The organism is Geobacter hydrogenophilus (genome assembly GCF_018501225.1).
GTDB classification, from domain to species: domain Bacteria; phylum Desulfobacterota; class Desulfuromonadia; order Geobacterales; family Geobacteraceae; genus Geobacter; species Geobacter hydrogenophilus.
In genome coordinates, this window is the sequence record NZ_JAHCZI010000005.1 from 1 (window position 1) to 57671 (window position 57671).

The 57671-nt window shown below is 61.5% G+C and carries 34 protein-coding genes and 1 pseudogene (1 of these 35 running past the window's edge); 1 reads left to right on the forward strand and 34 read right to left on the reverse strand.

From position 1 onward, the window contains the following. From KI811_RS09760 to KI811_RS09825, 14 genes and pseudogenes are all read right to left on the reverse strand, one after another. Positions 1–983 (reverse strand): annotated as a pseudogene (locus KI811_RS09760) (PKD domain-containing protein); the annotation flags it as partial. Between the two features lie 220 nt (positions 984–1203). Beyond that, on the reverse strand, positions 1204–2709 hold the full coding sequence (locus tag KI811_RS09765) for a B12-binding domain-containing radical SAM protein (RefSeq protein ID WP_214186292.1): 1506 nt from the start codon (positions 2707–2709) through the stop codon (positions 1204–1206). A 212-nt stretch (positions 2710–2921) separates the two neighbouring features. After that, positions 2922–3281 (reverse strand): hypothetical protein, encoded by a 360-nt coding sequence (locus KI811_RS09770; RefSeq protein WP_214186293.1) that lies wholly within the window; start codon positions 3279–3281, stop codon positions 2922–2924. Further along, positions 3278–3508 (reverse strand): hypothetical protein, encoded by a 231-nt coding sequence (locus KI811_RS09775; RefSeq protein WP_214186294.1) that lies wholly within the window; start codon positions 3506–3508, stop codon positions 3278–3280. The genes KI811_RS09770 and KI811_RS09775 overlap by 4 nt, the downstream gene beginning before the upstream one ends. Then, the gene (locus tag KI811_RS09780; RefSeq protein ID WP_214186295.1) at positions 3474–4694 is read right to left on the reverse strand and encodes a LuxE/PaaK family acyltransferase; all 1221 of its coding nucleotides are present in this window, start codon (positions 4692–4694) and stop codon (positions 3474–3476) included. Before KI811_RS09780 ends, KI811_RS09775 begins: the two co-directional genes overlap by 35 nt. A gap of 76 nt (positions 4695–4770) precedes the next feature. Continuing rightward, on the reverse strand, positions 4771–5595 hold the full coding sequence (locus KI811_RS09785) for a cytochrome c biogenesis protein (protein ID WP_214186296.1): 825 nt from the start codon (positions 5593–5595) through the stop codon (positions 4771–4773). 61 nt (positions 5596–5656) lie between these two features. Continuing rightward, positions 5657–6175 (reverse strand): hypothetical protein, encoded by a 519-nt coding sequence (locus KI811_RS09790; RefSeq protein ID WP_214186297.1) that lies wholly within the window; start codon positions 6173–6175, stop codon positions 5657–5659. Positions 6176–6212: 37 nt separating this feature from the next. After that, on the reverse strand, positions 6213–7517 hold the full coding sequence (locus KI811_RS09795) for a cytochrome c biogenesis ResB family protein (protein WP_214186298.1): 1305 nt from the start codon (positions 7515–7517) through the stop codon (positions 6213–6215). A 72-nt stretch (positions 7518–7589) separates the two neighbouring features. Further along, complete coding sequence (locus KI811_RS09800) at positions 7590–8597, reverse strand: serine hydrolase (protein ID WP_214186299.1); 1008 nt, start codon at positions 8595–8597, stop codon at positions 7590–7592. A 49-nt stretch (positions 8598–8646) separates the two neighbouring features. Beyond that, positions 8647–9447, reverse strand: coding sequence for a carboxypeptidase-like regulatory domain-containing protein (locus tag KI811_RS09805; protein WP_246551639.1), 801 nt, complete (start codon positions 9445–9447; stop codon positions 8647–8649). Positions 9448–9465: 18 nt separating this feature from the next. Continuing rightward, positions 9466–11292 (reverse strand): tetratricopeptide repeat protein, encoded by a 1827-nt coding sequence (locus tag KI811_RS09810; protein ID WP_246551641.1) that lies wholly within the window; start codon positions 11290–11292, stop codon positions 9466–9468. 8 nt (positions 11293–11300) lie between these two features. Further along, positions 11301–12017, reverse strand: coding sequence for a glycosyltransferase family 2 protein (locus KI811_RS09815; RefSeq protein WP_214186301.1), 717 nt, complete (start codon positions 12015–12017; stop codon positions 11301–11303). Positions 12018–12020: 3 nt separating this feature from the next. Beyond that, on the reverse strand, positions 12021–13010 hold the full coding sequence (locus KI811_RS09820) for an NAD-dependent epimerase/dehydratase family protein (RefSeq protein ID WP_214186302.1): 990 nt from the start codon (positions 13008–13010) through the stop codon (positions 12021–12023). A 51-nt stretch (positions 13011–13061) separates the two neighbouring features. Continuing rightward, on the reverse strand, positions 13062–13601 hold the full coding sequence (locus KI811_RS09825; RefSeq protein WP_214186303.1) for a hypothetical protein: 540 nt from the start codon (positions 13599–13601) through the stop codon (positions 13062–13064). 102 nt (positions 13602–13703) lie between these two features. Between KI811_RS09825 and KI811_RS09830 the strand changes: the two genes are divergently transcribed. Further along, a complete protein-coding gene (locus tag KI811_RS09830) occupies positions 13704–15290 on the forward strand; it encodes a tetratricopeptide repeat protein (protein ID WP_214186304.1) in 1587 nt (528 codons plus the stop codon). A gap of 25 nt (positions 15291–15315) precedes the next feature. On the opposite strand, the gene KI811_RS09835 is transcribed toward KI811_RS09830, so the two are convergent. The 20 genes from KI811_RS09835 to KI811_RS09930 form a co-directional block, all read right to left on the reverse strand. After that, complete coding sequence (locus KI811_RS09835) at positions 15316–16347, reverse strand: ankyrin repeat domain-containing protein (RefSeq protein WP_214186305.1); 1032 nt, start codon at positions 16345–16347, stop codon at positions 15316–15318. A gap of 237 nt (positions 16348–16584) precedes the next feature. Continuing rightward, complete coding sequence (locus tag KI811_RS09840) at positions 16585–25194, reverse strand: CxxxxCH/CxxCH domain c-type cytochrome (RefSeq protein ID WP_214186306.1); 8610 nt, start codon at positions 25192–25194, stop codon at positions 16585–16587. A gap of 122 nt (positions 25195–25316) precedes the next feature. Next, positions 25317–27902: a CxxxxCH/CxxCH domain c-type cytochrome gene (locus tag KI811_RS09845; RefSeq protein ID WP_425513821.1), complete on the reverse strand. Its 2586-nt coding sequence runs from the start codon at positions 27900–27902 to the stop codon at positions 25317–25319. Between the two features lie 472 nt (positions 27903–28374). Further along, complete coding sequence (locus tag KI811_RS09850) at positions 28375–29151, reverse strand: substrate-binding domain-containing protein (protein WP_214186307.1); 777 nt, start codon at positions 29149–29151, stop codon at positions 28375–28377. A gap of 284 nt (positions 29152–29435) precedes the next feature. Further along, positions 29436–35063 carry a cytochrome c3 family protein gene (locus KI811_RS09855; RefSeq protein ID WP_214186308.1) on the reverse strand — a complete coding sequence of 1876 codons (5628 nt, stop codon included), beginning with the start codon at positions 35061–35063 and terminating at the stop codon, positions 29436–29438. 86 nt (positions 35064–35149) lie between these two features. Next, the gene (locus tag KI811_RS09860; RefSeq protein WP_214186309.1) at positions 35150–38485 is read right to left on the reverse strand and encodes a CxxxxCH/CxxCH domain c-type cytochrome; all 3336 of its coding nucleotides are present in this window, start codon (positions 38483–38485) and stop codon (positions 35150–35152) included. Positions 38486–38757: 272 nt separating this feature from the next. Beyond that, positions 38758–39819 carry a YedE family putative selenium transporter gene (gene yedE / locus KI811_RS09865; RefSeq protein WP_214186553.1) on the reverse strand — a complete coding sequence of 354 codons (1062 nt, stop codon included), beginning with the start codon at positions 39817–39819 and terminating at the stop codon, positions 38758–38760. Further along, positions 39819–40358 (reverse strand): hypothetical protein, encoded by a 540-nt coding sequence (locus tag KI811_RS09870; protein ID WP_214186310.1) that lies wholly within the window; start codon positions 40356–40358, stop codon positions 39819–39821. Before KI811_RS09870 ends, yedE begins: the two co-directional genes overlap by 1 nt. A gap of 132 nt (positions 40359–40490) precedes the next feature. Beyond that, complete coding sequence (locus tag KI811_RS09875) at positions 40491–41396, reverse strand: phosphate/phosphite/phosphonate ABC transporter substrate-binding protein (RefSeq protein WP_214186311.1); 906 nt, start codon at positions 41394–41396, stop codon at positions 40491–40493. Between the two features lie 112 nt (positions 41397–41508). Next, positions 41509–42375 (reverse strand): GeoRSP system SPASM domain protein, encoded by an 867-nt coding sequence (locus KI811_RS09880; protein ID WP_214186312.1) that lies wholly within the window; start codon positions 42373–42375, stop codon positions 41509–41511. Between the two features lie 36 nt (positions 42376–42411). Next, complete coding sequence (locus KI811_RS09885) at positions 42412–43410, reverse strand: GeoRSP system radical SAM/SPASM protein (protein WP_214186313.1); 999 nt, start codon at positions 43408–43410, stop codon at positions 42412–42414. Further along, a complete protein-coding gene (locus tag KI811_RS09890; RefSeq protein WP_214186314.1) occupies positions 43400–43714 on the reverse strand; it encodes a GeoRSP system PqqD family peptide chaperone in 315 nt (104 codons plus the stop codon). The genes KI811_RS09885 and KI811_RS09890 overlap by 11 nt, the downstream gene beginning before the upstream one ends. Positions 43715–43736: 22 nt before the next feature. Continuing rightward, entirely contained in the window at positions 43737–44057 is a 321-nt protein-coding gene (locus KI811_RS09895) for a cupin domain-containing protein (RefSeq protein ID WP_214186315.1), read from the reverse strand. Between the two features lie 60 nt (positions 44058–44117). Continuing rightward, positions 44118–46031 carry a permease gene (locus KI811_RS09900; protein ID WP_214186316.1) on the reverse strand — a complete coding sequence of 638 codons (1914 nt, stop codon included), beginning with the start codon at positions 46029–46031 and terminating at the stop codon, positions 44118–44120. Positions 46032–46055: 24 nt separating this feature from the next. Continuing rightward, positions 46056–46973 (reverse strand): cytochrome c biogenesis protein ResB, encoded by a 918-nt coding sequence (locus tag KI811_RS09905; protein WP_214186317.1) that lies wholly within the window; start codon positions 46971–46973, stop codon positions 46056–46058. Between the two features lie 26 nt (positions 46974–46999). After that, a complete protein-coding gene (locus tag KI811_RS09910) occupies positions 47000–47560 on the reverse strand; it encodes a type 2 periplasmic-binding domain-containing protein (protein WP_246551643.1) in 561 nt (186 codons plus the stop codon). A gap of 61 nt (positions 47561–47621) precedes the next feature. Next, the gene (locus tag KI811_RS09915; RefSeq protein ID WP_214186319.1) at positions 47622–48317 is read right to left on the reverse strand and encodes a carboxypeptidase-like regulatory domain-containing protein; all 696 of its coding nucleotides are present in this window, start codon (positions 48315–48317) and stop codon (positions 47622–47624) included. Beyond that, entirely contained in the window at positions 48314–50761 is a 2448-nt protein-coding gene (locus tag KI811_RS09920) for a right-handed parallel beta-helix repeat-containing protein (protein ID WP_246551645.1), read from the reverse strand. The genes KI811_RS09915 and KI811_RS09920 overlap by 4 nt, the downstream gene beginning before the upstream one ends. A 381-nt stretch (positions 50762–51142) precedes the next feature. After that, positions 51143–55429: a CxxxxCH/CxxCH domain c-type cytochrome gene (locus KI811_RS09925; RefSeq protein ID WP_343213596.1), complete on the reverse strand. Its 4287-nt coding sequence runs from the start codon at positions 55427–55429 to the stop codon at positions 51143–51145. Between the two features lie 622 nt (positions 55430–56051). Continuing rightward, positions 56052–57671, reverse strand: partial view of a CxxxxCH/CxxCH domain c-type cytochrome gene (locus tag KI811_RS09930; protein WP_214186322.1) — the 3' portion only. It continues 1488 nt past the right edge of the window; only the last 1620 of its 3108 coding nucleotides appear in the window; its start codon lies off the right edge, out of view; it ends in the stop codon at positions 56052–56054.

Below are 57671 nucleotides of genomic sequence, written 5' to 3' on the forward strand. Positions count from 1 at the left end.
TTCGTGTGCTCGTAGACAACTCCTTGTGTGTGGCACCCCGCGCAGTCAGCTGGCGTTACCACCATGTTGTGCTGGGCAATGTGATTCACGCTGACATGGCAGTTGGAGCAGGTAACCACCGTGCCTGCCTTGCCGGTTGCGATGGTTTGCTGCACCGCCGGAACCGTGCTGGAGTGGCAGGTGGCGCAGGTGGACGTGCGGGAAAGGTGCTCGTTCACCACTCCCAGATTGTGACACTGGGCGCAGTCCACGTTAGCCGTGACCTTGTCGTGCTGGGCAATGTGGTTGACCGCCCCGTGACAGGAAACGCAGTTGACCGTGGTCCCGGCGCGGCCGTCGGCGATCGCCTTCACCACCGCCGGGTTGGTGCTCTGGTGGCAGGTGGCGCAGGTGGACGTACGGTTCAGGTGCTCGTAGACAACCCCTTGGGCGTGACAGGAAACGCACTCGGCCGACGGGACAGCCTTGTCGTGCTGTGCGATGTGATTGATGCTGATGTGGCAGTTGAGACAGTTGACCGGCTGCCCGTTGGGTCCCATGCCGGTCGCGATGGTATTCTGCACTTCGGGCTTCGTGCTGCTATGGCAGGTGGCACAGGTAGAAGTGCGTGAGAGGTGCTCATTCACCACGGTGAGGGTGTGGCACTGTGCGCAATCGGGTGCGGTGGACACCTTGTCGTGGGCAGCAGCGTGGTCAACCAGGGAGTGGCATGATCCGCAGTTATAGACATCGAGCAGAACGAAACCACCTGCACCGTTGGAAACAGTCTTGTGGCAGTAGTCACAACTGTATCCATTCGTGTTCGCCCGACTATGGTGCATAGTGGCAATAGTGTCGGGCAGTGGGGGGGTATGGCAGCCACGGCAGTCGGCCGTGGTCAGCGCCATGGCGTTGTTCGATGCACCCGTTCCGAGGAGCATCGCAACCGCCATCGCCCCCGCCACCATCAGCGTCGGCAACAGCTTTTTCAATTTAATGTACATGTTCACTCCCTTTCTCCTCCTTTAATGGACTGTTTATCTAAAAACCAATACCGGTGGTTGACACTCCGAGGGGAAACGACGCCTTATAACGGGGTGGCCCCGTGCTTTGACGGCACAACCCTAAACATCCCATACTGATTTCAAACATTTTGCTGCAACTGAATGTCTATTTAGCATTCCACATGCCAGAGTTCGTTCGGCACAGTGAGCCGAGAATAACTCACGGAATGGGCGCTATCGTCTGGTGGGGGACATGCTTGTGCTGGCTGACCGTTTTCAGCAGCGCCTTGACCTCCGCCGGCATTTCCTTCCCCTCCTTGAGCATTGCCTTCATCTGGCCGGCCAAATAGGAGTGGTTGATGAGAAGATCGAGGACCGACAGCATGAACTCCTGCTTCCAGGGGGAGAGCTTGTCCAGATTCTGGAACTTGTGCATGAAGAACTTCTGGGATGCTTTCCCCAGTTGGCGCTCCAGTTCTTCCATGGTCATATTCTTGGGCTTGATGACCGGCTCCACCAGGTTGTATTTGCGGTAATCCTTGGTGGCCACGTAGGGCTCGAGCTCGGGGTAGAGCTCGGCATAGGGCCAGGGGGCGATGGCAAGGAAAAACGCCATGTCTGGGTTGTAGTGTTTGGCGAGCTCGATGGTCTGCTCGATGGATTCGGGGGTGTCGTCGGGCATGCCGAGGACGAAGGAGGTTTCGGAAACGATGTCGGCCCCGTTAATCAGGTCGATGGCCTGTTTGGACTGGGCAACTTCCGTATCCTTCTTGAAGAGATCGAGGGTTTCCTGGCTGCCCGCCTCGACCCCCACATAAATGTGCTCGACGCCGCCTTCCCGGTACTTGTCCATGATGTCGGCGTCCCGCAGGATGTCGTCCACACGGGTCTCCATGAGGAGCTTCACCGGCACTTCCCGCTCCACCATGAGGTCCAGAATCCGGACCCACCGCTGCCGGTCGAAGGTGGGAAGCTCATCGGACAGCATGGCCACTTGGACGCCATGAACGTTGTGGAGCATCTCCAGCTCGGCCACGAAGTTCTCGGCGCTCCGGGCGCGCCATGACTGGGCCCAGAAGAGCTGCTGGGAGCAGAAGGAACACTGGGACTTGCAGCCGCGGGAAGAGGAGACGATGGCCAGCCGGGCGTTCTTCTTGGCCCGGTAGGTGTAGATGGGCCACTCCACCAGATCCCAGGCCGTGGGAAGATTGTCCAGGTCGTGAATGTACGGGGCCTTGGGGGTAACCATTACCCCGCCGTCGCGCCAGTAGGCGATCCCGAGGACCTTCTTCGGGTCATCGCCGGCGTTGAGGCAGTGGCAGAGCATGGGGAGCGTTTCCTCCCCTTCCCCCCTGACGATGTAGTCCACGGCGTCGTGGTCGTGGGTAAGAACCTCGTCGTAACAGAAAGCCGCGTGGACGTTGCCGAGCACCGTCACGATGCGGGGGTTGATGGACTTGGCGAACCGGAGCAGCTTCACCGCCTCGACAACGGAGGCGGTATAGGCGGTGGTGGCAATCATGTCGGGGCGGAAGGCCTCGATCCGCTTCTGGATGTCGGGCCACTTGTGCCACAGGGACATGGCGTCATAGTAATCCACCTCATACCCCGCCGCTCTGAGTGCCCCGGCGATGTAGACAAAACCGACATTGAGCCAGGTGCCGGCCGACTCCACCACGCCCGCGTGGTAGGGGGGGGTAATGAGGGCTATTCTCTTGATTTTCATTTACTTCTCCTCGACGAGGTTGGGAACTGAGCCAGACAAAAAGCAAGAATCGGGCCGCCCCCAAAAGACATTAGTTTCTACACATTCTGTTTATAAAACGCAAGCTTTTTAACGGGGTACCAGCCGAGTGCGCCGCGACTTCACGGAGCACTCGGGCATATGGCGGAACAGGGAGGGGAAAGGAAAGAATCTGGTGAGAGGTATGATATCCGTCAGTGGAATACCAACGGATAGACAACCAAGTAGCCGGCACCGAAAGCCGAGAAGAGGACCACGTGCTTGACGATGAGCATCCGGCGGCGGACCCGTTCGGCGTCAACGCCGTACCAGTTGTCGACATAGGTGAAGGTCCGCCCCGCGCCGGTTGCCATGATGACCACCATGGCAACGACGCTCGCCCAGAAGAAGATATGCTCCAAACGATTGAGGACCGCAACGATCTCCTGGTGCTGGGCCTGGTGCATCCGATGGATGAGGGCGATGGCGGCGATTGCGGCAAGCCAGATGCCGGCGGCAAAGTCGTGGAGAAAGCCGTTCAGGATAACGGCGACTTTTTTCAGTTTCTCGGTCACGGGTGCTCCTTCGAGGGTGGTTCTGAAGACTCGGGGGAAACCGCTTCCTCCTGCTTCACCTTCTGCAGCAGAGCCGAGACCGATTCCCCCTCCTGGCCGGCATCCACTATCATGTCGGCCACCAGGGCGGCGCAGGTGCACATGGCCTCGCCGGTTCCGAGCATCGCGTCGGTAATCTTCTCGTCTGGATCCTTAATGGCTTTCTTTCGTCCGAACAATCTTTTCATGGAGTTTTCCCACCTTCTTGAGGCTGCGCTTCAACAGGAACTCGATGATCGGGGTCATGAAGCGGGGGCCGTGGGCATGCTTGATGGCCTCGGTTTCCAGTTCCCGGGAGGTCTTCTTCCAGCGACCGACGATCTCGAACCCGCCGGGGGTCATGAACCCCACGTTATCGGTCTGGACCGCAACCACCATGCCCCGGTTCACGAGATCGTAGTGGCGCAGAAGCCCGGAATCGCCATCGGGGACCGGCTGGAGGGTTTCCACATCCACCACTTGGGTCCGGGTCCAGGGGGGGATGACCTTGGCCCGCTGGAGGGGGCGGCCTGCCAGGTGGTCCTTCAGGACATTGTCGAAAAAGTTGGTGCTCACCTCCCCCATGCCGAGGACGTTCACGCAGTGGTGCTCGTCCACGTCGAGGATCTCCTTGGACTTGAGATAAAACTCCTCCCGGGAACACTCCCCGAACTGCTCCAGATACCCCCCCCCGTCGCAGAGGCGGCTTCCGGAGGGGAGCCGAAACCGGACCCCGTCCCGTTCGCAGGCCTTCATGAAGTAGACGAAACCCGCGGTTGATCCAATAATCACGATGGGCTCGCCAGACCGCTCCGCCTCCATGATCACCGACAGGAGGAACTCCAGGTCGAGCCCTCGGCGTCCGATGAGATAGCGGCTGTCGGGGGTACCGAACATCCGCCGCACCACGTCCAACCCCACCGCCATCCCCATACCCGGCGCGATCTCGGGGGACGGAACCATGAGGAACATCCGCATGCGGTCCACGTCGGGAAACACATACTGCCTGGTGAGTAGCCCGTTGGCGGCGTTAATAAGGGCCACTCCCCCCTTGTCCCGCAGGATCTTCCCCTTGTTCATGGGATCGGTGGTGCCGCTGGTGAAGTAGCGCTGCTCTGCACGCTCCGCCGGAAACGAGGTCATCACAAACTTCTTGAAGGCCATGGAGGGGGCCGCCGGGATATCTTCCCACCGCTCCACTTTCCCCGGCTCCTTCCCCTTGTCGATGCAGAACCGGCGGTAAGGCTCCACCGTATTGAACTGGAGATCGAAACAACGGAGCGCCAGGACATTGAACCCTGCTTCGTCGTCGTTCTCAAGCCCCCGCTCCACGTAGGAGAGAATGTCGTGGTCCAGTTGCTGGACAAAGTCAGATTCGAGTGAGTAGTCTTTCAAGGGGTATCCTTCCCTCTAATAGAAGTGTGTCCTTCTCGTTCCAGGCGGTCCAGTATATGGCCGCTTGCCGGGGCGGTCACTGGAAGTACTCCGAGTGGACCGACGAATCGATCAGCGGCGTAAAAAAGAGCGAGAGAAGCGACAGGATGAAGCAGAGGATGTAGAGGTACGCCGCCCCTTCCCCCTTGAGTCCGAAGAAGCGGCGCAGATGGAGGTAGATGCCGAAGGCCACCCAGGTAATCAGCGACCAGGTCTCGATGGGGTCCCACCCCCAGAAGCGCCCCCACGATTCGTAGGCCCAAATGCTCCCCGCCAGCATGGCAATGGCCCAGAAGGTGAAGCTGAAACCGGCAAAGCGGAAGGCGAGGATATCCATGGTTTCCATGTCGGGGAGCCGGGTGAGCCACTGGATGCCGGTACGCTTCCTCAGGATGAAGAAGATGGAAAAGGCCAGGGCCACCAGGAGCGTACAGAGAGAAATCTTGTAAAAGGCCACGTGGAGCACGAGCCAGACGCTCCGCAGCGTGGGTGGCAACATCTTCACCTGGGGCTCGAAGAAGATGCCGATGGCGATCATCAGGAATGATGCCGGAAACACCACGATGCTTGCCGGCCGGATCTTCGGCACGAAGTGGGCGATGACCATGTAGAGGAAGAGACCCACCCAGGCATTGGAGGAAAGGGCCTCGAACCGGCCGATGTAGGGGCCGTGCCCCACGATCTTCCACCACCAGAGGATCCCGACGCCGTGAACCAGGAGCCCTGCACCCACCAGGAAATAGCTGATAGTTGTTGCCCGCTCCTTGCGGAACATGAGGCCGGATACGTTGAAGATGGTGGCGAGCACGTAGATGACCACTGCCACCCAGTGGATTATGGTGATTGTTGAATAGCTTTCCATGGAAAAATGCACCTCACTGAATGAATCGCGTCAATATGCACCGGACGCTGTCGGCCGAGATTTACCGCTCACTCCCTTTACCGGCACCAGGCACGGCGGGGGCAGCCTTCGTGGCGACATTTTTCCCCTCCTCGCCCTCCGCGGCAGCATCCCGAACCCACCAGGCACCGTTCTTTTTGGCAAGGTGGTACTTCATTTGGTAGACGAACCCCTTCTCGTCCCTCTGAACCTTACCGGTATCGATGTTGACGTGCCGGAAATCCCAGACCTCACGGGTCTTCACGGAGGCGGAGGTGGCGGCTGCGAAACGGATATCCTTGAAGGAGATATCCTTGAGCTCCGACATCATCCGTATCCGCCCTTCCCCGAGGGCGGCCATATGGAAGTAGACTTTGGCGGTCTGGGGCTCCTCGGCCACCTGGGCAAGGCCGGCCATGTTCATGGTCGCGTATCCTTGGGCCAGTTGAGCGTTGTACCGCTTCACCGTCTCCTTCACCTGCTCTGCCTCCCGGGTATCGACGGTGCTGCAGGAAACCGCCGCAGCGGCCAGCAGGAGAATCGCAATGCATTTTTTCATCATGGTCGTGGCACTCCTCATGTGTAAATGATTCTACCGGTCAGGCATCGGAACAAGCAACTCCCGCCCGGCGCCGAAGCTCTTCAAACTCATCGCCGTAGAGCCGCTCGAAACGCGTCGCCCGCCAGGATACCCGAACTCCGTTTGCAGAGGGAGTCAGAGAGCATTCCCGCGGCGGGCAGAGGTAGCTGAGGGCGCCCCCAAGGCAGAGGATAAAGAAACCGAAGAAGATCCCCCCCATTCCGGTTGTGTCGATAAAGATCAGTCCCCCCCAGCGCTCGACCTTCACCAGTTGGGCCGTATAGTCACCGAATCGCCCTGTCTCCCCCACCTTCATGGAGAGCTCCGCAGTAACCTTTCCCCCATCCGTGAGGCGCATGGCGAAGAGGGGATCGTTCCCGTCAGGGGAACGCTGTGCGGCATCCCCGTAAAATTTTGTCTTGAATTCGCCTGGAAGCCAGGGAAGAACGAAATTCTTATAGGACGGGGTCCTCCGGTTGGGAGGCTGATCCAAGTGAAAAATCTCGCCATGCTCTTCGTTTCCCCGCCTGAACATCACGAAAAACGCCTTGCCGTGGGATTTCCCCTGAAAAATCCGCACCCCTCGGTACCAGGCGGATTTGTTGATATGCATCGACATCGACGTTGACTTACCGGCTCCATCCATAAAGCTGAAACGGGTGTTCAGCTGCCGCAGGTTGTCGTTATCGTAGAACTCCGGCAGAACCATGTCGAGCCGGACCGCCTCAGGAAGGACCAGCCTTCCGGCCAGAAGCCCCCGCTCCTCCTTGGCCCACGCCGCGCCGGGCCGATGCACTTCACCTTCGTTCAGCTCCACCACCGCCCGTTTCTCGCAGAGGAGGATCACCAGCGACGAGGCAATGGTGACGACAATCCCCAGGTGGAGGAGGAAATTACCCCAGTATCCCCACGGATGGCGGACATACCGAATGGCGCCGTCCCTGCCGCCGACCTTCAGGTAGCCCAGGGAACGGAGACCTGCGGCAAGCTCGGCGGTGCCGGCGGAGGTCTCGAAGGATTCCCCTCCCGCGCCCCCTTCGCGGGTCTTGCGCAGGGCAATCCGGAACTGCTCCCAAGTGGAGAAGCAGAGCGAAACGAGGAAAAACGCCAGGAGCACCGTAAACCAGGGAGAGGTGTAGAGGTGGTCGAGGGCGAACCAGCGGGACAGCTTCGCCAGGAACGGGTTGGCCATCTGCCACTTGTCGAGCTCCACCGGAGAGATGAGGAAGCGCTGCGGAAAAGTGTAGCCCAGCAGGATCGCACCGAGCATGAGAAAAATGAGGGATATAACGGTTTTTCTGGAAAGGAAGAAACGCTTGAGCATCAGAATACTCTACTACAACTGCGGCACTTGATGTAACTGCTTTTTGCGGGAATGCATCACTGCCTCACTTCATCATTCTGCTCGCATCACCCTTTGACTGGACACTTCGCTGTACACGACACGGGAAATCTCGCGGATCACCGATGCCAGGCGGGCGAAGTCATGCCCCTTGGTCATGATGCCGAGGAGGTAGGCTCCGCGGGGGTGGTAGACGATGCCGAACTCGTGCAGCTCTCTGATGCCGCTCTCCTCAAGGGTCTTTTCGCCGAACTTGCTCGCCACCGTGACACCGGCCGGAACCCCGCCAAGAATGCCGTCGCGAAAGTCGACGCTGCTCAGGTACCGCAAGGCCTTTTCCGACATCTCCCGATTGAGATACGTGGCATTGTAGAGGACCCGGTAGAAGGAGGAATAGGCCTTGACCGACATGGAGTCAGTTGCCGCCTGGCTGGGATCGAAATCCACGTTGAGGTCGGCGACGATGGCGTCCAACTCCCGGGTGTCAATGTTGTCCAGGAGAAGCCGCCAGGCGTTGTTGTCAGAATAGGCGATCATACGGAAGATGAGGTCGTCGACCGTGTAAGAGGCGTGAGGGGTAAGGGTTTTGCGGGGCTTGATGGCCTGAGGGGCGGACCAGTCGGTGGCGCCGTCGTAGCGGAAGGTACGGCCGAGCACCGTCTGGTCCCGTTCGGCCCGCTTCAGCCAGGCGATCATGACCGGAATCTTCAGGAGGCTGGCCGGGATGAATTTTTCCTGGGCGTCTATATTGAAGGAAGCGCCGCTTTCCAGGTGACGGAAGTACATCGCCACATGGTCGGCGTCACCAGCCTCGGTCCGGCGGGCGATGAGCTCACTGACCTTGTACCTGAACGGCTGGAGTTCGCTGCCGGCGGTCCTGTCGGCCACTATCTCGCAGTCGAGGAGGGGGCTGGTGAAGCGGTAGCCGGCCATATGGGTGTGGGAATGCTGCCGCGTCCCGGGCGGACAGGCGAAGATCCGATATCCCAGGGCGAGCCCCGCCGCAAAGCCTCCCCCGACGAGCGCAAAGAGTGCCAGATATGACTTCCATGAACGTGCCACGAGCATCCTTCCCCTACACGGACCTACCAGCGCCAACCTGAGCGCATAATCACGGCACGACTCTCTGCTGCCCCGGCTGCCGACTGAGTCGCTCAACCTGGATGTCAACACCCCTGCTCATCTTCCCCTGTTCAACGGCAACGGAGTCCGGCTTCCCCGACGCTCCGTAAACGCCCATGAATTCACCCTCTTCCGGCTTGCCACCGCCATAGTGGATACGCGCCTTCAGATAGTAGGTTCCCTTCCTGGTCAGGACCAGCACATACTTGCCGTCCGCACCGGTCTCCCCGGACGCATTGCGCGGCATGCCCTTCATTTCCGCTGATTCATAGGCGAAGACGCGGATACCGGCCACGGGCTGTCCCTGCTTGTCGGTCACGGTCCCTTCGACCCCGGTTGTGCCGTCCGCAGCGGCGGGCTTTGGTTTCCGATAGGGAGTAGCCGTGGTAATCGTGCCGATGTTCGTGGTCCTGCCGGCTCTCACCACGTATTCCTTGGGATTTCCGTTCTTGTCCCGGGCATAGTACTGCGGTTCCCCTTCCCGGGGCGGTCCGGCGCTGGTCGGGTCCAGCCGCTTGCGCATGACCAGGTAGTACCTCCCCGCAGGAAGCTGCACGGAGAACGTTCCCTCCTGATCGATGGCGGTTCCCTGGTCAGGGAGACGCAGATACTTGTGGCTTGCGGGCGGGGGGCCGTTCGCCGTGTTAAACAGCAGCACCTGCCCGCCGGCCATGGGGCCATATTCCTTCGTGATCCATTTGCCGGTGATGGTTCCGGAGCCTTCCGCGGCAAAAACGGATAGTGCCGATAAGACAAGGACGAGGCAGGAAAAGATCATTCTCGCCATCATGGTGTCACCTCATTTCAGCTACTCAAGGGAGTAACGTTGCAGCAAATAGTAGAAGCGCGGGTCACCCCAGAGGGGTGACAGCCGTTCATCGCCGGCCAGGGAGCGGGCCTTGGGGTACCCCCGCTGCACCGCTTTTTCCAGCCAAGCCAAGGCGGCATCCAGATCACCCGCCATGGCCTCGGCGCAGGCGAACCGATAGGCAATCTCGGCGTTGCCCCGGCTCCTTGACTCTGCCTGTCCGTAAAATTGACGCGCCATTTTCGCATCGCCCCGGGCCTGGGCGAGATTCCCCAGCAGCACCATCACCTGCCATGCTTCCGGTTGCAGGGATTGTGCCCGCAGGTAGGCCTTTTCCGCTTCGGCATAGTTCCCGCGCTTCAGGTAGTTGGTGCCCAGGCTGGCCCAGCCCATGACATGGTCCGGTTTGATCTTCAATAATCTGTTCAGGAGGACTAGCCCTTTGTCCAGGTCCCCTTCCTCGGTACAGATATCCCCCAGGCCGGCCAGCGCCGAGACGTTGGCCGGCTGGGAGACCAGGACATGCTCGTAGGCCCGCCGGGATGCATCTACCTGCCCGGAGCCTCGGAGAGCCTCGGCGTAATGCTCCCATATCCGGGGAGTATTCGGCAGCTTGGCCACCGCGTCGCTCCAGAGGGTGAGGGAAGTGCGCCAGACGCCGACCCGCTGGTAGGAGGCAACGGTAAGAGCGGCAATCCAGACCGTGACAGACAGATAGAGGAGCGGTTTCCCCGCGGCGCCCAGCCGTGAGCGGAGGAAAACCGTGCCGGCTCCCGCCAGAGCGGCGCCTCCGATGATGGAGACATTGATATAGCGGTCGGTAATCAGCCAATAGATCGGGACTATCTGGGCAAAGGGAAGGAGCCCGATCCAGAAGAAGAGGAACCAGAAGCCGAGCCGCCGATCCCTCATGAACAGGCGAACCCCGCCCCAGGCAACGGCAGCCAGCACAAGGGCTGCCCCGATGACGACGCCGTCCGGCGAGGTGTGGACGGGGGGATCGTAAATGGCGCTCAGGCCCGCCGGCCACACCATCCGCCACAGATAGAGGCAGAAAACCGGCAGCATGGTATAGAAGGTGGCCAGGGGGCTGCCGCCGTGGTATGGCTCGCGGATCCCCCCCTGGAAATCGTGGGTCTGAACGTGCATGGATACCAGGGCAAAAACGAGGGCGGCAACGGCATAGGGGATCTTGTCCTTGAGCCGCAGACGCCTGCCGGCTTCGGGAAAACAGAGATCATACAGCACGAGGATCACCGGCAGCACCAGGGTGGTGGACTTTGCCATGAGCGACAAAAGGAAGGCCGCCAGCGAGGCGAGGTAGGAGAGTGCACCCCGGCCCGTTTCGGCCGTCCGGTAGCGCCGGTACGCCTCCCAGGAAAGGAGAAAAAAGAAGAGCGACAGCACGTTCTTGCGGCAGGAGATCCAGGCCACCGACTCCACCTGCAGCGGATGGGCCAGGAACAAGGCGCCCGCAACCAGGGCCAGGAGCCGCTCGCCATGGAGGCTGTACAGCAGCCGGTAAACCAGCACTCCGTTCAGGGCATGGAAAACGAAGTTGGTCAGGGCGAATGCCCCCGGCTCAAGCCCCCAGAGGCTGTAGTCGAGCATGTAGGAGAGCATCTGGAGCGGCGCGTAGTTGGCCTGGTAGATGGAGGAGAAGATGGTCTTCAGGTTCTGCAAGGAGAACCCCTGGATCGAATCGTTGTAGACGATGTACCAGTTGTCATCCCAGCTCATCTGGAACTCGTGCCCCAAGGTCCGGGCGTAGATTCCCACCGTCAGGAGGATCAGCAGCAGGTAGTCGATCTTCTGATTTCGTGCCATCGGCTGGTTCATCGCGGGAAAAGGGTCTGAACGCGGGTTTTCAGAATGAAGAGGATCATGGTGCAGCCAAGCCGCACCGCCTTGCTCAACGAGCCGGTAATCTTCGAGACCCCGGTGCGGGGGAGGTATTCCACCGGGATCTCGATGACCTTTTGGGAAACGCGGATGCACATGATCATGAACTGGGGCTGAAAATGGGAGCCGGTCACCGAAAGCCGGTCCACGAACGATTTCAGCACGTCCCTTTTGATCAGCTTCAAGGTACACCCCACATCGGTCAGACAGGGACCATTGAAGAGATACTCCAGGAGCTTCGCCACGGCCACGTTGCCGATCCTCAGGAGCCAGCTCATGTTGGCCCCGGACCAGATGGCCGCTTTCGACGTCCGGGTGCCGAAGACCACGTCGTAGTCGTCGGAGTAGATCAGTAGCTTGAGGAGGTCCTTTGCCGAGAAGGTGCCGTCGGGCTCACAGGTCACGATGATGTCGGCGGTTGCCGCCCTGAGCCCCCTGGTCAGAGCCGCGCCATAGCCGGGCTGCTCCTCGAAGAGATATGTCGCACTGGTCGCCAGGATCTCTTCCCGCGTCCCGTCGGTCGACTTGTTGTCGACCACGATCACCTCATCCACGAAGCCGGTGCCATAAAAGTCCGTGATGGCCCGGCGGATCCCCTCCTCCTCGTTGAAGGCCGGGAAGATGACCTGCACTGTCTGCTCGTTCCACATAGATCAATCCCTGACCGGCGAGAGGTTTTTGGTGATTTCCACACCCCCGAAGGTGCGGGCGAGCCGGGGACCGACGCCCTTCGCCCAGTGTGCCATCCTGCGGATCCCCTCCGCAAGGGGGAGCGGTTCGGGCACATCGAAGAAGCGCCGCAGCTTGTCATGACTGCTTACCGCGTGGAGCACCTCGTCCCGCTTTTCGAGGAAGGTTACGTCCGGATTCGCCCCCATCTCGCGGGCGATGACCTGCGCCAGCTCCAGGATGGTGAACGGCTGGTCGGCGCCGACATTGAAAACCTGGTTGTATGCCCGCCGATTGTCGATGGAGGCGGCCATGACCGGCGCCACGTCGGAAATGTGGCTGAACGCTCGTGTCTGGGTGCCGTCTCCGTAAATGGTCACGGGGCGTCCCTGCATGATCTGGTTCATGAAGATCCCCACCACGTTGCGGTGGGCGTCGCCGATATTCTGGCGCTCACCGTACACGTTATGGGGACGGAACACGATGGAATCGAGGCCGAACATCCTCTTGCTGGCGGCCAGCTCCAGCTCCACCGCATACTTGGAGATGCCGTAGGTATCCTCGGGCAGGGGCGTCATATCCTCGGCCAGGGGAAGCTGCCCGGCCCCGTACACCGCGATCGACGAGCTGAACACGAAGCACTTGACGCTGTAATTCACCGAGAGATTGATCAGGTTCACGGAGCCGATCAGGTTGGTGGTATGGACGAAGCGCTTGATGAAGTGACTCAGCCCTTCGGCGGCGTAGGCGGCCAGGTGGAACACGTACTCGAAACGGTGGGCCGCGAAGAGCCCTTCGAGCAGGGGAAGATCGAGGATCGAACCATGTACGAACGTCGACCCGCCATTTACGTTGTCAAGGCTGCCGCCGCTCAGGTCGTCGAGCACCACGACCGAATGCCTCCTCTTGAGCAGCTCGTCCACCACGTGGGAGCCGATGAACCCGGCGCCCCCCGTTACCAGAATTGTAGCCATCAAACCCTTTCCTTGGCTTCTGCCGTCGGTCAGGCGCGAGCCATCGCGCCCTTACTTTCCGAATGCACAGGTGCCGGCCTCGATGCAGCCGTCCCCCTGGCTGTCACCAACCTGAATGCAGCCCACCGTCCCCCAGGGCTTAATCCTGATCAGGCAGCCATAGCCATGATCCCGGCAGAACTGGCACCCCTCGAACCCCTTTGCCGCAGTGTACATGGCCGTTGAATCACTGTCCGCACAGGAAAACCAGTTCAGGTTCCTGTCGCTGACAATGAACATGTCGGAGCTGGGACAATAGTGGGGAATCTCATTATAGTTGAAAACCTGTCCTTCAACGGTGCCGGTCGGGGTACACACATCGGCCCACATGCCGTTATCCGTCCCCTCGGCACAGCAGCGTCCGTCCTCCTGCATCACAAAGCCCTGTTCGCAGACCATATCATCCACTTCGTTCTCAACGGCATCAATGGGTGGCTGGGGCTGCAGTGGTTTTACCAGGTTTACCACGCCCCGTTCGGCGGCAGAGGCATGCATCGGCAGCACCGAAATACTGACAGCAAACAGGCACAGAACTGCGAACGGAATCTTCATACACGACACCCCCCCTGGCGGTACCCGCTTGATTTATCGAGAACGTCTCTCCCCTGCGTGACAACAAAATCATGTCCGTAACCGACACTTTTGGTATGGTAAATGAACGTACCATTCAAGCGCGGTTGGCGGCAAGTGCCGTTCACCGGCGACACAATTTTCCGCTCACCACCTCTCTGCAAAAATCCATCCAAAGGTGACTGCCACACCATGGCCATGCCGGCACTACCGCGACGCGAATTCATCCTTCTGTCCCTGCAGCTCCTTGCCCTGACCCAGCTTCACGGGTGCCGTTCATCTGAGCTAGTCCTCGGCAGGGACCCGATCACGTCCCCCCTGATGGTCGAAGATCATTGCGAGGCCCTGGCCCATTGGGCGGAAAAGGGGATACGCGACGCCGTCCTGATCAACATCGACACCCACGACGACATGCGCTGGATGCGTGAGGAGAAAATCGAAGCCCTGCGCGGCATCCATCGGAACAGGGACTGGCGGCGCTTCAGGGGGGCTGCCGGCATGGGGGACAACGGCCTCTACCATATCGGCAACTGGATCTATGCCGGCGGACGCCTGGGGATGTTCCGGGAGGTTTACTGGGTCATACCGTTCGATGTTTTCTCGATGGCAGACCCTGACGCGAAAATGCGCCGGTTCCTGAAGGATTACGAATTCAACGAGCAGGAAATCCAGTCCTTTTCCCTGCACGACAGACAGTTCCGCGGCACCTTCCACGGCGTTCCCCTGACGGTCTGCGACATCAAATCGCTCCCCGACATCAGCTCCCCTCTTCTGCTGAGCATCGACACCGACTTCTTCCCCCCCTACTCCACCGTCCACGAGAAGAGTTACCTGCCGTCGCTCCACGAGTTGTTCACGGCCCTCTACGCCAGGAAGTACCGGATCATGGACGCCGTTGTCAGCTACTCCGTCAACGGCGACTTTCTGCCGCCGCACCTGCGCTGGGTGGGGGACACCATCGGAACGATCCTCGAAAAACCGGAAATGATCAATGCAGACCCCGCCGAGCGGCTCACCCTCCTTCAGCAGGTGGACAACGACTATCGCGGCACCGATGCCGCCGCGATACTGGCGCTGCTGGACAGTTGGGAACCTCGCTACCCGGAAGCATCGCTCGCGGCCTACCGGGCACTCGCCCACACCCTCAGGAACGACCCGGAGAGCGCCCTGCGGGCCGCCCAGGAGAGCTGCGCCCGGGACCGGCGCTACTGCACCCTCTTCCCCTACATCGGAACCTACCACTACAGCGGGGGAAACTACGCCGCTGCCGAAAAATTTTACCTGGCCGGGCTTGCCGCCAACCCCGCCATGGCCAACGGCCTGTTCCAGTACGGCCACTGCCTGCGGCGGATGGGACGGGTGCGGGAGGCCATAGCCTGGTATGAAAAGGACGAAGCCGCCAACGGCCCGTTCCCGACACGCTTTCTCATTACCGAGATGTATCTGCTTCTCGGCGACCGGAAGGCTGCGAGGGACTCACTGGCCAAAGCCGTTGCAGGTCTGCAGAGAAATCGCTATGCGGAGGTCGTCAACGAGGAGACGGCCCGCGCCATCTACACGGCCCTGGATTTCTGCGACCGGGAGGGGCTGGGGGAATTAGCGGCAACGCTGCGCAGGAATCCGACCGTGGCGGCAATGTTCGCGGCGTATCCGAAAAAAGCCTTGCGGTAACGGTCGGGCGCAATGAAGTGCGCTCCTATATCCCCTTTTCCAGCAACGCCGCGATCGCCGTAAATCCCCTGGCCCGCGCCACGTCCAGCGCCGTCTTTCCGTCAGTGGTCCGTGCAGAGGTATCCGCTTTCTTCTCCAGCAGCCTTCTGACAATCTCCTCGTTTCCCTCGGCAGCCGCGATTATCAGCGCGGTTACTCCGAACCGGTTCCGGATAGCGACGTCGGCACCGGCATCGATCAAGAACCGCGCAATGTCCGTATGGTTCCGGGCCACGGCAAACATCAGTGCGGTATCGCCATCCTTGTGAACCGCATTCATCTTCGCCTTCGCCCCGACCAGGAATCTCACCACATCGAGATGGCCGTTCATGGCCGCCGCCATCAGCGGCGTCACATCCTCATGGTTCGAGTTGTTGAGATAGGCGCCATGCTTCGCCAGAAACTTCACGGTATCCGTTTGTCCGCTGTTTGCCGCGATCCAGAGCGGACTCACCGCCAGGCTGTTCATGTAATTGACCCAGGCTCCGGCCTTGACGAGCATCCCCACCGACTCCCGGCTCTCCCGGGCCACCGCCGACATGAGGGGCGTCCATTGTTCGATGGTTCCCCCCTGACTGTTTTCGATGCTCTCCGAGTAGTTGACGTCGGCCTTCGCCTTGATCAGTTTTCCCACCCGGGCCGTATCCCCCTCCATGGCGGCGTCGAACAGTTCGCCGTTTTTCGAGCGCCGGGCCGTACTCTTCAGGACCTCATCCCCCTGCAGTTCGATCTCGAAAATCCCGTCCCGGATGGAGCCGTTCTGGTTGCAGTTCAGGTACTCCCCCCGGTAGCTGGTTTTCTCCTTCCCGCGGGCGATGGTGATCTTCCGGGTTCCGCCATGGCTGCAGCGCAACGTCTTGCCGCTGTTTTTGGCGACGGCGTCGTGCCCGCCGACATCGGCGATCAGCTGCATCATCAGCTTGTTGGTCCCTTCCTGGTCATAGTCGTAGGCAAGGGCAACGTGCGGCAACGTCAGCGAGGAGGCAACAGTGACCAGGAGCAAAAGCCTAATTAGCATGGATTCTCCTTTGGGACGACCATCAGTACAGAGGCAGCCCACTGGGTGGGGTCGCCCACCCCCAAACAACAAAGGTGGGACCTTGACGGCCCCACCTTTGTCCGGTTGTGTCGGATCAGGAATCAGCAGGGATGAACATTAGCCGAACCGACCACCCGCGGTTTGATATAGGTGCGCTTTTTCATGGGACCATCTCCTTTCCGCACGCTGTGGTGCTCTCTCCGTTAGTGTCTGCTCCTACCATGGCGACTTGCTGTTCCAGCGCTGCGTCGTGTAGTTGGTGAACGTGGCGCCGCCGGCTGTCGCACTCTGGTGGCATTGAGTATTGGACTCGGTCGCAATGACTTTGGTCTCGATTCCCTTGCCGAAGAACCACTTGCCGGCAGTACTGTCGGGTCGCGACCCGGTGCCGCCGCCACCCTGCGGGAAGCGGCCGACGCCGGCGCCGCTGGAGCCGCTGCTCTGGTTGTTGCCGGCCGCCGTTGTTCCGGCATTGACGGTGTCGCCATTCAACGCGACCCGTCCCCGGTGCTTGGCGTCCAGGCAGTTGGTCACCAGGAGCCGTGGCAGCCGTGCGTTGTGTGTCGTATGGCACTTGGAGCAGGTAAAGGCATGCACGGTATTGTTGGTGTTTCCGCCGCTGGCCGTGGCCCAGCCGCTGACCGTGTTGTGGACCCGCTTCATGGTCTTCCAGTTGCTGTTGGCAGCCGCCGCCGTATTGTTGAGGTTGGCCTTGGCGTGGCACCCGGTGCAGAGGCCGGCGAATTGCGCGTCGGTCTGCGGCTGCAGGGTTTTGGGAGTGCCGGGCCACGTCCAGTTCGCACGCGGTGCGCCGGATGCAACGCCCATGGTGTTCTGGTCGATCCGGTAACCCGGCGTGCTGCCGACGTTGATGCCACTTTTCCGGTTGCCGCCGCCACGGAGCTCGTTGGTGTTGGCCGGAGCCGCATCCTGCTTGTACGGCGAGGTGACCCAGGTCCCCTTGAGGAGCGGCACGCCATAGGCCCGGTCGCTCACGTAGGTCGTGTTCTTGCTGACCCCGTGGGGGTCGTGGCACGGGGTGCAGAGGCCGTTGATGGGTGAGGAAACGCCGGCCGAGTACGGATTGTCCTTGATGCCGTTGGCGAAGGTACGCTGGGTCACGGCGGTGGACAGGTCCGACGACGGGCCGAAGTGGCCACCCTTGTTATCGCCATTGTTGGCCTTGTACTGATAGGTGACCGTCGATGCAAAGGTGGAGTAATTGCCGAAGTACGGCTTGTCATGGTAGCCGTAGATGGGCGCGGTTGCCCCAAAGGTGTCGTTGTAGCCCCATGGCGCGGTTGCCGAAGATGTCTTGTTGTTGTGGCAGTCGAAGCAGAGGGACGCGCCCGCATTGTAGGCGTTCTTGTTGGGCGCGGTCGAATCGCCCCCCGCCGTCGGGATGTAGTCGGCGCTGTAGCCGCCGACGCCGTTGCCGGTTGACTTGAGGATGCCCCCCTTGTAACGGCCGGTGGCGCTGGAGTAGCTGCTCATGACGCCGCTGGCGTCGGTGCCGTGGGAGTTATGGCAGTCGAAGCAGAGGACATTGACGGCGCCATTGGCCGTATTGGCGTAGGTTTCGCCGTTGGTGCCGTTGCCGACGGTCCAGCCGCGCTGGTTGGCGGTGGCGCTGCCGTGGGCCGAGAAGGCCTTGTTGAGAGTCTTGGTGACCGTGTTGTTGCCGGTCACCTTGCCCCACGGCGTGGTGGCAATGGAGCTGTACCGGTTGAAGATGCTGGAGTCGTCCCACGCATAGGTTTTGGGCGTTCTGGTGTCGCCGGCGGTGCCGAAGGGCTGCGTGGCGTTGTTCTTGGTGCTGTGGCAGCCGATGCAGACGTTGTTGATCTTGGCGTATTCCGCCCGCTTGCGGGCCGGAGTGGTGCTGCCGGCGGCGGTGTACTTGGTGAAGACCGCGCCCCGCGCCCCGGCGCCCCAGATGACCAGGTCGACCGTCTTGCCGGGAGTTCTGTCGTGGTAGGTCGTATTGACGACGCCCGCGCTGTTGCTGGCCTCCATGTGGCACGGGTAGCAGTAGGCATTACTCATGGCCACGCCCTGGATATGGTGGGACTCGCCGGCGAACTGGGTCGCGACGGCGGCCCGGCCGCCGACATTGCCACTATGGCAGCCGATGCAGGTGGCCTGGTAGGCGCCGGTCTGGTACCTGCCGTCGGTGGAGCCCACTACCCAGGTCGGGCCGGTCGATGCGGTGGTGTCGTGGCAGAGGATGCTGAAGCACTTCTTCTGGGCGCTGTCATAGGTGGCAGCCGCGCCTACCACGGTCGAGTTGAAGATGATATCGACCTTCCCGTTGACATGGAGCGGATTGCCGGCTCCGGAACCGTTGTGGCAGATCGTGCACTCGATTGCATAGCCGCCGTTGACGGAGCTGGCGGCGTGCTTCTGGTGGAGGCCGGAGTATCTGCCGGCAGAGGTCTGGTTTCTGTGGCAGCTGTCGCAGGTCATGGGCGCGCCGCCCCATGTGGGGATCTTGAAGGTCTTGTCGGAGACGTCGCTGTGGCAGTAGACCTGGCAGGTGCCGTAGCTGGCACTGGGTGCCAGGTTGTTGACGGCGCCGCTGGCGGCGAAGGACGAGCCGCCGGCCGGCTTGTATCCGAAGGTGCCCGCGTAGCCGGCCGCCTGGGCGGCGTCGTTCATGCGCTTGGCGCTGGAGTAGAATTCCCACTCCACCTTGCCGTCCACGTGATAGTTGTTCTCCTTGAGGCCGTGGCAGTTGGCGCAGGCCAGCTTCGGCTCGCCCCACAGGGTCCCCACGTGGGCACCGTGGGACCCCCTGGTCCTGTAGGTTTCGCCGGTGACGCCGTGGCAGCTTCCGCATGTAGCCTGGGACGGTCCTCCCTCCCAGTTGGGCTTGGTGTTGCTGCCGCCGCCAAGGACCGCCAGGGTGTTGGTGCCGCCGCCGTGGCAGTAGATGTTCTCGCAGGTGTTGACCTTGGCGGTATCGGTGGTACGGCGCACCTTGGTGCTGGTCCAGGTGGAGAAGTAGACGATGGGCTGCGAGTACCCGGTGCTGGGGAGGGTCGTCATCCCCCAGAAAACACCCTTGGTGACCCTGTTGCCGTAGGCTCGGAAACCGATTTCAAGCCGGTAGCTCGGCATGGCGTAGGTGTAGTTGTAGTGGCAGGCGTTGCAGTCGTTGCCGATGGCCGGGTTGAGGCGGTGGGCCTGGTGGGCGCCGACCATCCCTTCGGAAAGGGCGCCGATGGCGGGCTTCGTCAGGGTGCCGTTATCGATGGGGGGCCGGCCGTGGCAGTTGTTGCAGCTGTCGATCTGGCCGTTCACATGTTTGGTCGGATCGCTGAAGCCGGTGGCATCGGCGTTCAGATGCCGGTGGCAGTTGGTGCACTTGGTGCGGGCGTAGGGCGCGCCCGTGTCGTCGTCGAAATGCTGGTAGCCCGATTCGGGGGCCGGCGGCGGCGTGGCGTGGCAGGTCTGGCACTTGTCGGGCGCGGTTGCCAGGTAGGGGGAGTTCCAGACGGCCGGAACCGGAGCTCCGAGGGTGCCGCCGTCAAGGCCCTGCGCCTCTGGGCCGATGGAGCCGTAGGGGCCGGTCCCCTCGTTGGAGTTCATGCCCGCGCCGTGGCACCAGACGTTGCTGCACTGCTTGGTGCCGTAGTTGTAGGACGGCTGATGGGCGGCGCTGGAGTAGCCGTTCTGTGTGCCGCTGGTGGCCAGGGTGCCGAAGTTGATCTCGGCCGGCAGGGCGTTGTCGATGTGGCCGGGGCTGTAGGGGCTGGTCGGCTTGAGATGGCACTGGGAGCAGTCGAGCTTGGCCGAAAGCTTGTACGGCATGGAGGTTATGTGCTGGAAGTGGGCCCCCACGTACGGATCGGTGTTGGCCTTGGTGCCGCTCGGCCCGGCGGTGCCGTAGAAGCCGGTGGGCGCCGGGTTGGTGGTGTGGCACTTGTCGCACAGGGGGGTGGCGGTGGACGGTCCCCAGGTGATGGTCCTGCGGCCGTGGCAGTCGCTGTTGTAACAGGTGCCGTACGGCGCCGAGCCCGGCGTCTTGGCGGAGCTGTAGGAGTAGTGGGTATTGTCCGCCAGGCCGCTGAACATGAAATTGATCTTGCCGTTGGCGTGGTTCAGGGGATTGGCGTCGCCACCGTTGCCGTGGCAGATGCGACAGTCGAAGCCCTCCACGTCGGGAGGCGCCGTGTGCTGGCTGTGGCCGCCGCTCACATGGCCGCCGGTGGCGGAGTGGGTGTGGCAGCTGCCGCAGGTGACCGTCCCTCCCCAGGTGGGGGTCCCGTAGGAGGTGGGGCCGGCGGTGCCGTTTGCCGACTGGACGTTGCTGTGGCAGTAGAGGGCGCTGCAGCTGCCGTAGCTAGCCGGGTCGGAGGGAGCCAGGGCGCCGGTGCTCCCCTTGTTGGCCCCCTTGTAGGTGGCGCTCGTCGTGATGGTGGAAAGGTCCCATTCCACATTGCCGTTGATGTGGACGGCGCTGGAGGAGTAGTTGCGGTAGCCGTGGCAGACCGTGCAGGAGATACCGTTGCCATACCCCTGGCGGGTGCCGGCGTGCTTGCTGTGGCTGCCGGTGGGGGGAGGTTGCGTGCCGCTGGCGCCATGGCAGGAGCCGCAGCCGGTCTGGGTGGTGCCGCTCCAGGCGGGTTCGGTGTTGTAGCCGCCGCTCGTGGTGTAGCTGCCGTTCCAGTAGCCGTGGCAGTAGACGCTGCAGGTCATGATCTTGTCATAGGCCGGAGCAATGGTTGTTCCGGGGGCCGCCTCATAGACAAAGTTGTTGGCCGGATCGACGGATTTCAGGGTGCCGCTGGCGATGCGGACGTTCGGGTTGAAGCCCGAGAAGTTGCTGCTCTGGATACCGAAGCCGATGTTCAGCTTCGTGTTCGGCTGGGCGCTCGTCATGTGGTTGGCGTTGCTGTGGCATGTCTGGCACTTGACGTTGCGGTCATTGTGCTTGGGATGGGCGCCGGCGTCGTCACCGCTCACGTAGGGATAGAGGACGTTGGTGGGCGGAATGACCAGCTGGTTCTTTGTGGCAGGCGGATAGCCATGGCAGTCCGTACAGGAGAGGCCGTCGGCCAGGGTCTTGAAGCCGATCCGGTGGTCATGGCAGCGCATGCAGTCTTCGCTGTTGTTGTGGGTGTTCCAGGCCACCTTGCTGGAGCTGTACTGGTGGAACCGGGCGTTGTGGTGGCAGACTTCGCAGACGTTGGTGCTGGTGGTGCCAAGGCGCTTGTCGTTCCCCATGACGCCGGAGGTGACGCTCTCGGCCGCCGAAATGGTGGTGAACACCACCGACCGGTTGCCGGTGGGGGTGGCTATTACATTACTGACCCTCTTGAGGTTGGTTGAGTTGGGGTTATGGCAGGTGGCGCAGGTGTAATCGAGCCCCCACTGGCCGTACTTGGTGGTGCCGAGCTGCATGCTGCTGTGCATCATGGTGCCATACTTGTTGACGACCACGTGCATCGGGTCTGGATACTGGACAGTGGCTGCGGAGGCCCCGGACTTGTCCACCTTGACGGAGAAATGGTCCATCGCCATCTGTGGCGCCCCGGCCTTGGCGGTTACCCGCAGCTTGAGGTACTTGGAACCCTTGTTGGTCGGCAGGACGAAGTCATTCTCCGTGAAGACCGGTGCGTCGAAATCGGCGGTATTGGGGGTGCCGACGGTGGAAAGATGGAAAGTGCTGGCGCTGCCGCAGACGCCGGTGTCGTTGTTGGTGACCGCCACGGTCATCTCCACCGTCTCCCCCGCCTTCACATAGGAGGCGCTTGGCTTGACTTCAATGGTTGGCGCCAGGTTGCACCGGTTGACGATGCCGGCGGTGGCGTGGGACGTGGAGCCGGTACTGATGTTGCCGACCGAGTCGGTGGCGCAGACGCGGTAGCTGTAGTTCTGCCCTTCCTCCAGGCCGGTTTCGTAGACTTCCGGGTTGGTGCCGGGATAGGCCCCCTTGTAGACCTGGAACACCTTGCCGGCCACCGGCGTGCAGTCCTTGGGCGCCGGGGCGTTGCCAAGCCCCCTGACGAGGGTGTAGGTGATGGCGCTGCCGCTGGCTTCGGTGGAGGGATCCCAGTTCAGGCTGATGTCGGTGCCCGCCGTGCCGGTGGTGGCGACGAAGTTGCCCGGATTGGTGGGGGGGGCGCCGTCAAGGGTGATGGAGGCGCTGGAGGTGTCTCCCCCCAGCACTAGCCTGTTGATGGTCCTGAGATGGGTCAGGGAAGTCACCTGGGCTTTCACCACATAGGTTTCGCCCAGGTTGGTCTTGGGGGTGACGCGGACGTAGCACTCGGTGGTGCCGACGGTGGCGTTAAGGTTGGCGGTGGCCACCTGCCATTGGTCGAGGTTCCGGTAGGTCGGCGCGGTCAGATAGCCGTAGACGACCGTATTGGCGCTGTTGACGATCTCCACCCTCGACACGAAGTCGGAGATGTATTCCCCGGCCGGCACTGACGAGGTGGTGCTCAGGGTAACGGTGACGGTGTTGATCTGGTCGTTGATCCCGCCGTTGGTCTTGATCCCGAAGGCGTCGATCTTTGTTGCCGCACTGCTGGCATTGATGATGGTGCTGGGTGGCTCGGCCGCGCCATTGGTCAGGGTGGTGGTGGGCTGGATCGTCAGGGTGGCTGAGGCGCTGTCGGTATTATTCCCCAGGATGCCGGTGGTGGCCACGGTGACGCCGCTGACCAGGGCCTTCACGATCACGTTGACGTTGGGGGTGTCGCCGATATCGACAACAACCAGGTAACGGGTGACCTTGGCGGTGATACTCTCGGAGAGCCCGGTAAAGCTGATGCTGTTGCCGCTGATGCTGGAACCGGGGACCGTGGCCACCAGAATATCGGTGCCGTCAACGGTCCCGATGGTGCCGGCAGTGCTGAGATCACGATAGAGCCGTACGTTCTTGATGTTGGTACTGGTGAACAGGGCATTGCCGGTCAGGGTGACGCCGGTGACCGTCTTGGCCTTGGCCGAGGTCAGGGTGAAGGCATCGAGCACCTTGCCGGTGTCGGAGGCATAGACATTGGCGTCGGGGATCGCCACGCCGTTCCCCACGTCCACGTTCTCGTTCTCGGCGGCTGTTTCCTGGACGGTCAGGTTGGCGCCGGCACTGCTGCCGGTCAGGCCGTTGGCGGAGCCGAGACAGATCCGCATGTTGGCCGTGACGCCGACCTGGATGCCGAGCCGCGCCCCCTGGGGAACATTGCTGAAATCCTGTCCGGCCAGGGAGGAGGTAATCACCTGACTGGAAGTTCTCGACGACGAGGGTATCGTGTATTTCGAGGTGATCGGCGCATTGACCCGAACCCCGCCGGAGGTCACATAGAAGAGCTGCAGGGTGACGGTGCCGCCGCTGCTCGGGGCGTAGACCCGATAGGTGAAGGAGGTACCCTTGATGGTCTTCATGGCCGAGGCATAACCGGTACCGCCGAAATAGAGCCGCATAAAATCGCTCTGGTCCGTGGTGGTGGAATACCCCTGGCCGGCGACGCTGGTGCAGGTGTGGGCCGGATAGTTGAGCAGGCCCACGAGGGGGAAGCCCGAGCCGGCGGTGTTCCTGACAATGCAGGCCGAGTCGGTGATCAGCGGTCCGCCCGATTCGGCAATCCCGGCCAGGGATGTGCCCGCATCCCAGTCGGCCTTGTAGACCTTCGAGACGGCAACGCCGCCGTACTGAATGGTGGGGGTGGACGAGGAGGTACTGGTGACGTTCTGCACGCCGCCAGCGGCGCCGGCGACCGTGAAAAAGCTGCCGTCGACGATGCGGGCCCCCACGGTGGTGGAGGGGGTTGCGGTGCGCAGGACAGTGTAGACGACGAAATAACGCTGCGGCGTCGACGTGATGGTCTGGGCCGTGGTCAGGGCGTAGGTCTGACCCGTCAGCTGGGTAAAGTTGTACGGACCGCCGACCAGGGTATCCGTTGCCTCGAACAGGCCGTCACCATCGGCATCCTTGTAGATGGAAAAGGAGACGTCGCCCGGCTCGTCCGCGTTGAGGTAAGTGGTGGCATTGGTGCCGATCCTGTCCAGCTTGCCGCCGGTCCAGGTGGCGCCGCCAGCAACGTTGGAGTAGAGATCGTACTGCAGCATGGGCACGTTTTTGTCGCCCTGGGTGACGGAGGTGAGCTGGCCGTTGTAGTAGTCTGCGAGGTTGGTGACCGTCACGGAATTGGCAACGTAGTTCGCCTCGGTCACCGTGAAGAAGGAGTAATTGGTGGAGCTGCCCCAGTAGAGGCGGGCCGACGAGGCGGTGTTAGACATCTGACACTTGATGACCACCTTCAAGCGGTGTCCGGTGTCGATATCCTTGGGCTGGGGGTTGGCGAAGGTCAGGTCCAGGGGGGTCTGGACCGACGGATGCGCCTCCACGGTGTTTGAGGTCCAGAGCAGCACGCCGTTGTTGGCGGTCCCGGCCGGGTTGTAGTCATAGACTTCGGCCCACCAGTTGATGGTGTTGGCGGTGCCGTTGCGGTCGCGGACCCCGATGGTGACCGCCGGCGCGGTCAGGGTCTGCTTGGAGGTGTAAGCCGGGCTGTAGGCCCTGAGCATGCTCTGGGCGGTGGTGTTGGAGGCGGCGGAAACGCTGCGCGAGGTGGCGTAGACTCCGGTCTTCAGGGAAATCTTGCCGTTCAGGGTGCTGGTGGTGTTGGTGTTGCCGTCGGCGCCCAGATTCACCGACGTAGTATCCGTCGTGAAGTAGTAGGTTTTGGTGGCCGAGTTCAGCAACTGCGGCTCGAACACTCCCTGGTACACGAGGAAGCCGGTGAGCAGCATGAAGACGATGCCGATCTTCGTCCACAAACTCATTCCCCTGATTTTCCTGGCAAGTGTCGTTCCCATATCGTTACCTCGTGCAGTAAGTGGAAAGAAATTCTATTGTAGGGGCGCACCGACGTGCGCCCTGTTATGCGCTGGATCAAGGGCGCACGTCGGTGCGCCCCTACAATGCAATTAACACACCCCTACAGCGACCCGTGGCAGCTGACGCACTCGACGGCGCCGTTGTTGTCGCTCCACTTCACGCTGTTCCCGTTGTGGCAGGCGATGTTGGAGCAGGTCTTGGTGGAGCCGTCCCACATGGTGGCGGTATTGAAGGGCGCCTTGGCCGAGTCGTTGGAGCCGGAGACCTTGTAGCCGACGTTGCGCTTCCAGACGCTGCTGTAGGCATGGGTCACGTAGTATTTCTGACGGACCTGGGCCTTGGAGATCATGTTGACCGGGTTGAAGGCCACGTCGACCGTCCCGTTGACATGCTTCGACCGGTCCGCGATGGCGGCCGGGTTTCCGGCCAGGGCGCCCACGGTGTTGCCGGTATAGTGGCAGGTCTTGCAGACCGGGTTTTCATCGTTTCTGGCCGTGGTGACCGTCAGGTAATGGCAGATGTTGCAGCTGATGGTGGTGGCGGTGGCCGCGTTGCCGTGGCTGCTCCGTCCGGTGGTACCTGCCTTGGCCAGCGCACTGGGGCTGCTGTAAATCCCCATGGCGTGGATGCCGATCTGGTGGCCGCCGGGGGTGCCCGTGTAGCCGAGGAAGCGGTTGTTGTAGTGGGACTTGGACCCGGCGATGGTGCTGTTAGGTGCGTTGCCGTGGCAGTTGGCGCAACGGTCGCCGGTGAAGCTGCCGCCGTACCAGTCCGGCGTGGTGGCGTAAATCAGGTTGGCGGCGTTGCCGTTGCTGTGGCAGTAGGCCATGGTACATCTGATGCTGGTCTTTGACGTGCCGATGATGCCGCTGTTGGCGACGTTGATGCCGACCGCCGTGGCGCTGTTCTTGGCGCGGAGGCTTCCCACCCCGGCCTCATCCTTCTTGAGGGTCACGTTGATGACCGTATTGAAGTGATTGGTTGCACTGACGGGATGGCAGGTGGAACAGCCGAAATTGTATTCAGCCGCTGTTGAGCGGTTGGCGGTGTAGTTGTACAGGGTCGGCGCGACGGTGGCGCTGATATGCTTGGCATGGGCGCCGCTGGCCAGCAGTATGGCAAGGGTATGGCAGCCGACACAGTTGATGGGTGTTGACGTTCCCCAGGTCGGTGTGGTGGTGCTGTAGTGGCAGGAGATATTGGAGCAGGTGCTGTAGCCGTTGCCCGGCCTCGGGTTGCCGTTGTAGACCGCCGAGGCACCGAAATTCGACGGGAATATGAGATCGATCTTGCCGTCGGTGTGCTTTGATGTTCCGGAGTGGCACGAATTGTTGCAGCTGCCGTCAAACGGCAGACCGCCGACGTTATGGCAGACAATGCAGGCCGTCGGGTCGGAATAGGGGGATTTGGCCAGGTGCTTTGTGTGGCTCCCCGTGGTGATCTCGGCCGCGAAGCTGTGGCTGGTGCCATGGCAGGTGCCGCAGGCGCCACTTCCCGCATTGCCCCACGTCGGCTGTTTGTAGGTTATGCCGACCCCGCCATCGTTCTGTGCGTTCGAATGGCAGTAGACATTGTTGCACTGCCCGTAGGCCGTGCCGGGATCCTTGGCGTAGGGGGTGGCCTGGCCTCCGTAGGTGCCGTTCGTTGCCGTCGTCAGGCTGTTGAACTTGATGTTGACTTTCTTGTTGACGTGGACGGAGGTGTCCGCAATGGCCATGGTGCTGTTGACCGTGGCGGCGTGGCACTTCTCGCAGCCGATGGTGTAAAACTTGGCCGCATTCACATGGCGGCTGTGGCTGCCTGAGGCCATGATGGTGCCGGAGGCGTTGTTGGACTTGTGGCACCCCGTGCAGTTGGCGGGCAAGGGAGTTCCCCAGGTGGGGGTGGTAACGGTGGAGAAGTTGCCCATGGCTTTAAGGCCGTTACTGTGGCAGTAGAGGTTGGTGCAGGTTCCGAACGCATTGGTCTGGCTCGGAAGGTAATCGTTGAGGGCGCCGGAATAGGCGCCGCTGCCGTTGTTGGGCGCGGCGGCGAAGCTGATGTTCAGATTGCGGTGCCCCGCGCTGGTGGCATGCTGGAAGGTTGCGTTGTTCGAGTGGCACTTCTGGCAGTTGGCGGCTCCGGCATAGTACTGGTCGTGCCTGGCATGGCTGCCGGCCGCGCCCGATGTTCCGCCGTTTGGCGGGGCGCCGTGACATTTATTGCAATCGGCCGGAGAGGTGAATGCCGGGGATCCCCATGAGGGAGTTGTCGCCTCGAAGTGGCAGTTGACATTGCTGCATGCGCCGGGAACCGGAATGGAGGTCTGGTTCCTGAAGGTGATTGCCGTTCCGGACACCTTGTACTGGCCGCCGCCGGGAGCCGGCGAGGTATTGATGTTCGACGACAGCTGGATCTTGCCGTCCCGGTGGCTGTTGAGATACCCGGAATTATTGTGGCACCTGGTACAGTCGCCGGCACCGGCGGGAGCGCCGACGTGGGTGCCGTGATTGCCGGCGAATCCGCCGGTGGAGATATTGCGGAAGGTTGCGTCCTCAGGCGGCATGCCGTGGCAGCCGGAGCAGCTGGTAATGGTTCCGGCGACAGCCGCGCCGGCGGGAATGAGGAGGAAGAGAGCCGTCAGTCCGGCAAGAGCGGACGTTGCGAACACCGTCAAAACGTTATTGCTTCGTTTTGTCTTATTCACCGCACACATAACTTCCCCCACATCTTTATCCTGTTCATGGTGAGCACACCGCATCCGCACATTCAAGGGAAAGGCAAATTTTCGGCATCAACCCGTCAAATAACCGTAATCCAGTGTCAATATATCGCACACCGTTTACGGCGACTCATTTCATTGCAGGCTCAACCCGTTTGAATCACTCGCATGATTCCCTGAAGCGCACCTCGCTCCATGCTACGCTTTTTTACGCCTAGCTCTTCTAATGAAATTAATGGCAAGAGCGGTGCCAAGAAACGGAGGAACACCGCCCGAAAGGAAAAAATTCAAAGAAATTAATATGATACAATTTTAATGTATGATTATTTGGCGGGCATGAGGGGGGCGTACGGCCTTGGGGGGCACTTCTTTATCTTGCTCTTAACCGCGAGTCTGCAGCCAGATCAACAGCTCGCGCCCAATGCGTGCCGTTGATTCAAATGGCATCCAGGGGTGCTCAATGGTTCAGGATGATACGCTTTCGGCCTTCTCCACGGGCGAAATCAATGAATTTCTGTACAAGCGGCGAAGGGTCCCCCACGGTGAGTATCGTATCGGACTGGAGAATTTCAGGGGTTTCAAGCTTCTTGACCGACTGGTCCGCCAGCGTTGCGGGAAGGATGGTGATGGCGTCGGCTGCATCGCCGACCGCTTTGCGGGCGTCTTCCCAACTGCGTGATCTGGTCATTGTGGAGGCGTACTGCTCTGCATCCATGACCTGGTGGCGAAAGGCGCTCATGATCGGATACCCCCAGGGGCGGATGATGCGAATCGGTTTATCCTCCCCTCCGAGTTCCTTCCAGTTTCGGATTGTGCCGGCAAAGACTCCCTTCAACTGATCGCGGGAAAGTTTGGACACAGGGTTATCCCTTCCCACCACAACGGATACCGGAGTCTGGGCAATCACGGTCGTCCGTAGCGAATCTTTCCCGAGCTTCACGATTGCTTTCGCTCCCCCCAGGAATTCTTCCGACGGCAGGCTGGTCGCGACCGCATCCGCGGACTTGTTCATCAATTTCTGGAGCAGAGCCTCCGCGCTCTTCTCACTGATGACCACGAGCGTGGTCCCTGTCGCCTGTTTGAACGGCTCCGCAAGGGGTTTCAGGATGTCGTTAACGGGGACGCCTCCCCCGGCGATTCTGACCTCCTGCGACCGGGCAGTCGGCACGGCCACGACCAGCGCGATCACCACAACCATGCACGCGATCAATCCCCTGTGTATCCGTCCAAACATAGCCATCACCTCCTGAATCTCATGCTGTGCCGCTACTACAAAAGAGGATACCCCATGACAGCCGAGGCAACCATCAACAAAAAAAGCGAGGCGGGACTACTTCTGGTCCCACCTCGCCCTACACATCGGTTTTCAGCAGGGATGAACATTAGCTGAACCGACCACCCGTGGTTTCACGTAGGTGCGCTTTTTCATCTCCCCTTCTCCTTTCTCCGCACGTCGCCGGCGGCACATGTATCAGGCATATTTCCCACGAAAATCATCAAGGCCTTCGTTTCCTCCTGCTACCACGGCGTCTTGGTGTTCCAGAGCTGGAACGAATCGGTGGTGCCTGCTCCCCCTGCCGTGGAGACGTTGTGACAAGTCCGGATATTGGAGGTCTGGTTCTGGGCAGGCGGACTGTTCTTGCTGAAGAACCAGGGACCCTGAGTGGAGGCTTGCGGATCATTCCCGTCTCCACCACCTCCCATGGGACCACGGCCGCCGCCGCTCCCTCTGGAACCGCTGTCGGACCACGCACCAAAGGTGGCGCCGGAGGCAACCTGCCCCCGGTGTTTAAAGTCAAGGCAGTTGGTCACCAGCAGCCGGGGGAGACGGGTGTTGTGGGGCGCATGGCACTTGGAGCAGGTGTAGGCGTGGGCCTGGTTGGTGTTGTTCCCGCCGATGGAGCCCCATCCCTGGACCGTATTGTGGACCCGATCCATGGTTTTCCAGGTGGCGCTGGTATTGGCGCTGGTGCCGGGGCCGATGTCGGCCTTGGGATGGCACTGGATACAGAGACCGGCAAACTGGGTGTCGGCAAGGGTCTGCAGTCCGCTTGCGGCACTGAAGGCCCAGTAGGTGCTCCCCGGCTGGAAGGTGTTCTGGTCGAGGTTGTAGCCCGGCGTGCTGGCCGCGCTGTAGGCAGGGCTCGACGGGCTGTGACTCCTGGAGCCGCCCCTCTGCTCGTTTACGGCCAAGGGAGCGGTATCCTCCCGGTAGGGAGAGGTGACCCACGTCCCCTTCAGAAGCGGCACCGCATAGGTCTGGTTGGCAATGGTGGGGCTGACCCCGTGGGGATCGTGGCACGGCGTGCAGAGGCCGTTGATCTGACCCATGGGGGTCGTATTCATGGGGGATGATTTACCGAAGTGTCCCCCCTTGTTGGAGCCGTTGCCTCCCTTGTAGGAATACCTGACCGTGGCGGGGAAGGTGCCGCTGTCGAAATAGGGGGTATCCCAGTATCCCGCGATCGCCTTGGTCGAACCATAGGTGCCGCTGTACCCCCATGGAGCGCTGTAGCCGGCGGACCTGCTGAGGGCAGTCCCGGCAGCGGCGCTGTTGTGGCAATCGAAGCAGAGGGTAGCCCCCGGCTCATAGGCGAGGTTGGTGCCGGTGCCGCCAATCGGCTTGTAGCTGACGGTGTACCCCCCCTTGCCAGCAATGGTCTCCTTCAGGAGCGCCCCCTTGTATCTGCCGGTGGCGCTGGAATAGTTGCTCGTCCTGACGTTGGCTGCCCTCCCGGCGCTGGAGCCATGGGAGTTGTGGCAATCATAGCAGGCCACACTCACGTCGCCGCTGTTGTTTCCCCAGTCTTCCGTGGTTGCCCCGGCAACGTCATGGCCGAAGCCGCGGGAGTTCTTGTCTGCCTTGCCGTGGGCCGAGAAGGCCTTGGTGACCGTATCCTTCGGGGTAACATTGTTCGAGCTGCTGGCAAATTTGCCCCATGCGGTTTTGCCGGCCTGGGAATAGCGGGCATTGACGCTGGTGCCGTCCCAGGCGTACTGCTTGGGGGTATTGCCGTCGCCAAAGGGTTGCAGGGCATTGCCGCTGTCGCTGTGGCAGCCGAGGCAGTGGTTATTGATGGAGCCAATCTGGGTCCTGGTTCCGTTGGCAGTGTATTGGACGGCCGATGACAGGTTTTTGAATACCGTGGGGCGCGAGCCCTTCGTGATGACCAGGTCCACCGGATAGGCGGTATTTTTCGAGCCGCCATGATAGGTGAGGTTGACGGTACCGTCGCTGTTCGCCTCCCAGTGGCACTGATAGCAGAGGGTGTCCGTGACGGTAACACCCTGTATATGGTGGGAATTGCCGGCGGTGAACTGCCCGAACACCGCCACCCTGTTGCGTTGCGGGTAGGCATGGCACTTAGTGCAGCCGCCTATGGGCTTGAAGCCCTTCTTGTGGCTGTGGCAGACGGAGCAGTCACGGGCCTGGGCCTCATTTTCGTGGCTGACGATACTCGCCAGGGTCCCCCGGTGATACGTGGTGGCAGTGTGGCAGGTCTCGCAGATCCGCTGAGAGGAGGACGTGGCCGCGGAGTAAGTGGCGAAGCTGTTGGTGCTGTTTTTGGATTGGAAGACCACCGCGCCGCCCGGCGCTGCAACCGTTGTTTTTACCCGGGCGATGTTGGTGCTCTTCGGCACATGGCAGGTGGTGCAATCGAACGCGCCGTACTGCCCGCCGGTGATCCCCCAGGATCCAGACCACTTGGCGGAGCCGGTGGTGATGCTGTTGTGCATCATCGGATCGTTGACATAGGTTTTCACCACTGCTGATCCGGGCTGGGCGGCATGATTGGCGGCGTCAGTCACGTTGATGGTCGAGGTGATGTTGTCCGGGATCACGCCGGTCGATTTGGCGGACACCGTGAAGGTGGTGCTGTAGGAAGTGCCCCATGACAGCGGGCCGGTTGAGGTGACGCCGAGGATTGATGGCAGGTTGAAGCTGCCGGTAGTACCGGTTTCGGAACCGATCCCCAGGGTGAAGGTGGAATCGGAACAGAAAAGGTTGTCCTTGTTGGACACGGTGAGAGTATACACCTTGGAGGCCCCTTCCCGGGTGTAGCCGTAGGTCAGTGCCGACCCGGTGTCCACCGTGACGCTCGGCGCGCTCCTTGTGCAGATGCCGGCGGTTACGGTGAGGGTGGCAGACCCGGCATCGCTATACGTGGGGGTGCCGAGGCCGACTCCCGTCACAGCGGTGACACGGGAGCTGAGGGTGTTGCCGATGGTGGCTCCGTTGGCGATGTCGTAGACGATCAGATAGTTCTTCGCGACGGAGGTGATCGTCTCGGGGGTTTCGAACTCGATGGTGGCGGCGGTTGCCGAGGTGATCGTGTACGTGCTCGGGACGACCGTATCCGACCCGTCAAGGGTTCCCACCGTCCCGCCATCACTGTATATCGTGATGTTCGATACATTTGTGGCGGCGGAGTTCGTATTGGTCAGGGTGAGGGTCGAAACTTTCCCCGACGCTCCCACGGACATGGCCAGCGAGAAGCCGTCAATCGCCTTGTTTGTGGAGCCTTGGGGGACGTTGGCATTGGCCGGATTTGTTCCGTTACCGACCGTCAGGGTTCCCTGGGCGATGGTGAGGGTGGCGGAACCGGTATCGCTATAGGTCGGTACGCCGACGTAACCATCGGCCCCGGTGACCCGGGCGGTCATTGTGTTGCCGACCGTCGCTCCATCCGCGATCTTGTAGACGATGAGGTATGTCTTGGCCGAGGCGGAAAGGACCGGTTCCGGCGTGGCAAAGGTAATGGTCGCAGTCGTGGCGGTCCGGCCCGAAACCAACGACGGGATCAGGGTGTCGGAACCATCGAGCGTGCCGATGGTCCCGGCATCGGAATAGACATAAATCGCCGCAACGTTGGTCATTGCCGAGTTGGTTGTTGTGAGTGTCAGCGTGGTAGCCGTGCTGTTTGCCGCTGACATCTGCAGGGTGAAGGCGTCAATGGCATAGGTAAAGCCGCGGTAGGCGCTGGCACTGGAGGGGTTGGTGCCGTTGCCGACGGTCAGGTTGTTCTGGGCAACTGTCAGAGTTGCGGAGCTGCTGTCATTGTAGGTTTTGGTCCCGAGGCCGGTGCCGGTCGCCGCGGTGACGCGGGAAGTGAGGGTGGTGCCGACGGTGGCTGAATTGCCGATCTCGTAGACGATGAGGTAGTCTGTCGGAGTGGTCGTCACCGTCTCCGGGTTCGTAAGCGTCAGAGTAGCCGCTGTTGAGGTTCTGCCGGAAGCCGTAGACGGAACCAGCGTATCGATGCCCGGTTCGAAGGTGCCGATCACGCCGTTGTCCCGGTAGACGTAGATATTGGAGACGTTGGTGGTGGACGAGTTGGTACTGGTAAGGGTCAGGGTGCTTATTTGACCGACGCCGGCCGAGACGGAAAGGGTGAATCCGTCAACGCCGTAGGGGTTCCCGCGGTAGGAACTGGCATTGTTGGCCGGGTTGGTGCCGGCCCCGATGGTCAGGTTGCCGGTGGCGACGGTGAGGGTGGCGGAACCGCTGTCGCTGTAGCTTATGGTGCCGAGACCGGTTCCGGCAGCAGCCGTTACCCGGGCGGTCATGGTGTTGCCAACCGTGGCTCCCCCGGCAATGTCATAGGTTATGAGATAGTTCTGGGTCGAGGTGGTTACGCTTTCCGGAGTGGTGAAGGTGATGGTGGCGCCGGCTGACAACTGGCCGGAGATGGTGGTCGGCACGAGGGTATCGGTTCCGTCCTCATAGGTACCGATGGTGCCGGCATCGCGGTAGACCCTGATGGCCGATACGTTGGTGGTTGCCGAGTTGGTGCTGGTGAGGGTCAGGGTGCTGACCTTGCCGGTACCGACGGAGACTGAAAGGGCAAAGGCGTCGATGGCATTGTTGGTGCTGTTCAGGTAAGCGTTAGCGCTGGCGGGGTTGGTGCCGTTGCCCACCGTCAGGTTGCCGGTGGCCACCGTCAGGGTGGCGGAGCCGCTGTCGCTGTAAGTCGGGGTTCCCACGCTCCCCGTTGCGGCGGTCACCCGCGCGGTCATGGTGTTCCCCACCGTGGCTCCGCCTGCCATGTCGTAGGTTATGAGATAGTTCTGGGCCGAGGTGGTGACATCCTCCGGCGTGGTAAAGGTGAGGGTGGCGGCAGTTGCGCTCTGGCCCGACAGCGTGGTGGGGATGAGGGTATCGGTCCCCTCCTCGTAGGTGCCGATGGTGCCGGCGTCACGGTAGATCTTGATATTCGATACGTTGGTGCTGGCCGAGTTGGTGCTGGTGAGGGTCAGGGCCGAAACCTGGGATGTCTCCGTGGACATGGCCATGGTGAAGCTGTTGATGGCGTTGTCGATGCTGTTCTGGTAGGCGCTGGCGTTACCGGGGTTCGTGCCGTTGCCAATGGTCAAATCGTTGGCGATCCGCAATTCCACCCCGATGCCTGCCCAGTTATGGGCGGCGGCAGTGGAGGCACTGGGCGTCGTGTCATTCGCGGCCTTGAACTCGCTCCTCAGGAAGGTGTTAGTGGAGGAGGCCGACCAGCCTGTGTAGCCCGCCTCGACCGTCGGGACGGGAGTGGCGGTGACCATGAAACCGGCTGCTGTTGCGTTGAGGCTTGAATCAAACCCCACCAGAGTGGTGGTCAGGGAGGTGGTACTGGTCGCCGAATTGATGGCGTTCTGCACAACCGCGCCGCTGCCGTTGGTGCCGGAGGTATCGACCCCGCTGAACTGGATGATGCTCCAGCTCACGTTGGTCTGGCTCGTGGCACCGAAGCTGATGGTTGCCGAGCCGGTGGTGGGGGAGGCGCCCATGGCCCGGAAGAGGGTCAGGCGATGGGTCGTGGCGCCGTTGACGTTCAGGGTGGCCACTTGGGTCCAGGCGAGCCCGTTGCCGCTCATGGTGGGGGTGCTGGCCGACCCGAATGAACGGTAGTTGGCGACCCAGGCCAGCACCAGGTTGTTGCCGGTGGGGCTGATGGATGCCGTGGTGTAGGAGGTGGCCCCGGTGTTACTGCTGGCGCTTGTCAGTTGCGTGGCAGCAATCGCCGCATCGGCAGTGGCGGGAGCGATCCATTCCTGGCCGATGCACATGCAGAGAAGCATTGTTATGGCAACAACAAGGCTTGTCCCGGACCAGATTGTTCGCCCGCCGCTTTTTGTAGATATACCCTTTCCCATAACGACCTCACTCTATGCAAGAAAGCTGTGCTGGATGCAATGACAGTGCTGCCGGCCTGTCCGCAACAGACAGACCGGCTCCCAACCTACATACCGTCGTGGCAGATGCGGCACTTGTACGCCGTGCCGGTATTGGTCCACGAAATCGGCTTGTTGAAGTGACACGACACGTTGGAGCAGGTTTTAGTCGCACCGTTCCACATGGTCGCCGTATCAAGGGGCGTCTTCGCGATGTCGTAGGCGCCCGATGTCTTGTAGCCCCCCACCCTGGTGAAGGCCGTGGTGTAGTTCATCTGCACCTTCATCTGGGCCTTGGAGCGGACCTGGATGGCGTCAAACTGGATTGTCGGCGTGCCGTCGACGTGGGTTGCATGGTTGGCGATGGTTGCGTCACCCCTCAGATTGGCGCCGTTGTGACAGGCCACGCAGACCACGTTTTTGTCATTGCTGCGCGCTTCAACCGTTGCAAAGTGACACGTATCGCAGTTGAAGCTGGTGGAGGTCACCGGGTTGCCGTGGCTGCTGGTGCCAAGGGCCCCCGGAGTGGCCTGGCCGACGGTGCCGGTAAAGATGTTGTCGTAATGGATGCCGACCACATGGCCCCCCGCATTGCCGGGACCGGCAAAGTCGGCGTTGTAGTGGGCGGGGGAGCCGGCGATGGTGCTATTCGGCGAGTTGCCGTGGCATGAGGCGCACTTGTCGCCGGCGAAGGTGCCGCCATACCAGTTGGGGGTGGTGGCGTAGACCGGGTTAGAGGCGTAGCCGTTGCTGTGGCAGTAGATATTGAGGCATTTCACGACACTGCCGGATACCGAGTCGGCGGTGGTGCCGCCGTTGGCAGTCCCTGCCGGGCCTGACGCAGTGATGGTATTTCTGTTCTTGGCCCGTAGCGTGCCGACATTGGCAATGCCCGGCCGCAGATCGAGCACGATTGTTCCGCCCATGACGTGGCTGGAGTTCACAAGGGGATGACAGGTGGAGCAGCCGAAGTTGTAGCCGTCGGCCGTGGATCTGTTGGCAGTGTACGTGTAGAACATCACCACCTGTGTCAAATCGACATGCTTGGCATGGGCTCCCCCAAGGGATGCAAGCGGATGGCAGTAGCCGCAGTCGTCAGCCTCGCCCCATGTGGCCACCTGATAGGTTCCTCTGCCGTTGCTGTGGCACCCCACCGAGCTGCAGCTTTTCTGGCCGGCGTCGTAGGAGCCGAGCTTGGACAGGTTGCTGCTCAGGTTGAAAAAGACTTCACGCGAGGTATTGACGTGGATGCTCGGAGAGTTCGTCCTGATCGTGGTGCCGTTTTTCGTCGTTCTGCTGTGACATTCGCCGCAGGAGATGCTGTAGTCCGTCACATGCTTGGGATGGGTGTTGGCAGTGGTCCCAACACCGCCATTGGTGTAGTCGGGCATGCCGCTGGCGGTTGAACGTCCGTGGCAGCCGTTGCAGGAAAGCGTACCGGACCACGTCTGACGTGTATAGATTTTCCCGCCGTAAACCCCGGGAAGGGCTCCCGCGGTAACATTCGTGTTGCCGACACTGTGGCAGTAAACGTTGCGGCAGCTCTGGGTGACGGACGTGTAAGTGCCGAAGGGGCTCGTGGCGTCGAACTTGACGTCGCGCATTTTGTTGACATGGGTGGTGAGGTTGGTGAAGGCCGGGGCAACGGTTGAGTTGGCCGTGACCTGCACCTTGCCGCTGTGGCAGAGGGCGCACTTGTAAAGATAGACGCTTGCCGATCCGACGTGCTTCACGTGGGGCGTGGAGGCCGGAGGAGCGGCTGCCGTCACCCCGTGGCAGGTGCCGCAGGAGCCGCTGGCGGCGTTCCCCCAGGTAGGAGTGGCGTAGGCAGTGGGGGTCGCCTTGCCGTCGGAGTGGCAGTAGACGTTGGAACAGGAACTGTAGCCGGCGCCGGGGGTGAGGTTTGCGGTGTTGTAGGTGGCCGTGGCCCCGTAAAAGTCGGGGATCCCCACATTGATTTCATAGTTGGCATGCTTTTGGACCATGCCGGTGTGGCAGGACGCGGAACTGCACGCGTTGGGTGAATAGCCGGTAAGCGTGTAGGAATGGCATGCGGCGCACTTGCGCTCAGCACTGACGTTGCCGGTCCCCAGTTGGAAGACGAGGTGCCTCGTGTGGCTGCCGGTGGTCATGGGGGTCGGCGTTCCGTAGCCAAAGCCCGTTGCGTCGTGTTTTGTCTGGATGCCGTGGCAGGTGCCGCACTGGCCGGTGCTGGCGGTTCCCCAGGTGGGGGTCTGGTAGGTGGGTGGCCAGGTGCCGCCATCCCCCTGGCCGCTTGAATGGCAGTAGACCGTGGTGCATTGGCCGGTCGCCGAGCCGGGAACCTTGGTGGACGGGGTGGCCGGTTTGGCAAGCTGGCCGTTATAGGAGCCGTTGGCGGCAGAAGAGGTGTTGTTGAAGGCGACCGTCACCTGCTTGTCCACGTGATTGGCGGTATTGACGATCGTCATGCTGGAGTTGACCGTGGCCCCATGGCATTTCACGCACTTGATCTGGGTGTAGCCGATGCCCATGCCGTTTACGTGACTCTGGTGGCTGCCGCTCGTTATGACGCTCCCCGAGGCGATATCCGCCTTGTGGCACCCCTTGCAGGTGAGGCTTCCCCCCCAGGTGGCGGTGGTGTTGGGAAGGTCAACGTTGCTCGCCTTGTTCCCCGGGCTGTGGCAGTAGAGGTTCTTGCAGGTGCCGTTGCGGGGCGGACTCTGGCTCGGAAGGTAATTGGGGTAGTTTGTATTGCCGGTGTAGCGACCAAAGCCGCTGTTGGGCGCGGTGATGAAGGCGACGACAAGGGCGCGGTTGCCGGCGCTCGTGGCATGGGCGAAGGGTTTCGCCTCGGCGGTGTGGTCGGGATGGCACTTTGCGCAGGAGCTGGTGGTGAGGCCGTAGTAGTCGCCATGTTTCTTGCCGCTTCCCGATGTGGCGGGATGGCTCCCGTCGGCCGGCGCCGCGCCGTGGCAGGTGCTGCACGTGGTCAGGGCGGGGTCAGCTCCCCAGGTGGGGGTAGCGGCCTCAAAATGGCAGTTGACGGTGGCGCAGGTGCCAAGGGTGGGATTCGTGCTCTGGGCGAAGGAGGTGCCGCGGCTGTAGGTGCCGGTGGCGGGAGAATTATTAATGTTTGCGGCGATGGAGACCTGGCCGTTGCGGTGACTGTTCAGGTAGGATGTTACCCCACCGCCATGGCAGAGGGCACAGTTGGCGGAAGAGGCTCCGGTTCCCATGTGGGTCTGGTGGTTCCCCCGGAAGCCGCCGGTAGAGATATTGCGGTAGGCGGCGTCGACGGGACGGTAATCCCCGATTGAGCTTGTCCCGTGGCAGTCATAGCACTGCATGGAGGCACCGGCGATGGTTACCGTCAGAAGCGTCGCGGAAATCATGGCGGCCAGTGCCGCTATTATTGGCTTCATATCATGCCTCCAGCATTACCCGCTAATTTGCCTGCTTTCGGCCTCCCTGCCTCTAAACGTCACCACGGCATGCACTAGGTACACGGTAGTTTCTTGCAAATTTTAAATTAGCAAGTTCTATTCCACATATCCAAAACATGCAGCAATCATTCTCCGTCCCGCAAGGAACCGACTAGCGTGTCGTCCTGCCAAGACAATAAATTGAGTTGTGGTGTCAAAAAAAGGGAAGACGTGCGACGGCTGTCGCCTTTTGACGGGATTCCAACGTCCGCTCAGATACTCCGTGTGCGGAACAGGAGGGATGTGGCAAGGATGGAGGCAAACCCCGCGAGGATCGCCACCTTCCCCGCCAGGGAGACACCGGCCGCCGTGGCGGCGATGCCCCACGACTGCACCAGGGCGCCGCCGATGAACATCCCCACCACCACGAGACCGGCATCGGCGTCCCCCTCGCCGGCCTTGATGAGCTGGCGGAACGGGCAGCCGCCGATGAGGACCGAGATCCACCCCACGAGACCCATGCCGAGAAAGCTCCAGAGGTGTTCCAGGTGGGCGCCGGGCTGGCCAAGGAGGCCGGGGTTGTACCTCCCGGTGGCAATGTTGGCGGCGACCGCTGCGGCGAGGAACGCGAGCACCCCCCAGAGGGCGGGGGTCCGTTTCCCCATGAGGAAGACGTCCCGGATGCTCCCGGTGATGCAGAAGCGGCTCCGCTGGGCCAAAGCACCGAGCACGACGCCGGCCCCCAGGGCAATGGGGACGGGGGCATGCTGGGCGGCGCTCCCCTGGGTGGAGAAGAGGATGAAGCCGGGACGAACGAAGAGGAAAAAGAGGAGAAGGATGAAAAAGACCGGTATCAGCGGGCCGCCATGCCCCTGGCCCCGGCTCGGCTGACCAAGCTCAACCCCGTTGGCAAGCCCCCGGAGCCCTGCCCAGACCCCGGCCACGAGCCCCGCGACCCCGGCGACGGCAGTGAGATCCCCAGCAGTCAGCCGGAGGAAGAGTTTGATGGGGCAGCCGATAAAGACGCCGCACCCCACCATGAGGAAAATGCCCGCGAAGAGCCGCGGCAACGGAGCGCTCCCGCCGCGGGAACGGAACTCGCGAAAGAGGAGGGCGCTGGCCATGGCGCCGAGGACAAAGCCGATCAGTTCGGGGCGCAGGTACTGCATGCGGGAATTGTCGTGCATACCAAGGGCTCCGGCGCTGTTCTCGATGAAGCAGGAGACACAGATCCCCGAGTTTTCCGGGTTCCCCCAGACCGCCAGGAGCGCCCCGAGCCCCCCCAGGAGAAGCCCGGCAACCACCACCATCCAGAAATGCCGGTCGCGCAACATCACTCGCACCCCCCGGCCAGCCGGCTCTTGAGGTAATTGACCCTGCGCAGCGACGCCGCCAGACTCCGGTTGCCGGGATTTGCTGCGGCCCGTCCGCCGACACTCTTGAGGCCCTCGTCCACGAGCCCCTGGATCGTGCCGCGCCGAGACAGGGGGCTCTTCGCGTCCACGTAGTCGCCGTTGAGCTTCACCCCTGCCTCGAAGGATGCCACCGCCTCGTCCAGTGCCCCCATCTCCCGGAGGATCTCCCCCTGGAGGATATGGCCGTGGGCCTCCCCGGGGTATTTCCGGATCAGCTCGTCCAGTTTCAGGAGTGCCTCCTGGTTTTTCCCCGCCTTGCGCAACTCCTCCACCGGGCCGTAGAGCTTGCCGATCAGCTCGATGCGGGCGCGGTAGGCCATCTCCCGCTCCACCGCCTTGCCGAGACCCGCGGCCTTGCCGTCCCCCGCGCCGTGGTTCATGGCCAGAAGGGCTGCCAGAGCCGCGATGACGACGGCCAGGAGCAGCCAGGTTATTTTGTCGAAGGTGTCGTTGAGCATGGTGTTTCTGCTAAACCTGTTCACCCCCCTGCTCGCTTTGCTCGCTTCCCCCCTACAGAGTAGGGGGGACTGAGGGGGGTCCCTTTGTCTGACTTACTTGCTGATAAAACGCCGGCACGCAGGAGCCTGGCGTTAATATTTCTGATACGGCGGCATGTTGACCCGCTTCGCCATTTCGCGGATCGGGTCGTAGTCGCTGTCGAGGAGTTCTTCATAGCCGTCGATCCAGGCCTCCTTCAGCACCTTGAGCCGCTCGCCGTCCACCTCGGCGGTGTCGTCGGGTTTCAGGGCCAGAAGCGCTTCCTTCACCTTCTTGACCAGGGCCGGATCAGTCCCCTTGGCCACGCCGAAGGTGCAGTAGGGGATCGGCTTGCTCTGGGCGAGGATGACGAAATCGTCGGCAGCGATCTTCCCCTCCCGGGTCATGGTTTCCAGGTCGAGGACCGGCGCGGCTGCCACGTCGTACTTGCCGTAGAGGACGCCATAGATGAGCTTTTCATGCTTGTAGGAACCGGGGGGGATGGAATAGGTCCCCAGGTCGTGCTCCGGGTTGATGCCGGCGGAGAGCATCAGGTCGTACTCGGCCAGATATCCGGTGGGTGCCAGCATGGGACCGAAGGCGAGGCGTTTCCCCCGGATGTCGGCGAGCTTTTCGATGCCGCTCCCCTTGCGGGCGATGAGGGCCCCGGCGGAGCGGGAGCCGAATTTGCCCCGCTTCTCCGAAGCCAGCAATTCAACCCCCTCGTTCTCGTGGAGGATGACATAGATGAGGGAGTTGGAGTGGGTAAAGGTGAATTCACCGGCCTTGAACCGTTTCTCGAAGTCGTGGGTATCCACCGGCACCACCACGAAGTCGACGCCGCATTTATCGGACAGGTAACGGGTCAGGGGAACGAAGCGGGCCATGGTCTCTGCCTCGTTGTTGCAGATCATGTAGCCGATCTTCACGACGGGCCTCTTTCCCTCTGCCTTGCAGCCGGCGAGGAGGAGCAGGGGAAGGGAGAACAGAAAAAGGCGTGTCAGGGTTGAACGTATCATTGGATGGTTCCTATGTTTGAAGCGGTTGTCGATTTCTGGCGGCGATACGGGCGCAACGTCGGGCGTAGGGGCGTATTGCATACGCCCAAATCGGGCGCAAGGCATTGCGCCCCTACCAGCATGCGGGGTCTTCCCCCTCCAGCGATTGATGCACGACGTATGCCCTTCCGCGGCATCCCCCCCGGCACTCCGCCAGCTCTTTGCACTCCCTGCAGGCGCCGGGATGCTCCAGGAGCTTTTGCCGCAACTCCTTCTTGGCCGCAGAGGCGATTATCTCCCGGAGGGACGCCTCGCCGACGGTGCCGAGGCGGACCGGCAGCGTGGGGCAGGGGTAGACACCGCCGTCGGGAGCGATGGCGATCATGGTGTTTGCCGCCTGGCACCCCCCCTGGGGAAAGGGGACACCGGGATTGAATGCCCGCCAGATGAACGGATCGTGAATGGTGAGCGTAAGCTTCGACGCTCCAGCAGCTGAGTCCAGGGCATCCGCCAGCTCCTGCTGCTCCCGTACGGTGAGGAAGAAAGGGGGCTCGTCGCCATAGAGTCGCTGCATGGGGAGCACAAGTCGGGTGATGCCATAACCCGGGCACTGGCGCACCAGGTCGGGGAGCTCGCGCCAGTTCCGTGAGGTCACCGCGAAGGATATCCCCACCGATGCGGTTTCCGCCCATTCCTCGGCATCGAGCTGATCCACACGGTCAACGGCAAGAAGCAGCTCCCTGACCAGTCCCTGTTCGCCAAAGCCCCGGGCGCTCTCAAAGGCCCCCCGGGGAATCGTGAGAATAACGGAAACCGACCCTTCCCGGAACTGCTCCAGCACCCCCGTGAACCCGTCGGGGAGGGTCGGCGCGGTGCCGGTGATCCACACCATGAGGGGCCGGCAGGCGATGATGTCGGCGGCGATCGCCAAGAGCCCGGACGGCTCGTCGGCGTCGGAGGGGAGGTCCCAGTAGATGGTGATGGGTGATGCCAGTTCCATGAATCATCCTTGATTCGACGGGGGGATGAACGGAGTTTATGCCCAGCAGTGGGGGTCGGGGCTGTTCAGGTCGCCGGTGAGGGCCAGGGCACGGGCGGAGCAGCCGCCGAGGCAGTCTTCGTACTTGCTGCAACCGGAGCACTTTCCCGTCGCTTTTTTGTTGCGCATCTTCTCCAGCACCGGCGAATCGCGCCAGACCTGCTTCAGGTCGTCACGGACGATATTGCCGATGACAATGGGGATGAATCCGCAGGGAGTCATGTCGCCGTTGGCCTTTATGTTGAGGGAGAGCTTGCCGCAGACGCTCCCCTTGACGAGGCTTCCGGCGTCGCGGGCACCCAGGAGGGCGATGATCGGGTCGTCCAGGGAGATGTCGAGCCCCTTCTCCCGTTCCTTGGCGGCAAGGGCGCGGCGGTAGAACTCCTGCCACTCTCCGGGCGTCAGATCCAGTTCGTCCTTGTGGGAAAGGCCGAGTCCCGAGCACTTGAAGTTGTGGAAGTTGAGCTGCCCTGCCCTCTGCTCCCGGGCAAAGATCACCAGGTCGTCGATGGCGGTGTGGTTGATCCGGCAGATGACCGTGGAGATTGAGGTGGTGATGCCGGCCTCTGCCAGGTGCCCCAGGGCCGCCACGGCCCGGCCGTGGCTCCCGGCAACGCCGCGAAACTGGTCGTGGATCTCGGAAATGTGGCTGTCGATGCTGATTCCCACCTTGGTGAACCCGGCGTCCCGGAGCGCCCTGGCAGTCTCCCGGTCAATGAGCCAGCCGTTGCTGTTCATGGATACCCGCAGCCCCAGGCCGCTGGCGTGGCGGGCGATCTCCAGGAGGCCGGAATGGAGAAGGGGTTCCCCACCGCCGAAGTTGACGGAGAAGACCCCGGCCTTTGCCACCTTCTCCAGGCAGGCCAGAAGGACGTCCCGGGGGATTTCCTCATGGGTGTCGGTGCGGCTGTAGCAGTGGCGGCAGGCGAAGTTGCAGCTGTTGTTGATGGCCCAGTTGATGGTGAGCGGGGCCTCAAGGACAATCTCATTCTGCATAGGTTATGAACCCCTTGGCGGCCAGCTCGTCCAGGAAGGCCTGGACATCCTCCCGGAGCACCGCCTCCTCCACGTCGAACTGGGGGAGGAGTTCCGCCACGATGCCGTCCATGGTCCGGCCGTCGCAGAGCTTCCAGATCTCGGTCCCCAGAAAGTTGAGGGAGAGCATGACTCCCCCGGAGAAGAGGACCGAAGTCCCGGTCTCCTCCACCTCGTCCCCCCGGTCCAGGGCTTCCTGAACCCGGGCCAGGGCATCGGCCTCTTCGCGCCACATGACGTTGGGGTTGCGATGAATCGTCTGCATCCTGCCTACCTGCCTTCCTGTATTAATCTCCCTGCCCCGTTATGGAGGCGATGACGAGGTTCTCAGGGGAGCCGTTCCGGATGCCGTGGTCCTCGAAGGCGGGAACGATGACGATCTGCCCCGTGGTGATGGTCTGGACCTGTTTGCCGGAGAGGAACTCGCCGGTCCCTTCCATCACCATCCAGATGTGGCTGCCGTGGTGGGTATGGGTGATGATCTCCTGGCCCGGCTTCATGCAGATGAGGCTCACCCGGGCGTGGTCATCGGACCAGATGGTTTCCTGATGGCGTTTTTCGTCAGTGAACTTCTTAAGCTTCTGGACGTCAAGAACCTGTGATTTCATGCCATTCCTCCTGAATTGGTGGTTTCATCCTGGAAATAAGGAGTGCCCGCGGCACCCGCGTCAGGCCTTCTTTACGAGCTTCAGAACTGAGCCGAGCCACTCGGCGCTTCGGTTGAGGACCGCCGACGCGGCGGAGACCCGCACCTCCGGACCGTTGTCGGCAACGCCAGCGAAGGTGACGCCGAAGCGCGAGGCAAGGGCATTCGCTCCCCGAAGGCTCGCGTCACCGGGCTGCGGGCGGGACGGCACGATCAGGGCGCCCCCACCTTTTGCATTAAAGTCCACAAGCAGTTTCACCTCAGCATCGTTCAGCCCAGCGGCAGCGTCGGCGAAGAAGAGCCATACCTGGCCGTAGCCGGCAAGCAGCCCCTCGGTGAGGTGCGGGACATCCCGCCTCCCTGCCCTTCTGACAGTGTACCCCTTGCTCCCCAACTCGGCCAAGGCCTTTTCCCCCAGGAGCGAAGCGTCATCGCCGGCACCGCTGCCGAGGCTGTAGACGAGAATCCTGGTGGAAGACGCGGCGAAGGAGTTCTCCGCAAGCCAGTCGGCAATATTGCCGATGTACGTCCGATTGTCATGCCGGTTGTCCATGGCGGCGGTGAAACGCCCCTTCCCCCCGTCGAACACGACGCCCCCCCACCCCTCGACCGCATTGCTGTACGTGGCGACAATTCCCTTGCCCGCCGGGTCCATGACCATCCGCACGTTGGTGTCATGCTTGACAATGGCGGCGGCCTCTCCCCCCGACAGCGACGCGACCCCCTTCAGCAGCGGGTTGCCGATATCGACGCCGGGAGTGAACAGGAGAGCCTGGAAGGTATAGGCGATGAGGAGCGTTCCGGAGAGGCAGACGAACATGTAGAGGAAAAAGACCCGCTTCCGGAAGAAGCTCCAGAAGAGGACCATGGTGGGAACCGCGGTGACCGGCCCGCCGATCATGAATGCCAGGGCCGCGCCGGCGTCGAGGGTCCCCCCCAGGGAACCCTTGATGTGATGGATGATGCTGGAGGCGCTGATCTGATGGAGGAACATCGGCACCGACGCCAGAGTCACCCAGAGGATGTCGAGGGGATCCTTCCGGCCGAAGAAGCGGTAGACCCACTCCTGGGGCATGTACCGCTCGACCACGGCCCCGATGATGACGCCGACGATGACGTATTTCCCCACCACCCAGAGCATTTCCACGGACTTTGCCAGGAAGATGAGGAACGTGTTCCCGGTCCTGACGGCGACGCGGTTGCCGAACTTGCGCCGGCAGTTGCAGCGCAACCGCTCATCGGGGTAATCCTCGTCGTGGAAATCACCCCTGACCAGGGCACCCTCGATGAAGATCTCATTCTTCCGGAACCCGGGCCGCTTGCTGAGGAAGTGGGTGACGAGACCGGCGAAGATACCCATGGAGAACGCGGAGATGGTCCTGATGGCGGTCCACTCGGGGCCGAGATCGTTCAGGGTGAGAAGATAGGTGGATGGGCTCAGCAGCGGCGAGGTCACCATGAGGGCCATGACCGGAGCCAACGGTATCCCTGCAACCAGGAGGCTGATGGCGGTGGTCACGGTGCCGCAGGCGCACAGGGGGGTGATGATCCCCACGAAGGAGGCGAGAAAGACACTCAGGACCCCGTATTTCCGGAGGGACGCCTGGAGCTTGACGGCGATTTTGTACGTGCGGAGGTACCCGGCAATGAGGATGCCGACAAGAAAGTACGGGAGCACATCCCGGAGTTCGGCCATGACGCCGTGCTCGCTGAAAAACAGGTCCCAGAGCTCGCTTCCGAGCAGCACGGGAAACGAGACCGGAGCGCCGTCGGATAGTGCCGGGCGCCCCCCCGTGCCGGTGACCCAGACGTGCCACACCACCAGGGAGAGAGAGATGAGGATCATGGCGATCAGCATCCGGTTTCCCGACCCCGCATGGTGCCCGTGAACCTCGCACGCCTCCTTGGGCTTTGATCCGAATAGTTTTAGTGCCATTGAGCCCCGTCCCTGTCGACTATCCTAAACCGTTCTCTTCTGGTGTTCCTTCCTCAACCGCCGGGCGCATGACAGAATCGCCCCGAGCCCCATGATGACGAAGCCTGCGAAAACAAAGGGCCTTCCCGGATCCCGGACCACCTGAATACCAGCAAAAGGCATGCCCACCTTATCCACATCAACCTGCGTATTGTAGAAATAGAGTCCGTTCCAGACAAAGGGAGCGTTGACCTCTGCCGTACCGGACGCAAGGGGAGCGGAATTGCCGGAAAGGGACACGTCGACCCACAACCGTTTCAGGACCGGATTCTGAAACGCCACGAACTTGAAGGCATAGGGGAAACCGGCTGGAAGCGTGCTTGCTCCCGCCGTATCGCAGGTGCCCACCACTCTTCCCTCCTGAAAAACGGAGAGTTTGAGAACCTCGGCGGGAAACTCGAGGGAATCCACCGTTACGCGGTAGGGACCCACCGCAAAACTCTCGCCGGTCTTCAGGGTGTGGAGGGAATCCTTCACCGCCCCCCTGAGGACCCCCACCTGGACCGGAACGGGGTAATACTCCCGGTTGATCCGCTTGATGGTCAGCGCCGCGCCGAGGGGAGCATCCTGTTTCAGGTCCCACCGGTAGACCGTATCCACCGTGGTCCCCTCATAGACGTTGACGGTCGCCACGTAACCGAACACCCTCGCGATGGCACCACCCACCACCACCAGCACCCCGAGGTGGAGGATCAATACCGGCACCGAAATGGAGCGGAAGCGGCGGACGGTGCAGAGGACGAGGTTCAGGGCCAGTGTCCCCAGGAGGCAGAGAAACGCCGGATGGGAATAGAGGGCTCTGTTTTCGGTGAAGGTGCCGGGAATCGCCAGGAGGGCAACCGCCAGGAACAACGCAACCGCAACTTCCGTGGAGGCAAGGAATCGGTACACCCGGGTGATCATGTCAGTCAACGTGAGTAACCCAACTATCAGATAAGTTTCTTGGCCTTCAGGAATTCCTTCGCCGCCTTCCGGGATTTGTCGCCGGAGTCCGATGATTTCAGCAATCGCGCATAGGCATCGTTGTTCAGGGCGCCGGCAAGCTTGGCAAGGAGTTTCGGGAGAGCGGGATAATTTTCGAGGGTTTCAATGGTCAGGACCGGCGCATACCCCTGGGCTATGCCAAACGGTTCGAGCCAGGCGAGATTCAGGTTTTTCCGGTACTCTCCCTTGACGATCTCGAAGGCCTTTTTCCCGTTGGGCTCGCTGGGTTTGCCAAGGACCGCGAGGGCATGTTCCGGGCTCTCGATGATGATGTTCACCTTCCGCTGCCGCACCGCATCATAGACCTCCCGGGCATTCCTGAAGGTATCCACCTTCACGGAGGTCCCCGTCCTCTCGCTGATCATGGTCGAGACCATTTCCGCCAGCATCCTGTCACCTGCCGTGTTGGCAACGCCAATGTGAAGTGTTCTGCCGACGCAGGCATTGCTCAGGTTTGCACACACGACGAATACCACCGCAACGGCCACCAAGCATATCTGTTTCATCATCAACCCTCTGTCTGTAAACTGGTCAGGCTCCATAGGGCCATGCCAGACAACTATTCAATTACTGTACCGGAAGCGTCACATCCGTGACAATTTCCGTTTTCCCCGCCTCGGGTACGACCTCCCGAAGCCCCTTTACCGGCCCATCAGGCGGAAACGCCGTGGCTGCCCCCACAAAATAGCGCCCCCCTGCGGGAAGGTAGAGCGTATAGGCGCCGCTGCCGTCACTCCAGGTCGAGAGAAACTCGGGCACCGCCCCCACCGCACTCGTCCTCCCGGCAAAGACGTAGGCGTTTGCAACGGGCTTACCGCTCCCATCGACGATTCTCCCCCGCAGGACAAGGGACTCGGCCTCCACGGTCTGCTTCTTCCGCCCCACATCCTGGATGTCGGCCACCACGAACTCGCTTGCGAGCACCTCGCCGGCGGCCGGTTCGAGGATCGAGGGTTCACCCGAATGCTTATCCCCCGGCATGAGGGGGCCGTAGGTGCCGTCTTTTTTTAGCCTCGCCACCACCCAGTACCGTCCCGGCGGCACCTGGAGCATGATCTCTCCCTTGGGGTCGGACGGGGAGGAAATGAAATCGGCAGGACGCCGCGTATCGGCACTGTCGTAGACAAAGATCTTGGCACCAGCCACGGGCTTGCCGGCCACGTCCAGAATCGTCGCCTTGATGGTTGAGGGTTCGGCCGCAAGGAGCGGAGCGACGCAGCACCAGAGAAGGGTTGCGATGAGAAGCATCACCCGCGGCATCATGGCGTTGCTCCGACGCCGGCCGCGACCGGTCCATTGAGATGGGGTTCGAACCGCACGATGCCGATCCCCGGCTCATTCCGGCCGTCGAAGATGGCGGCGGAAGGATCGCCATCTCCCCACCAGTTACCCCGGGCATCCACATCCTCGTCGTTGAAATCGCCGACCCGAATGCCATAGCCGCTGTTGCCGGCGAGGTTGTTCCGGGAAATGGCGAGCCCTCCCCCCTTCTCCCGGACAAAGATCCCCGTTTCATTGCCGGTGATGGTGTTGTCGGTTATCACCGCATTGCCGATGTAGGACCTGATGCCGATGGTGTTGCCCCTGAAGGTGGAGCGCTCGATCCGCACCGGCCCGCTCCGGAACCGCATGCCGCCGTAGTTGCCCGAGAAGAGGGAGTCTTTCACCGAGAGATTCGTGAAGTGGCTGTGGACCCCCCAGGTGGCGTGCTCGAACACGCAGTGGGTGATCTCGCTCCCCGTGGCGTATTCAAGGAGCACTTCGTCCCACGCCGAGGCCTCGTTTCCCGTCAGGGAGGTGAAGGTGATCTTCGCGTCCGCCGTGCCCTTGGCCAGAAGCCTTCCCCGCACCGCAAGACCGGCTTCGGGGGCAAAGCGCACCGTCGTGCCCGGCGCGACACTCAGGACCGCTCCGGGAAGCACCGTTACGGGCCGCTCCACGGTCATGGCCCCGCGCCAGGTGATATCGGTCAGCAGGGACGGCAGCGGCCAGGCGAACGGTACCGGCTCGCTCATCTCCCCGTCGTGACGGACCACTCCCCTGGCAGGATCGTCCTGGCGGTCGAGGATCACCTTTTCGGGATCGTCCCCCCCCCACCAGTTGCCCGGAGCGGCAAGATCCTTCTTCCCGTCGAGGTCAATGGCGTAGCGGCCATTGTGGATGAAACTGTTGCCGCTGACTTCTCCGTCAAAAGTTTGAACACCGATCCCCCGTTCGCCGTTGTCGGATATCAGGTTCCCCCCAATGACCGCCCGGGCATCCTGGACCATGAGTCCGCTGAAGCCGTTGCCGGCGATGACGTTCCCCCGCACCTGGAGGTTGTCGACGTTCTTCATGGAGATGCCGATCTCCAGGTTGTTGGTGAAACTGTTGCGGTTGATCTCGCCGTAGAAGGTGTCGGCCACCAGGAAACCGTAGCGGTTTGCGTCAAAGAGGTTCTCCGTGATGGCGGCAACCCCCTCGCGGACCCGCAATCCCTCCTTGGCGTTGCCGACGAAGCGGTTCCCCCGGGCCGTGAGTTCGGTCCGGAAGAAATTCCCCCCCATCAGGTTGGCGCAGACAAGATTGTCGGTGAAGAGGACCCGCGAATCCCTCCCCTGGACACCGCTGCGGTTTCCGCAGAGGGTGTTCCCCGTCATGGCGACGACGGACTCCTGGAACTGGATGGCCCGATAGTTGTCATTCAACGCCGATTCGTTGACAGCCACGTTGGAGAAGTGAAAATGGAGCCCCCGGTAGGCGTGCTCGATGCGGCAGTACTCGATGATGTTCTGGGCTCCGGCGCTGTTCATGATGTTGATGGAGTCCCAGTCACCCATGGCCTTGCCGGCCTCGGCAGACCGGAAGACGATGGGAAGCCGAGGCGTCCCCTTGGCCACGAGGCGCCCCTGGACCATGATGCCGTTTTCTCCGATCCCGTCGCCGTTGGTATCCTTCTTGGAGAACTCGACGATCGTCCCGGGCATGACCACCAGGCGGCTTCCCTCGGGCACCCGGATGATGCCGTCCACCTGCACCCGCCCCTGCCAGACCGTCTCGCCCCTCAGCACTTCATCCCGGTACCGCCTCCCCACGGGAGGCCCTGCGACGGGCGCAAGGCTCTTTACCGGCCACTCCTCCCGGGCCACGGCGGCATGGGTATCCTTCTTCCGGTTTCCGGCTACCGTCGTCCCCCGGGTCACCACCCGGGCGCCCTGGAGGGTGAAGAGACCGTAATCGTTCCCGGTCACCCTGCTCTCCTCGACGGTGACCTCGCTCGTGCGCCCCTGGGCAGTGAGGCCGTACCGGTTCTCCTGGAGCGTCCCCCCCTTGAGCCGGAGGATGCCGTCGATGACGGTGATTGCCGCATCGGCGCCGGTGATTCGGCAGTCCAAGAGGGTGGCGGTGCCGTGGTCGACGATGATGCCGGCCCACTCTCCCGTCTTCTTCCCTTCCCCCGAAAAAAGCACCGGCGCTGCATCGGTCCCCTCCACCACGAGCCGTCCTCTGACGGTAATCTCGGTTAGTGGTGAGAGGTATTCCGGATCGGTCTTGGTACTCTCCGCGGCGGCCACCCTGACGGTCGTGCCGCGACGCACGGTAAGGGTAACCCCAGCGGGGACCAGGATATCATCCGTGACGCTGACCTCACCCTGCCAGACCGTATCCGCTCCAATTACGCCGGCCGCTGCATTCCGTGGCGCAGAAACAGCACAGAGCACAAGCATCAGAATCGAGCAAAACGATAAAGCCTTATTCAAACTCCTGGGGGATGTCATAGACGCCTATATTTCCTCAATAAAATAGAGGCACGGAACACTATCTGCTCCGTGCCTCATGAGCTACTCCCGGGTCTGTCAGCAGGGATGAACCACAGCATTCCCTACGATTCTCGGACGAATGTACTTGTTTTTTTTCATTGGTTTACCCCACCTCCTTTCCTGGCCGGGCGATAGTGATAACTACGCTATATTCTTCATACACCACATCACTTCAAGTGACAGCGAAACGTGAAGTCGGACATATACTACCCGTTTCCGCTGCCATCGCTCAAGCGCATTTTTTCACTACACAGGCAATTCAGCCTGACCAGAACTTCAAACAAACCATCAATATCTGCTCGCCTTAAACGTCCCGGTCGCCGACCAAGCGGAGACCAGGGTCGTCTGACTCGTATCCCGGGCCTGGACCCGCCAGTAATAGGTCGTACCGGTCGCAAGCGTGACGGACCAACTCGTCCCTGAGATCCATCCCGATGTGTACTTCACTGTCGAGAAGGAAGAGCTGGTGCTCACCTGGACTAGGTACTGGGTGGCCCCGCCCGCATTGTTGTTGGTTGAGGCATTCCACTGCAGGGTCACTGGACAGGATGACGAGCAGATCAGTTTGGGCTCGGCAATCAAGACTGGGACGCTGGGCGTGGAGGATGTACCGCCGCCTGACGTGTTGCCGGTGGTCCACGGTGTCTTCGTATTCCACTGCTGCTTGGAATCGTAATCGTCATGACACTTCGTGGCAGAGAGCGTTGAAGAATTGCCGCCGCTCCAACCATCTGAGCCCCAACCGCCCCAACCGCCTCTGCCGCCTTCACCGCCGTCAAAGATGCCGGGCATGTGACCACCACCATTGCCCCTGTCGTTACGTCCGCTCCCCGAAGTCACGGGATTGGGATTGTTTGCCACCTTGCCTCTATGCTTGTAGTCGAGGCAGTTGGTGACCATCAGGCGCGGCAGCCGTGCGTTGTGCGGTGCGTGGCACTTGGAACAAGAGTAGGTATGCTGGATAGTGTTGTCGGCTGTTTTCCATCCCTTGACCGATTCGTGAATACGGTCCTTGCTCTTCCAAGTGTGGGTCGTTCCGTTTGTCAGTGCAGTTTTTGTGTGGCAGTTCAGGCAAAGCCCCGCAAACTGTTCCGGCGTCTCCTTGATGGTGCCACCGGAAGTGAAGGTATTCTGATCGATGTGGTAGGAATTGTTTGTTGCCGCTTTGTAGGCAGCCAGATCACTGGAGCTGACCGAAGGCCCTCTCCGACCGCCACCACCTGCCATGCCCTCGTATGCCTGGTTATCGGCGGTTGCCACATCCTCCTTGTAAGGGGTGGTCAACCAGGTCCCCTTGAGAAGCGGTATCCCGTACTGCTTGTTGGCACCCAGTGTCGGGCTGACGCCGTGGGGATCATGGCAGGGGGTGCAAAGCCCGCCGATGGGATGCGCCGGTGTGGCGGAGAGGGAAGACGATGCTCCGAAATGCCCACCATAGTTATTGGTGGTTCCCTTGTAGGGATACCGCAACGCGCTACCGAAGGTACCGGTGCCGAAATAGGCCGAATCCCAGTACCCCATGATCTGCTGGGTGGAGCCAAAGGATGCGCCATACCCCCATGGCTTTTCCGTTACTGAATTGGTCAGGTGACAGTCGAAGCAGAGTCCTGCTCCCGGGTTGTATGCATTATGATCCGCGGCAGTGCCGCCGCCTTTCGGCTGGTAGGTCACGCTGTATCCTCCCGTGCCGGCAACGGTATCCTTAAGAATGCCGCCATTGGTGGTGGCGCTGGCGTAGCTGGTGGTTGGCCCATTGACGGTGGAGCCGTGGGAGTTGTGACAGTCGTAGCAAAGGACAATCGCCGTAGCCTTTCGGTCGGTCCACGTTTCCTTGGTGTCCCAGCCACCCATGTTGGCCGGGGCGTTGCCATGGGCGGAGAACGCCTTGGTGACCGTGCTCTTCGGGGTTACGTTCCCTCCGCTGTACTTGCCCCAGGGGGTAGTTCCAGTGTCACCGTACTTGGTACCGATGCTGGACTTGTCCCAAGCGTAACTGTTCGGCGTCTTGCCGTCGCCGAAGGGCTGGGTGGTATTGTTCTGGTCACTGTGGCAGCCGAGGCAGTGGCTGTTGATCTTCGCCATCTCGGTCCGTGAGCCTAAGGCGGCAGAGTACTGAACTGCCGTCGAGTTGATGGCGTACTGGGTAGGCCGCTCACCAGCCCCATAGATGACCAGTTCCACCGGACCGCCCTGAACATTGGAGTGGTGATAGGTCTGGTTGATGGTACCGTCGCTGTTTGCCTCCCAATGACATTGATAGCAGTGGGTGGCCGTTACGGTGCCAGCCTGGACGTGGTGGGAATTGGCACTAAACTGCGGACCTATGGCAGCACGTCCCCGCACGGATATTCCGTGACAGGTGAGACAGGCAGCGGTGCTTCCCCATTGCGCCGCAGCCCCACCATGGCAGGCGATATTGGTGCAGGTGCCGGTGGCCGGATCCCAAGCGGCATTGGGACCGGCAACGGCCGGATTGAAAACGACCGTTACCGAGCCGTTCAGGTGCTGGGAGTTGGCGACCAGCATTCCGCCCGCGGTCGAACTGGCCGTAGCGTAATGGCAGTTGGAGCAGACGATGGTATTCGCAGCACCGCGTGTGTGCGCGGCGTGACTGTTCGCCGTGCTCAGTCCCGCACCGCCGTTTGCGTAGTCGGGTGCGCCGATGGGGTTGCTCGTGCCGTGGCAGCCGTTGCAGCCATAGTTGGCGCCGGAGGTCCAGGCCGCCGGATTGGCGTAAACCAGATTGTTCGGATTCCCGTTGGAGTGGCAGTAGAGGTTCGAACAGGTCCGGGCGGTGGAGTCGTAGGAACCGGTACCGCCAATGGTCGCCGTTCCCGTGAACATTACATCTTTGACACCGTTTACGTGCTTGTCGAGATTGATGATGGCCTTGGCGTCGTTGACCGTTGCCCCATGGCAGTAGGAGCACTTGAAGCCATAGGTGGGGTTGAGGTGGCCCGAGTGCGCATTGGTCGCAGGGGAGGCATCATGGCAGGCGCCGCACTCGCCGGGAGTCCCAACGATGGAACCCTTGGCATTCGCCCATGCCGGCGACTTGTAAACCGTCCCCCCTCCGGCGGGGGCACCGTTACTGTGGCAGTAGACATTGGAGCAGGTCCCGTTGACATTGTAGACAGGTGACGCTCCATTACTTGCGGCAAGGGTACCGGCGCTGGAGAGGAACACCTGCTGGAAGTTGCCCGTGGCATGCTTGTTACCCTTATGGCACTCGGAGCAGCTGAAGGCATAGGGGGCCTTGCCCGCATGGGCCAAGTGGCCAGTCATGGATTCGTCCTTGAAGGACGGAGAGGTGGCGTAGTTGTAAGTTGACGTCTTGGCGTAGCCGAGAGGGCCGCCGGCGACATTTGCCTGGGGAGGGAAACCGTGGCAGGAGGTACAACTCGCCGAGAAGGAACCGTCGGTGCTGTTGTGGACATGGCAGCCACGGCAGACGTTCGGGTCGGTGCTGGCATGCTCAGCCGGGTAGCTGCCGCCGGGAGGAGGCACGGGGTGACACGCCTGGCAGACCCCGAACGAACCGGCGAAGTTGCTCAGACTACCGGCATCCTGGTTTAAAACTTGCCGACGGTAGGAATCAAGCTTCATGCCACCGGAGTAGTTCATGTAGCGGCGCACGAGCCAGACGTTGGGTCTGGTGCCGTCACCCGGATCGACGTGACCGCCGTGGCAGTCGGCACACTGGATGTTTTGCCCTTTGCGGTTGTGGGCCAGTTTACCCGTATGGCAGTTGGTGCAGATATTAATTACATTCGCCGTTCCCGCACGCATGTCGGTACGTAGCAGGTACCCCTGGGACGACGACAGGTGGCCAAAGGTGGACGAGGTGTAGCTATCATAGGTTCGCGCGTTGGAATCGGTGAAATGAACGCTGTGGCAGGTCGTGCAGACAACCTGACCGTTGGCAAGTTTCATGGCAGAGGTAGGGTTGGCGGAGTTCGCATTTTGGGGAGTTGCAGAAAACTCGTCCGGATGAGCTTGTACCGTGGCGGCATAGTCCACCGTGACCGGGTGCGTCCCCTTAGTCACGTCAGTGGTATTGCGGGACCGGTGGCAGTCGAAGCAAAGCTGGTCCATGGAGTTATCGCCCCTGAGGAGCTTATTCCCTTGCACAGCATGCTGGTCATGACAGATTACACAGTTGATGACTCCCTTCCCGATAGCATAGGAGGGATAGTTAGGTACAGTGGTGGCAAGAAGTGTTTGCTGTGCACCAGCAGCAGGCACATTGGCAGGCGCAGCCCAGTTGTGGGAGGTCTGCTTCCTTACCGAGGTGTAGTTCGGAAGGGTCGTGCTTCCGAAGGGATTTGCAATGTCTCCCGGGGTGAAGGATTTAGTCATCAATTGCGGGTTGTGACATTTTAAGCAGAGGTTATTGACGCCAACCGTATCAGACAGATCAATGGTAAAACCACCGCCACCGTTGGACGTAAGCGTGTGGCAACCAGTCGGGCTGTTGGTGTAGCAGCCCAGTGGACTCGTGTGTGGCGATGTAACCGCCATTGCCCCTGTTGTCGTCAACAAGACAAACAACACCGCTACAAGTAAATTTTGCATGATTTTGCTCCCGACCAGGTTATTAAATTAATTGCCGATTTTTGTTAGGTTGCTTGCAGTAGGGCTCGGGCCGCCGCCCCGAGCTGCATCGGCACCGGCGGCCTTCTGGAAGGTTACGGAGGACCCGTTGCGGCGCAGGAAACATCTATCCGCGAAATCACGGGGTCGCTCAGCAAAATAACGGCACCAACAAAAACGCCAAGCCATCTTCTCACCATAGAACAACCCCCTCCAATCAATATATTAGGGCAGTTACCAAACCAGAGCAAAACAATCCCATGGCAACAATGCCTCTTACTATGGCAATTTAGGTGCCATTTTTGGGCACTAGTTAACGGCGTTATAAATTACCACCCTATTTAACTGAGGGAGTTGGAGAAAGCAAGATTATTTCAGAGCACCTATTAATAAGAAATTACCTATAGAAATCAACAAAATAGGAGGAACCAGCAAAAATGAGTTCGGCAGGCAAAAAAAGAGGAGAGCTTTTTGGCCCTCCTCAAATGGACTCTATCCGTCCAAGCAGTCATTACCCAACATCAGGCATGCTGGAACCCAACTCCATATAAAGAAAGAAGGGGTAGCTCATCGCCACCCCTTCAGGGGACTCCCCTCTCGAATGCTACTTGTCGTTGGACCAGCGCGGCGTCGGCTGGAAATGGCAGCTGACGTTCCAGCAACTGCCGGTGCTGTCGGGCGCCTGTTGCGAGTACCACTGGCCCTTGGTGGCGTTGAACTTGTAGGTCGGATCCACCTTCACCGTTACCGGCGCCTTCTTCGACTGGGTGCTGCCGCCAGTCCAGATCGTGTCGTCGCCCATGTGGGCCGCCGGCCCGTCGCTGTGGCAGGCGAGGCACGGGGTGAAGCCCTGGGTCGGCCTGATGTTCGCCATGAGGTGGCCCAGCTTCACGTGGGCACCGCCGCCGCCCGAGTAGTTCTCGAGCTTGGCCGACGAGTAGGTGGCCTGGGACGCCACGAAGCCCTTGGGTGCCGGCGGATAGCCGTGGCACTCGTCGCAGGCCCTCGGCTTGAAGGCGTAGGTGTTCTTGTGGGAATGGCAGTTGAGGCAGTTCGTTGTCGGGTGGTTCGCCCCCTCGTTGACGCCACGCTTATAGTGGGCGGTGGCGGTATGGCAGCTCTGGCAGACGCCGCGGTACGGCGGAACGAGCTGCACGAGATCGGCGGTGGTGGCGTAGGTGATGGTTGAGGTAAGGGTGCCGAAGGTGATTTTGGTGCGGACCATACCCCGGTTACCGGTGCCGTGGACGTCGTGGCAGACTTTGCAGTCCATGTCGTAGGTACCCTTGGCCGTGGCGTGGGTGTTTACGCCGCGCTTGGTTACGGTCGGCACCTTGGCCGCGTCGTTGTGGCAGACTGCGCAGAGGGTGTTGTCGTTTGCGCCGATTGTCCGTTTCTGGTTGCCGGAGATGCCATCGATGTGGCCGCTGTTGGCGTCGTGGCAGGATGAGCAGGCACGGCTCGCATCATAATTTGCCCCAGCCTTGCCGTGGCCGCTGGCAGTGAAGTTCGGCTTTTCCGGGGCGGTCTTGCCGTCGATCACCGACAGGGGCACCGTGTGGCAGCTCTCGCAGGTGACCCGGCCGCCGGTCCAGACGGCGCTCTGCTTGTGGCAGTTGGTGGTGCAGTTGGCGGCCACCACGTCAATGACACCGTTCACGTGGGTCGAGTCAAGTTCGCCGGTATAGGTGTGGCATTTTTGACACGAGGCGATGACCGTTTCATCGAAGTTCGGGCCGTAGGCGGCGGTGAGGTGTGCCGTGTGACCGTCCGAGTTGATGGGAGAACCGCCGGTGGCCCGGTGGCATGCGCCGCACTGACCCGACGCGGGGTTTCCCCAGACCGGGGCGACGACCGGAGCGGCCCCTTTGCCGTTGCTGTGGCAGTAGACCGTGGAACAGTCGCTTCCCGAGAGGGCTTTCCCGCCGACGGAACCGGAGAACTGCTTGTCCTTCACGGTGTTCACGTGGGCACCGCCGTTGGCGCGGGCGCTCGCCAAGAGCGTCGTATTGTCGCTCACCGTTGAGGCGTGGCAGTTTACGCAGCCGTAACTCTTGCCGCTGCCGCCGCCAGAGACGTGGCGGTTATGGGCGCCGGTGACGGGAGTGGCGCTGTGGCAGCTGCCGCAGCGGGCAGCCGGTGCAAGCCCAATGATGGTATTCTTGCCGTTGGCCCAGGTGGGTGACGTGTAAACGCCATTGCCGTTGGAGTGGCAGTAGGTGGT

Bases quoted from the DNA above. Each gene is read 5' to 3' on its own strand.
- KI811_RS09790 (WP_214186297.1), bottom strand. From the start codon at position 6,175: ATGATGAAAAAATGCATTGCGATTCTCCTGCTGGCCGCTGCGGCGGTT.
- KI811_RS09795 (WP_214186298.1), bottom strand. From the start codon at position 7,517: ATGCTCAAGCGTTTCTTCCTTTCCAGAAAAACCGTTATATCCCTCATT.
- KI811_RS09815 (WP_214186301.1), bottom strand. From the start codon at position 12,017: ATGTGGAACGAGCAGACAGTGCAGGTCATCTTCCCGGCCTTCAACGAG.
- KI811_RS09910 (WP_246551643.1), bottom strand. From the start codon at position 47,560: ATGAAACAGATATGCTTGGTGGCCGTTGCGGTGGTATTCGTCGTGTGT.
- KI811_RS09785 (WP_214186296.1), bottom strand. From the start codon at position 5,595: ATGGAAAGCTATTCAACAATCACCATAATCCACTGGGTGGCAGTGGTC.
- KI811_RS09840 (WP_214186306.1), bottom strand. From the start codon at position 25,194: ATGGGAACGACACTTGCCAGGAAAATCAGGGGAATGAGTTTGTGGACG.
- KI811_RS09830 (WP_214186304.1), top strand. From the start codon at position 13,704: ATGAACGTACCATTCAAGCGCGGTTGGCGGCAAGTGCCGTTCACCGGC.
- KI811_RS09900 (WP_214186316.1), bottom strand. From the start codon at position 46,031: ATGGCACTAAAACTATTCGGATCAAAGCCCAAGGAGGCGTGCGAGGTT.
- KI811_RS09860 (WP_214186309.1), bottom strand. From the start codon at position 38,485: ATGAAGCCAATAATAGCGGCACTGGCCGCCATGATTTCCGCGACGCTT.
- KI811_RS09765 (WP_214186292.1), bottom strand. From the start codon at position 2,709: ATGAAAATCAAGAGAATAGCCCTCATTACCCCCCCCTACCACGCGGGC.
- KI811_RS09805 (WP_246551639.1), bottom strand. From the start codon at position 9,447: ATGATGGCGAGAATGATCTTTTCCTGCCTCGTCCTTGTCTTATCGGCA.
- KI811_RS09810 (WP_246551641.1), bottom strand. From the start codon at position 11,292: ATGGCACGAAATCAGAAGATCGACTACCTGCTGCTGATCCTCCTGACG.
- KI811_RS09850 (WP_214186307.1), bottom strand. From the start codon at position 29,151: ATGTTTGGACGGATACACAGGGGATTGATCGCGTGCATGGTTGTGGTG.
- KI811_RS09890 (WP_214186314.1), bottom strand. From the start codon at position 43,714: ATGCAGACGATTCATCGCAACCCCAACGTCATGTGGCGCGAAGAGGCC.
- KI811_RS09855 (WP_214186308.1), bottom strand. From the start codon at position 35,063: ATGGGAAAGGGTATATCTACAAAAAGCGGCGGGCGAACAATCTGGTCC.
- KI811_RS09920 (WP_246551645.1), bottom strand. From the start codon at position 50,761: ATGCTTGTGCTCTGTGCTGTTTCTGCGCCACGGAATGCAGCGGCCGGC.
- KI811_RS09825 (WP_214186303.1), bottom strand. From the start codon at position 13,601: ATGAAGATTCCGTTCGCAGTTCTGTGCCTGTTTGCTGTCAGTATTTCG.
- KI811_RS09915 (WP_214186319.1), bottom strand. From the start codon at position 48,317: ATGATGCCGCGGGTGATGCTTCTCATCGCAACCCTTCTCTGGTGCTGC.
- KI811_RS09820 (WP_214186302.1), bottom strand. From the start codon at position 13,010: ATGGCTACAATTCTGGTAACGGGGGGCGCCGGGTTCATCGGCTCCCAC.
- KI811_RS09895 (WP_214186315.1), bottom strand. From the start codon at position 44,057: ATGAAATCACAGGTTCTTGACGTCCAGAAGCTTAAGAAGTTCACTGAC.
- KI811_RS09835 (WP_214186305.1), bottom strand. From the start codon at position 16,347: ATGCTAATTAGGCTTTTGCTCCTGGTCACTGTTGCCTCCTCGCTGACG.
- KI811_RS09880 (WP_214186312.1), bottom strand. From the start codon at position 42,375: ATGGAACTGGCATCACCCATCACCATCTACTGGGACCTCCCCTCCGAC.
- KI811_RS09775 (WP_214186294.1), bottom strand. From the start codon at position 3,508: ATGAAAAGATTGTTCGGACGAAAGAAAGCCATTAAGGATCCAGACGAG.
- KI811_RS09870 (WP_214186310.1), bottom strand. From the start codon at position 40,358: ATGCTCAACGACACCTTCGACAAAATAACCTGGCTGCTCCTGGCCGTC.
- KI811_RS09875 (WP_214186311.1), bottom strand. From the start codon at position 41,396: ATGATACGTTCAACCCTGACACGCCTTTTTCTGTTCTCCCTTCCCCTG.
- yedE (WP_214186553.1), bottom strand. From the start codon at position 39,819: ATGTTGCGCGACCGGCATTTCTGGATGGTGGTGGTTGCCGGGCTTCTC.
- KI811_RS09925 (WP_343213596.1), bottom strand. From the start codon at position 55,429: ATGCAAAATTTACTTGTAGCGGTGTTGTTTGTCTTGTTGACGACAACA.
- KI811_RS09905 (WP_214186317.1), bottom strand. From the start codon at position 46,973: ATGATCACCCGGGTGTACCGATTCCTTGCCTCCACGGAAGTTGCGGTT.
- KI811_RS09885 (WP_214186313.1), bottom strand. From the start codon at position 43,410: ATGCAGAATGAGATTGTCCTTGAGGCCCCGCTCACCATCAACTGGGCC.